This is a genomic window from Faecalimonas nexilis, assembly GCF_059731825.1.
This window is the reverse complement of record NZ_AP029189.1, coordinates 3,229,604-3,287,274: the sequence shown is the minus strand read 5'-3', so window position 1 is coordinate 3,287,274 and position 57,671 is coordinate 3,229,604. Positions and strand designations below refer to the sequence as shown.

General features: G+C 40.7%; 33 protein-coding genes and 1 other annotated feature (2 of these 34 running past the window's edge). Of the genes, 24 read left to right on the top strand and 9 right to left on the bottom strand.

The genetic code is table 11. From position 1 onward, the window contains the following. The 5 genes from AC6I5B_RS16230 to AC6I5B_RS16210 form a co-directional block, all read left to right on the top strand. Positions 1 to 75 carry the 3' end of a peptidylprolyl isomerase gene (locus AC6I5B_RS16230; RefSeq protein WP_004612847.1) on the top strand. Its footprint begins 663 nt before the window's first position, so the window shows 75 of its 738 coding nt (coding positions 664-738); its start codon lies beyond the left edge, outside the window; its stop codon occupies positions 73 to 75. Between the two features lie 123 nt (positions 76 to 198). Continuing rightward, positions 199 to 591, top strand: a complete 393-nt coding sequence (locus tag AC6I5B_RS16225; RefSeq protein ID WP_004612846.1) for a GntR family transcriptional regulator — start codon at positions 199 to 201, stop codon at positions 589 to 591. A 2-nt stretch (positions 592 to 593) separates the two neighbouring features. Then, positions 594 to 1,370 carry a hypothetical protein gene (locus AC6I5B_RS16220; RefSeq protein WP_022251038.1) on the top strand — a complete coding sequence of 259 codons (777 nt, stop codon included), beginning with the start codon at positions 594 to 596 and terminating at the stop codon, positions 1,368 to 1,370. A 34-nt stretch (positions 1,371 to 1,404) separates the two neighbouring features. Next, a complete protein-coding gene (locus AC6I5B_RS16215; protein WP_497773456.1) occupies positions 1,405 to 1,854 on the top strand; it encodes a hypothetical protein in 450 nt (149 codons plus the stop codon). Next, positions 1,829 to 2,209 carry a DUF3783 domain-containing protein gene (locus tag AC6I5B_RS16210; protein WP_022251036.1) on the top strand — a complete coding sequence of 127 codons (381 nt, stop codon included), beginning with the start codon at positions 1,829 to 1,831 and terminating at the stop codon, positions 2,207 to 2,209. The genes AC6I5B_RS16215 and AC6I5B_RS16210 overlap by 26 nt, the downstream gene beginning before the upstream one ends. 17 nt (positions 2,210 to 2,226) lie before the next feature. Here AC6I5B_RS16210 and AC6I5B_RS16205 read toward each other — a convergent pair whose 3' ends face one another. Then, on the bottom strand, positions 2,227 to 2,811 hold the full coding sequence (locus tag AC6I5B_RS16205; RefSeq protein ID WP_004612842.1) for a 50S ribosomal protein L25: 585 nt from the start codon (positions 2,809 to 2,811) through the stop codon (positions 2,227 to 2,229). 306 nt (positions 2,812 to 3,117) lie between these two features. Between AC6I5B_RS16205 and AC6I5B_RS16200 the strand changes: the two genes are divergently transcribed. From AC6I5B_RS16200 to AC6I5B_RS16125, 16 genes are all read left to right on the top strand, one after another. Continuing rightward, positions 3,118 to 9,045, top strand: a complete 5,928-nt coding sequence (locus AC6I5B_RS16200; protein ID WP_044987263.1) for a discoidin domain-containing protein — start codon at positions 3,118 to 3,120, stop codon at positions 9,043 to 9,045. Positions 9,046 to 9,318: 273 nt separating this feature from the next. Beyond that, positions 9,319 to 15,699, top strand: a complete 6,381-nt coding sequence (locus tag AC6I5B_RS16195) for a discoidin domain-containing protein (protein WP_497773455.1) — start codon at positions 9,319 to 9,321, stop codon at positions 15,697 to 15,699. A gap of 178 nt (positions 15,700 to 15,877) precedes the next feature. After that, positions 15,878 to 16,027 carry a 50S ribosomal protein L33 gene (gene rpmG, locus AC6I5B_RS16190; RefSeq protein ID WP_044987260.1) on the top strand — a complete coding sequence of 50 codons (150 nt, stop codon included), beginning with the start codon at positions 15,878 to 15,880 and terminating at the stop codon, positions 16,025 to 16,027. 23 nt (positions 16,028 to 16,050) lie between these two features. Then, positions 16,051 to 16,251 (top strand): preprotein translocase subunit SecE, encoded by a 201-nt coding sequence (gene secE, locus AC6I5B_RS16185; protein ID WP_004612835.1) that lies wholly within the window; start codon positions 16,051 to 16,053, stop codon positions 16,249 to 16,251. Positions 16,252 to 16,281: 30 nt separating this feature from the next. After that, positions 16,282 to 16,797, top strand: a complete 516-nt coding sequence (gene nusG / locus AC6I5B_RS16180) for a transcription termination/antitermination protein NusG (RefSeq protein ID WP_044987258.1) — start codon at positions 16,282 to 16,284, stop codon at positions 16,795 to 16,797. Between the two features lie 52 nt (positions 16,798 to 16,849). After that, positions 16,850 to 17,275 carry a 50S ribosomal protein L11 gene (rplK, locus tag AC6I5B_RS16175; protein WP_004612833.1) on the top strand — a complete coding sequence of 142 codons (426 nt, stop codon included), beginning with the start codon at positions 16,850 to 16,852 and terminating at the stop codon, positions 17,273 to 17,275. A 61-nt stretch (positions 17,276 to 17,336) separates the two neighbouring features. Then, entirely contained in the window at positions 17,337 to 18,029 is a 693-nt protein-coding gene (gene rplA / locus AC6I5B_RS16170; protein ID WP_004612832.1) for a 50S ribosomal protein L1, read from the top strand. 162 nt (positions 18,030 to 18,191) lie between these two features. Next, positions 18,192 to 18,331 (top strand) — a sequence feature (ribosomal protein L10 leader region). Positions 18,332 to 18,373: 42 nt separating this feature from the next. Then, positions 18,374 to 18,907 carry a 50S ribosomal protein L10 gene (rplJ, locus tag AC6I5B_RS16165; protein WP_004612830.1) on the top strand — a complete coding sequence of 178 codons (534 nt, stop codon included), beginning with the start codon at positions 18,374 to 18,376 and terminating at the stop codon, positions 18,905 to 18,907. Positions 18,908 to 18,993: 86 nt separating this feature from the next. Further along, the gene (rplL, locus tag AC6I5B_RS16160; RefSeq protein ID WP_022250263.1) at positions 18,994 to 19,371 is read left to right on the top strand and encodes a 50S ribosomal protein L7/L12; all 378 of its coding nucleotides are present in this window, start codon (positions 18,994 to 18,996) and stop codon (positions 19,369 to 19,371) included. A 260-nt stretch (positions 19,372 to 19,631) separates the two neighbouring features. Next, positions 19,632 to 25,415 (top strand): endo-alpha-N-acetylgalactosaminidase family protein, encoded by a 5,784-nt coding sequence (locus tag AC6I5B_RS16155; protein WP_071144523.1) that lies wholly within the window; start codon positions 19,632 to 19,634, stop codon positions 25,413 to 25,415. A 123-nt stretch (positions 25,416 to 25,538) separates the two neighbouring features. Further along, entirely contained in the window at positions 25,539 to 27,587 is a 2,049-nt protein-coding gene (locus tag AC6I5B_RS16150) for a DHH family phosphoesterase (protein WP_004612826.1), read from the top strand. 2 nt (positions 27,588 to 27,589) lie between these two features. After that, positions 27,590 to 28,036, top strand: coding sequence for a 50S ribosomal protein L9 (gene rplI, locus AC6I5B_RS16145; protein ID WP_004612825.1), 447 nt, complete (start codon positions 27,590 to 27,592; stop codon positions 28,034 to 28,036). A 10-nt stretch (positions 28,037 to 28,046) separates the two neighbouring features. After that, positions 28,047 to 29,387: a replicative DNA helicase gene (gene dnaB, locus AC6I5B_RS16140; RefSeq protein ID WP_004612824.1), complete on the top strand. Its 1,341-nt coding sequence runs from the start codon at positions 28,047 to 28,049 to the stop codon at positions 29,385 to 29,387. Positions 29,388 to 29,622: 235 nt separating this feature from the next. Next, a complete protein-coding gene (locus tag AC6I5B_RS16135; RefSeq protein WP_004612822.1) occupies positions 29,623 to 35,937 on the top strand; it encodes an endo-alpha-N-acetylgalactosaminidase family protein in 6,315 nt (2,104 codons plus the stop codon). A 194-nt stretch (positions 35,938 to 36,131) separates the two neighbouring features. Next, a complete protein-coding gene (locus AC6I5B_RS16130) occupies positions 36,132 to 40,781 on the top strand; it encodes a glycosyl hydrolase family 95 catalytic domain-containing protein (protein ID WP_004612821.1) in 4,650 nt (1,549 codons plus the stop codon). A 240-nt stretch (positions 40,782 to 41,021) separates the two neighbouring features. Continuing rightward, positions 41,022 to 45,191: a glycosyl hydrolase family 95 catalytic domain-containing protein gene (locus AC6I5B_RS16125; RefSeq protein WP_004612820.1), complete on the top strand. Its 4,170-nt coding sequence runs from the start codon at positions 41,022 to 41,024 to the stop codon at positions 45,189 to 45,191. Positions 45,192 to 45,228: 37 nt separating this feature from the next. Here the strand turns inward: AC6I5B_RS16125 and AC6I5B_RS16120 are convergent, their stop codons facing one another. Next, positions 45,229 to 45,816, bottom strand: coding sequence for a helix-turn-helix domain-containing protein (locus tag AC6I5B_RS16120; RefSeq protein ID WP_004612819.1), 588 nt, complete (start codon positions 45,814 to 45,816; stop codon positions 45,229 to 45,231). Between the two features lie 164 nt (positions 45,817 to 45,980). Here AC6I5B_RS16120 and AC6I5B_RS16115 point away from each other — a divergent pair, with 164 nt between their 5' ends. Further along, positions 45,981 to 46,688, top strand: a complete 708-nt coding sequence (locus AC6I5B_RS16115) for an Rpn family recombination-promoting nuclease/putative transposase (RefSeq protein ID WP_004612818.1) — start codon at positions 45,981 to 45,983, stop codon at positions 46,686 to 46,688. A 218-nt stretch (positions 46,689 to 46,906) separates the two neighbouring features. Here the strand turns inward: AC6I5B_RS16115 and fdxA are convergent, their stop codons facing one another. From fdxA to pflB, 4 genes are all read right to left on the bottom strand, one after another. After that, the gene (gene fdxA / locus AC6I5B_RS16110) at positions 46,907 to 47,077 is read right to left on the bottom strand and encodes a 4Fe-4S ferredoxin (protein WP_004612817.1); all 171 of its coding nucleotides are present in this window, start codon (positions 47,075 to 47,077) and stop codon (positions 46,907 to 46,909) included. A 94-nt stretch (positions 47,078 to 47,171) separates the two neighbouring features. Beyond that, complete coding sequence (gene pflA, locus AC6I5B_RS16105) at positions 47,172 to 47,924, bottom strand: pyruvate formate-lyase-activating protein (protein ID WP_004612816.1); 753 nt, start codon at positions 47,922 to 47,924, stop codon at positions 47,172 to 47,174. Positions 47,925 to 48,050: 126 nt separating this feature from the next. Continuing rightward, complete coding sequence (grcA3, locus tag AC6I5B_RS16100) at positions 48,051 to 48,371, bottom strand: autonomous glycyl radical cofactor GrcA3 (protein ID WP_227038936.1); 321 nt, start codon at positions 48,369 to 48,371, stop codon at positions 48,051 to 48,053. Further along, on the bottom strand, positions 48,314 to 50,425 hold the full coding sequence (gene pflB / locus AC6I5B_RS16095; protein ID WP_004612814.1) for a formate C-acetyltransferase: 2,112 nt from the start codon (positions 50,423 to 50,425) through the stop codon (positions 48,314 to 48,316). Before pflB ends, grcA3 begins: the two co-directional genes overlap by 58 nt. 261 nt (positions 50,426 to 50,686) lie before the next feature. Between pflB and AC6I5B_RS16090 the strand changes: the two genes are divergently transcribed. Then, positions 50,687 to 51,859, top strand: coding sequence for a substrate-binding domain-containing protein (locus AC6I5B_RS16090; RefSeq protein ID WP_004612813.1), 1,173 nt, complete (start codon positions 50,687 to 50,689; stop codon positions 51,857 to 51,859). On the opposite strand, the gene AC6I5B_RS16085 is transcribed toward AC6I5B_RS16090, so the two are convergent. From AC6I5B_RS16085 to AC6I5B_RS16075, 3 genes are read right to left on the bottom strand one after another with little or no spacing between them, the layout of a single operon-like run. Further along, positions 51,856 to 53,268, bottom strand: a complete 1,413-nt coding sequence (locus tag AC6I5B_RS16085) for a sensor histidine kinase (protein WP_004612812.1) — start codon at positions 53,266 to 53,268, stop codon at positions 51,856 to 51,858. The genes AC6I5B_RS16090 and AC6I5B_RS16085 overlap by 4 nt on opposite strands. A 1-nt stretch (position 53,269) precedes the next feature. Beyond that, on the bottom strand, positions 53,270 to 53,971 hold the full coding sequence (locus AC6I5B_RS16080) for a response regulator (protein ID WP_004612811.1): 702 nt from the start codon (positions 53,969 to 53,971) through the stop codon (positions 53,270 to 53,272). Between the two features lie 32 nt (positions 53,972 to 54,003). Further along, on the bottom strand, positions 54,004 to 56,379 hold the full coding sequence (locus tag AC6I5B_RS16075) for an endonuclease MutS2 (protein ID WP_004612810.1): 2,376 nt from the start codon (positions 56,377 to 56,379) through the stop codon (positions 54,004 to 54,006). A 97-nt stretch (positions 56,380 to 56,476) separates the two neighbouring features. Here AC6I5B_RS16075 and AC6I5B_RS16070 point away from each other — a divergent pair, with 97 nt between their 5' ends. Further along, positions 56,477 to 57,671, top strand: the 5' portion of a protein-coding gene (locus AC6I5B_RS16070; protein ID WP_044987253.1) for a S1C family serine protease. It continues 59 nt past the right edge of the window; 1,195 of the gene's 1,254 nt are visible here — the first part of the coding sequence; its start codon is at positions 56,477 to 56,479; its stop codon lies off the right edge, out of view.

Below are 57,671 nucleotides of genomic sequence, written 5' to 3'. Positions count from 1 at the left end.
ACTTTGCTTCAGCAGAAACAAAATGAGGCATATAATACAAAAGTAGAAGAGATGAAGAAAAAATATGTAAAATAGCAGATACTGCTGTTGAGGATTGGGATGTAGTAATTTTATATTTTATTACGTCCTAATTTATTGTAATTAAGCATTGCTTGTATTATAATAAATAATACTTAATTTGGGATAAGAGGTGATTATATGATTTTGTCATTGGATATGGGAAGCGAGGTTCCAATCTATGTGCAGCTGCGGAATCAGATTGTAACAGGGATTGGGAAGGGCGAACTGGCAGTAGGGGAGCGGCTTCCGACAGTCCGTCAGCTTGCACAGGATGCAGGAGTGAACGTGATGACAGTCAATAAGACTTATCAGTTGTTAAAGCTAGAAGGATTTATCGAAATTGACCGGAGAAAGGGTGCGATTGTTTGCCCGATAAGGGAGACTCAGGATTGTTTTCGGGAGAAATTGGAGTCTGAGTTAGAGCTACTTTCGGCAGAAGCAAGCATAAAAGGAATGAGTGAGGATGAGTTTCTAAAGGTTTGCATGAAAATGTTTCAGAGGATGCATCCGACGATGATGGAGGAGGTATGATTATGGAAGTGGCAATTCTCATGTTAGTTATTTTTCTGTTTACGGATATCATGGTTGTTGGAATCTGTATGCTTGCATACGCGGGAAAAGAAGAGTATAGTGGGGGAATGCTTTTTGGCGTGCACATTCCAAAAGAAAAAGTGGATGAGAAAACAGTGCGGGACATGGCAGAGACATATAAAAAGAAGTACAAAAAATTTCAGCGATGGAACATGATTCTAGGGATATTGGTGTGTGGGGTGACATTTGCTGGCATTGGGATTTTTATGATTGTCTGGACTGTTTGGCTCACGGAATATATTGTCGGTCTCTATTGGATTGTCTATGGGACACACCGAAGGATGTATAATCTGAAGGTGGAAAATGGATGGGTTATGGAATCGGCAAAACAGATTATTTATGTGGATACGGAAGTGTCTGCTCATGCGGACAAAATGCCACTGTCAAAAAAGTGGTATCTTGTACTTTTTTTCCTGACTTGTGCGGTTATGTTGTTTCCTGAGATGAAAGCATACCTGAGAGAGGAGAACATCGCCTATGTGTTGTTTGGGAGTGCACTTGGTGTGAATGTGTGTTTCTTTGGCTTGCACTGGTGGATTGCGTGCAGACCAAATGTTGTATACAGCAAAAAAAGTCAGGTGAACATGACTTTAAATCAGTTGATAAAACGGACTTGGACAATCTGCCTGCTTGTGTGCGCTGCGGTAAATACGTCAGCATGGTTGTATGTTTCTGTCTGTATGATGAAAAATCAATGGCTGGTACAGCAACCCGTATGACAAAAGGCTGTTTGTTCAAGACCGCATGTGTGGTATGAATTATTCGATGAACATGGCGAAGAACTCGGCGAAAATCTTCACAGCGGTAATTAGCACTGTACTCATAGGGTGTGTTATATGGGTTGTGGCTATTTTAGTAGAGTTTGCTACTACGGAGGTGACAGTCTGCATGGCAGGTGGTAAGATGGATATACGGGCAGCTTCCTATGACTGCCAGATTCAATCGGAGCAAATTCTTTCTGTGAAACTGCTTGATGAGATGCCGGAAGATAATTTTTACAGAAGCAATGGAGGAGATACAGAAAAATTTCTGATAGGGCATTTCAGAGGAAAAGAAACCGGAAAATGTATGATGTTTTTATATAAGGAAGAAACTCCGATTATAGAGATTCAATTAGAAGATATGATTGTATTTTTGAATAGTGAAAACAAAGAAGAGACAGAGGAGTGGTATGATTATGCGAGAGACAGTATTGTTGATTAATTTTCAAGATGAAAAGCAGCTGCGTGATTTGAAAATGATTTTATTTACGCTGAAAATTCGAATGAAGAAGGTAGAAAAGAAAGAGTATTTGCAGCAAATCGGTTTCCTTGCGGGAATGAAGAATATGGAAGCTGCGCCGGAGTGCTATGAGGGGGAAGAGTTAGAGAAAGAGATGATGGTATTCGCTGGAATATCGAATCAAAGGCTGGACCAGATTCTTTCTATGATGAGAAAAAATGGAGTGAAGCGAGTGGATTATAAGGCGATTCTGACAGAGACAAATAAAACGTGGACAGTTCCAAGGCTCTATGAAGAGATTTCAAAAGAGCATGCGCAGATGCACAGACAATCATAAGCAGTATAAAAGGCAGCCTATTCGGCTGCCTCTTCCGTCTCTGATGTGACATCTGTACTTACACGCGGTTCTGTCACAGTGACAACGGTGGAATCTAAATCTGTTATCAAATCTATATTTTCATCTTTGGCAATTACGAGGTCTTTTACTCGAATGGTATCTCCGATTTTTAAGTCTCCAACGTCAAGTTCGATTTTTTCAACTAAAGATGCAGGAAGAGCCTTGTAATTGATTTCATGCAGCATCTGCTGTGGGATTCCTGCGACAAGCTTACTCTCATTGAGAAGATGGATTTCAGCAGAAGAATGTACCTTTTCAGAGCTTACAAGTGCCTGAAAATCGATTTCTTCCACGAAACCTTTCAGTGGATTGTAATCTACTTCTTTAATGAGGGCGTCATAAGTTTTGCCTTCCAGTTGAAGCAGGACTCTTCCACCTTTCCCTTCGGATTTCAGGAGTCGTTCGACTTCGCTCTTTTCCATTTTCAAAGGAATGGATTTTTCCAATTCACGGCCGAAAATACATCCGGTCACAAATCCTTCTTTTCTAAGTGCTTTGGCTTTGAGTGACATGTTACGTGTTTCAGCTTTTAAAGTATTCATTTACCTTTTCCTCCAATTACTGAATCGTACTTAGCAAGCCTTCAACTTTGTAGTTCATATTGCAAAGAGGTTTTGTTAAGTGTATTTCCTTGTTACAGTTTCAGTATACACCTCTTGTCAAGAGGAAAAGAAAAAACATAGTGATAGTTGATGATAAAATTGCTGAAAGTATTTTGACATTTGGTTGAAAAATACGAAAAAATATTGTGCTAGAATTGACATGAGTAGTGGAAATAGACTATAATCATAAAATGTATCTATTCACATTAGTACATGTTATACCAAAATATGAAAAGGAGAAGTGTTATGAAGAAGAAACAGGTGCAAAGACTGGTTGCTTTTTCACTGGCAACAATGATGACATTGCAGGGATTGTCTGTAAATGCATCAGGGCAGGTTCAGGTTCGCACAGATTCGAACACACAGATGAGCTCGGATAAAGAAGTGGTGTATGTCAACACATACGACACATCAAAAAGAGTTCATGATTTTGATGCGAACTGGAAGTTTTATTTAGGAGATGCGGATGGAGCAGAAGCTGTTAATTTTGATGATTCTGCTTGGAGAACAGTATCAGTTCCTCATGACTACAGCATCGAGCAGGAGTATACACAGTCAGGAGAAGCAGAAAGCGGATATCTTCCGGGCGGTACAGGCTGGTATCGAAAGCATTTTACATTAACAGAGGATATGAAAGATAAGGAAATCCGACTTGACTTTGGCGGCGTTTATATGAATGCGACCGTATGGGTAAATGGAACTCAGTTAGGTACACATCCTTACGGATACACTCCATTTTCTTTTGATATCACAGACTATGTGAAAGCAGGAGAAGAGAATGTGATCACTGTGAAAGTGGATCATCAGACACCTTCAAGCCGTTGGTATTCGGGAAGTGGTATTTATCGCAGTGTGGATCTCACTGTGATGGATAAAGTTCATGTGGATTTGAACGGAACAAAGATTGCGACGCCGAATCTTGCAAAAGAAAAAGATGGCGATGTCAATATGGACATTGTGACAACGGTTGCAAATGAAGAAAAAGAGGCAAAAGAGATTACACTTGTTCACACTTTGCGTGAAAAAGGGAAAAAAGATGCAGTTGCGACAGTGACTACAGAGAGACAGTCTGTGGAAGCAGGAAAGACAGCTGACATTAAGGCGAATTTAAAAGTAAATCAGCCGAAATTATGGGGGCTTGGCGAAAAGAATGCACATCTCTATACAGTGACAACAGAAGTGAAAGTGAATGATAAAGTAGTTGACACTTATGACACAGATTACGGTTTCCGTTATACAGAACTTGATACGAAGACAGGATTTTCTCTCAATGGAGAAAAGGTAAAATTACAGGGTGTATGTATGCACCACGATCAGGGAGCGCTCGGTGCAGAAGCGCAGAAACGTGCAATTGAGCGTCAGGTAGAGATTCTGCAGGAGATGGGATGTAATTCTATCCGTGTGACACATAACCCAGCGGCAGAAGAGCTAATTGAAGTATGTAACGAAAAAGGTATCTTAGTTATTAATGAATTGTTTGATGGATGGCACAAGGCTAAGAATGGTAATGTGAATGATTATGCGAAGTGGTTTAATCAAACAATTGGAGATGAAAATAAAATCTTAGATGGCAAATCAGATATGACATGGGCTGAGTTTGATTTGAAATCGACATTAAATCAGGGGAAAAATGATCCGTCTATTATCATGTGGTCACTTGGTAATGAAATCAGCGAAGGTGCCAGCGAAGGTGGTTATTACGAGATTTCAAAGAATCTGATCAAATGGGCGCAAGAGATAGATACATCTAAACCATTGACAATCGGAAGCAACCGAGTGAAAGGCGCTATTGGGCAAGCAGATAATGAGCATATTAAGATTGCGAACGATTTGACAAAGATTGGCGGTATGTCAGGAACAAACTATTCTGGCGGATCAAATTATGATGCGCTACACAGTACATATCCGGAATGGTTCTTATATGGTTCTGAGACAGCATCTGCTGTAAATAGTCGTGGAGTATATACTACAAAAGCGAATGCAGCATTGGATCAGGATAAACAGCTTACCTCGTATGATAAATCAAAGGTAAATTGGGGAGCTTTGGCAAGTGAAGCTTGGTATGATGTAATCACAAGAGACTTTGTTGCCGGAGAGTATGTGTGGACTGGATTTGACTATATTGGAGAACCGACACCGGCAAATAAAATCAATGCAGGAGCTGCAACTTCATGGCCATCTCCGAAAAACTCTTATTTCGGAATCGTGGATACAGCAGGATTGCCAAAAGACAGCTATTACTTCTATCAAAGTCAGTGGAATGATGAAGTAAATACATTGCATGTTCTTCCGACTTGGAATGAAGACAGCCTTATGAAAGATGAAAATGGCAATGTTGAAGTTGTTGTCTATTCAGATGCGGCAAAAGTGAAGTTATTTTTGAATGATAAGGAAATTGCTGAGCAGACATTTGAAGAACATACAACAGGAGCGGGCTATAAGTATCAAACGGTCAAGGGTAAAACTGGACATGAAAGCATGTATATGACATTTAGTGTTCCATATGAGAAAGGAACATTAAAAGCAGTTGCCTACGATAAAGATGGAAATGAGATTAAAAATACACAGGGACGTTCTTCAGTGACGACAACTGATAAAGCGACTAAATTAGATGCAACAGTAGACCGCAACAGTATTAAGGCAGATGGAAAAGATCTTTCTTATATCACGGTGGATGTAACAGACGCAAATGGAAATATTGTACCAGATGCAGACAACAACGTGAGATTTACTGTGGAAGGCGCAGGTACTTTAGTTGGTGTGGACAACGGAAAACAGGCAGACCATCAGTCATATCAGGATGACAACCGTGATGCGTACAATGGTTCTCTTGTTGCAATCGTGCAATCAACAAAAGATGCAGGAAAGATTACGGTAAAAGCAGAAGCTGACGGATTGACGTTGGATACTGTTGAGATTACGACAACAGAGGTGGAAGACGGAACTGTAGATAAAACTCAGGTGGACAGCTTCTACATGTCAAAACACTATTATGTAAAAGCAGGCAGTAAAGTACAATTGCCGGAGACAATCAAAACTCGTTTTAAAGACGGAACAGAGAAAGACTTACCGGTAAAATGGGATGAAATTAAGGAGACAACAGGAAGCTTTGTTGTGAATGGTCTCGTAGATGGAAAATATAAAGTTTCTGTTACAGTAAATGTCATTGACCAATTAGGTGGTTTAATGAATTATTCTGCAACAACACCGAAGGGAACGGAACCGAATCTTCCGACAACACGACCTGCAATTGCACAGGATGGAACAGTCTTAAATGTATCATTCCCTGTAACTTGGGGAAAAGTAGACAAGACCAAATATGACGAGCCTGGAATTGTTACAGTTAATGGTACGTCGAATGTTTTGGGAACTGCAATGGAAGTTACAGCATCGATTCGTGTACAAGAAGAGACGTATGAGATTGTTGGGTCAGTAGATAATCCTTCTCAGCTGACACAGGATATTGAAAAAGATAAGCAGTCCGATACGCTGGATGCAGTTTGGGATGGAAAAACTGCAATTGCAGACAACACAAGCGGCGGACCAAATCCAACAGCGTGGAGTAATTATAAAAATTCTCAAGCCGGAGATAACACTGCGGAAATTACATTCCAATATGCTACACAACAAGTAATTGGAGAAGTGACAGTTCATTTCTTTAAAGACAGTGCATCTGCACGTTATCCAAAGGCAGGAACAACAAAGCTTTATGTGAAAGCAAATGACGGTGATGACTGGCAGGAAGTTGTAGCAGAAGAAACAATTGGAGAAGAGAATGGTCGTGTGAAAGCATATACATATAAGTTCAATCCGGTTGGAGCTACATTGTTCAAGGTTGCAGTTACAAACAGTGATGAGGTATTGACGACTGGTCACAAGCCATGTACCGGTATCACGGAGATTGAAATCAAAAAAGCAGTTGGTTCTTATAAGACAAACACAACAGCAAAACTTGCTTCTCTTGAAGTGAATGGAAAAGCATTGACAGCAGAAGAGCTTGCAGAAAATGCATATTACACATTAGACAAAACAGCTACCGTGACAGCAGCTGGAGCAGATAATGCGGCAGTAACGGTATTACCGGTACATAACAAACAGATTCGTATTTTGATAGAGTCTGAAGACCATAGAACAAAAAATACATTTGTTATCTATTTGGAGCAGGAGAAACCAATGTCTCCGGACGACGACAGCAAAGACTATCCGGTAGATAAGCTGACGGCGATTTCAGGAAGCCAATACTTACCGGGAACTACAAATGAGGGTCCAGATGATTTTGTATTAGACGGAAAAGCAAATACATACTGGCATACAAACTGGAGCACGACAGAAGGACAGGATATTAACAAGCGTTGGATTGGTGTAAGCTTAGATGAACCAACAGAAGTGAGTGCAATCCGTTATTTACCAAGAAATGGAAATAATGGACATGTTACAGAATACAAAGTACAGTACCGTGCGACAGATGACGGTAAATGGGAAGATTTGGCAAGCGGCACATGGGATAACCCAACAACTGGCTGGAAGTTAGTAACATTCCCAGCAGTAGAGGCAAAACAGGTTCGTTTGATTGGTGTTCATACAATTGCAGAAGCTGGACGAGATTTGCATATGACAACAGCGGAGTTCCGTGTTGTTTCTGAAAAAGAAGTGACACCTCCGGATCCGGAAGAGCCGGAAGTGAAACCGGGAGAAGACTATCCGGTAGGAATGATTACAGGAACAGCAGGAAGTACACAGCCTGGAAACGGTGTGGAAAAAGCATTTGACGGAAAAACAAATACATGGTGGCATTCATCATGGAACCCGGCGTCTACAGCAGACCAGTTGTGGTTCACAATGGAATTGAAAGAAGCAGCTACATTAGATCAGCTTCGTTATTACCCAAGATATGAGGGAACGAACTTAACACAGGGCGATCAAAATGGATTTATCAGCAAATACAAAGTGGAAGTCAGCATGGACAACGAAGAGTGGACAAAAGTTGCTGAAGGCAGCTGGGAGCCAAAAGATGGATGGCTGACAGCAGACTTTACAGAGCCAACAGAAGCAAAATATGTGCGTATCACAGGTGTTGAGACAATGTCTAACGGTGAAGTGAAGACGTCCGATATGGCAATTGCAGAGCTTCGTGTTCGTGTAGCAAAAGGTGAGGAGCCTGAAAAAGTAGATAAGACAGCTTTACAGGAAGCTATCGAAGCGGCAGGTGAAATGAAGGAAGCAGAGTTTACACCAAACAGCTGGAAAGCATTTAAAGAAGCATTGGACGCTGCAAAAGCAGTTGAAAAAGATGAAAAAGCGACACAGACAGATGTAAATGAAGCACTTGCAGCGTTAGAAGCAGCAAAGGGTGCGCTTGTGAAGAAAGCAGATAAGACAGAATTGAACAAAGCGATGGAAGCGGCTGGTAAATTAAATGAAGCTGATTACACTACAGGTTCATGGGAAGCATTTGAAAAAGCGTTGGAAGCTGCAGCAGCAGTTCAAAAAGATGAAAATGTATCACAGGCTTCTGTGAAAGCGGCAACAGATGGATTGAATGAAGCTATGGAAGCGCTTGTGAAGAAAGCAAATAAGACAGAGCTTGATAAAACGATTAAAGCGGCAGAAGCTTTGAATAAGGATGACTATACAGCAGACAGCTGGAAAGTATTTGCGCAGGAGTTGGCAGATGCTTACACTGTAAGCAGAAACGCAGATGCAACACAGGCAGAAGTAGATGAGGCATGTAAAGCGCTGAAAGCTGCTCGGGAAGCTTTGGTCGAAAAAGAAGAGCCGTCTGTTCCGGAAAATGTCGATAAAGCTGCAGCACAGAAATACTATGATGACTGTCTCGCGTATTATGAAAAAGACGATTACACAGCAGACAGCTGGAAGGTTTATGCTGAGGCTATGGATGACTTAAAAGCGGCGCTTGCTGATGAAGATATTTCAAAAGAAGATCTTCAGGCAGCAGTTGATGCGGTAGCTAAGGCGGTTGAAGGATTGGAAAAAGCTGGAACAGCAGCACCTGATCCAAAACCGGAAGAAAAACCAGGGCAAAAGCCACAGCAGAAACCTGCAAAAACAGGTGATAATATGTCGACAGGTGCAATTGTGGGGATTGTTGTCGTAGCAGTTCTTGCAATCGGAGTGATTGTTGGTGTGATTATTAGCAAAAAAAGAAAAAAATAAAACAATGGAACATTGATTTGAATGTTTGAAATTTGTGAAAAAGAGAGCGGTGGATACGTTAAGTATTTGCGGCTCTCTTTTTTATGTTTTGGTTGGTCGATATGTGATGGTTATAGTTTACTATAAAAAGAAGAGAGGGAACGGTTTGTTTGGTTAAAAGATACAAGAAAGCGGTTTTTGAAATTGACACTGACGGTTAAAAGGTACTATAATTAAAAAAGATATCAATTCGTATCTATATGTTATGCCGAAGGGCAGGAAAGGAAGAAGAAAATGAAGAAAAGGAAAATATCACGTATTGGAGCAGTTGCTATGGCGACAATGCTCACAGTTCAGGGTATGGGACTCCCTACTGCTGTATTTGCAGCGGACCAATCAGCTGTTATGCGTTCGGATTCGAACACACAGATGAGTTCTGAAAAAGAAACTGTTTATGTGAACCAGTATGGAAGCAAGACAGAACGTTCTCAGAATTTTGATGACAACTGGAGATTTTATTTTGGTGATGCATCAGGTGCGGAACAGCCGACGTTTGATGACTCACAGTGGAGACAATTGTCATTGCCTCACGATTACAGTATCGAGCAGGAATACACACAGTCAGGAGAAGCTGAGAGTGCTTATCTTTTAGGCGGAACAGGATGGTATCGCAAGAACTTTACGCTCGATAAAGCAATGGAAGGAAAAGAGGTAAGACTTGATTTTGATGGCGTTTATATGAATGCAACCGTTTATGTAAATGGTCATGAGGTAGGTACGCATCCATATGGATATACACCATTTTCGTTTGATATCACAGATTATGTGAAGGTTGGAGAGGTCAACACAATCGCAGTAAAAGTAGATCACAAGACACCATCCAGCCGTTGGTATTCAGGAAGTGGTATCTACAGAAGTGTATATTTGACAACAACAGATAAAGTACATGTGGATTTGAATGGAGTGAAGGTTGAGACTCCGGATTTAGCTAAAGGCAACCAAAATACAAATATTAAGACAACAGTTTTGAATGAGTCTGATGCAGAAAAGGCAGTTACAGTGACTCATACAATGTTTGAAAAAGGAAAAGATACAAAAGTAGGAGAGGTTACTACAGAAAGTAAGACAGTGGCAGCTGGGCAGAGCGTTGACGTGGAAGCTACAATGAACGTGAAAGACGCGAAAATGTGGAGCCCGGAAAGCCCGAATCTCTATACAGTCCGCACAGAAGTGAAGGTTGGAGAGGATGTAGTAGACACATATGAGACAGAATATGGATTTAGATATTTCTCATTTGATACAGAAAAAGGATTTTCATTAAACGGCAAAAATGTGAAACTGAAAGGTGTATGTATGCACCATGATCAGGGAGCATTAGGAGCTGAAGCGAACAGACGCGCTATTGAACGTCAGGTGGAAATTCTGAAGGAAATGGGATGTAACTCTATCCGTGTGACACACAACCCGGCAGCATCTGCGTTGATTGATGTCTGCAATGAAAAAGGAATGATTGTAATCGATGAGTTCTTTGACGGTTGGATGTTCCACAAAAATACAAACTCTAACGATTATGCAACTTGGTTTAATAAGACGATCGAAGAAGGAAATCAGATTCTCGGTGCAGAAGAAAATATGACATGGGCAGAGTTTGATTTGAAAGCAACTGTCGGAAGAGGACAGAACGACCCGGCTATCATTATGTGGTCTCTCGGAAATGAGATTCAGGAGGGAGCCGGTGGAAGCGGATATGATGAAAAAGCAGCAGAATTGATTCAATGGACAAAAGAAGTCGATGACACAAGAATTCTTACAATTGGAAGTAATGCTGTTAAAGGTGCAGTTGGGAATGCGAATAATGAGCATATTCAGATTGCCAACCAGTTGACAGAAGTAGGTGGAGCATCTGGAACAAACTATTCAAAAGGGGATAGTTACGATAGTTTGCATAGAACCTATCCAAAATGGAATTTATATGGTTCTGAGACTGCATCAGCAGTAAATAGCCGTGGCGTTTATACAACAAAACAAAGCAATAAGCTTGACTCAGAAAAACAATTGACTTCCTATGATAAGTCAGCGGTTGGTTGGGGAGCTGTTGCAAGTTCTGCGTGGTATGATGTTATCACAAGAGACTTTGTGGCAGGTGAGTATGTATGGACCGGATTTGACTATCTCGGAGAGCCAACGCCTGCGAATGGTACAGGACCTGGAGCAGCAACTTCTTGGCCGTCACCGAAAAACTCTTACTTCGGTATTGTGGATACGGCAGGACTTCCAAAAGACAGCTATTACTTCTATCAAAGCCAGTGGAACGAGGATGTGAACACATTACACGTCCTTCCAACTTGGAATGAAGACAGTTTGATGAAAGACAGCAGTGGAAAAGTGGAGGTTGTTGTATATTCTGATGCAGCGAAGGTAGAATTAAAATTAAATGACAAAGTAGTCGGTACACAGGAGTTTGAGAAGAAGACAACGGATGCAGGATATACATATCAGACTGTAAAAGGAAAGAGTGGACACACAAGTATGTATATGACATTCGATGTTCCGTATGAGGAGGGAACATTGGAAGCCGTTGCTTATAATGAAAAAGGCGAAGTGATTGAAAAGACAGAAGGTCGCTCTGTTGTAAAAACAACAGGAGAAGCTAAGAAATTAAAAGCGACAGCTGACAGAAAAGAAATCACAGCAGATGGAAAAGATCTTGTATATGTGACAGTAGATGTGACAGATAAAGACGGAAATATTGTTCCAAATGCAAAGAACAATGTGAAATTCGATGTCAAAGGCGGTACGCTGGTAGGTGTTGATAATGGTAAACAGGCAGACCACCAGTCATATCAGGATGACAATCGCAATGCATACAATGGTTCATTGGTTGCAATTGTTCAAGCAACTGACAAGGCAGGAGAAATCAGTGTGACTGCAAGTTCAAAAGATTTGGAATCTGCAACTGTGAAAGTGACAGCAAAAGCTTCTGAGGAAGCAGAAGAAACACATATTGAAAGCTTTGAGTATTCAAGAGTATTCTATGTGAAGACTGGAGAAAAACCGGTACTTCCGGCTAAAATCAAAGCAAATTACTCCGATGGAACATCAAAAGAGGTTGATGTGAAATGGGGAGAGATTACAGAAGATCAGACAAACAAAGCGGGAAGCTTTGTTGCAGGTGGAACTGCAGAGGGATGCAACGTCTCTGTCGTAGTCAATATGATTGATGAAGTGGCAGCGCTGTTAAACTATTCGACAACAACTTCTCAGAATACAAAACCAACGCTTCCAACTTCGAGACAGGCTGTTATGCCGGATGGAACAATTCTTTCCGCAGCATTCCCTGTGACATGGGAGACAAAAGATGCGTCTGCATATGCAAAACCGGGAGAGATTGTGACGGTAAACGGAACTGCAGATGTATTCGGAAGTAAATTAGATGTAACAGCAACTGTTCGTGTGGCAGAAGAGAAAATTGAGATTGGTGACAGCGTTTCCGGAGCAGCAAAATTGACACAGGATATTGCACAAGAAGATCAATCTGATACATTAGATGCAATCAAGAATGGAAGCACAACAATCGGTAATAACAGTGATGGTGGACCGAATGAAGACTGCTGGAGTAACTGGGCAAACAGTACTAAAAAAGGCGACAAAGATGCGGAAATCACATTTGAGTATGATACACAGCAGAGAATCGGTCAGATTGTAATCCACTTCTCAAGAGACAATGGAGCGATGCAGTTCCCGGCAGCCGGAACAACAGAGATCTATGTTTCAGAGACAGGAAAAGATGATTGGACTAAAGTAGAAGCGAAAGAGACAATTGGAACAGAAAACAATCGTGTGAAAGCATACACATATGAGATTGCACCTACGACAGCGACATTTGTGAAATTCAAGGTGGTAAGTCCTGCAGACAAACAGTGTGTTGGTATTACAGAGATTGAGTTGAAGAAAGCAGTCGGTACATTTACAACAAATACAACTGCAAAACTTGCAGAAGTAAAAATTGCCGGAAAGGCAATTCCGGAAGCAGCGCTTTCATTGAGCAGCTATTCTACACCGGAGACGGATGCAAGTAAAGTGGAAGCAAAAACAGCAGACAATGCAGCGTTGACTGTATTGCCGGTAAAAGACAACGTGATTCGCATGATTATGGAATCAGAGGATCACAATGTAAGAAATAGATTCGAAGTTAGACTTGACGAGGAAGAATCAATCCTTCCGGGAGATGACAGCCGTGATTATCCGATAGCGCAGATGTCAGTAACGGCTGCAAGTGAATTAAATCCGGCATCAGGAAATGAAGGTCCTGCAAAATTTGTATTAGATAATAATACGGCTACATATTGGCATACAAATTGGAATACAAATGAAGCGACAAATGTTGTAAAACGTGCGATTACATTAGAAATGCAACCAAAAGAGGGAGAAGATTATCCGACCTTAGATGGACTTCGCTACTTAAGAAGACAGGGTAACTCTAAGAATGGTGCAGTCACAGAGTACAAAGTAGAGTACAGTATGGATGGTTCTGCTTGGAAGACGGTTTCTACAGGTACATGGGATAAAGATAACGCAGATTGGCAGATTGCATTATTTGATGAACCGGTACAGGCAAAATATGTACGCTTGACAGGTGTTCATACATATGCAGACAGTGGAGTGGATGCTCATATGTCAGCAGCCGAACTTCGTGTCAGAACAGCAGACGTAGCAGTAGATCCGGAACCAGAACCGGGAGACACAGAGATTTATGATCCAGGCAAGACAACTGCAACGGCAGGAAGTGTACAGGCAAACTTTGGACCTGAAAAAGCATTGGATGATAACATGGGAACATGGTGGCATTCATCATGGAATCCGGTAGGTGGAACACTTGCAGAAAAAGATCGCTGGTTCCAGCTGGAATTAGATGAGCCACAGACAATAACAAAATTCATCTACACTCCGAAGAATGGAAATAGCACATCCGGTGGAGAAAAGAATGGAACAGTAACAAAATACCGTGTAGAGTGCAGTGATGACGGAGAAACATGGAAATCTGTTTCTGAAGGTGAATGGCCGGTAGAAGACGGAGCAAAAGAGGCAGTATTAAAAACTCCTACAACAACGAAATTTATCCGTTTAGTAGGTGTAGAAACATATGGCGTTGGAAATCAGATGAACAAATTTATGAGTGCAGCTGAAGTTCGAGTGGAAGTTCAGACGACTGAGACACCGGATCCGACACCGAAGGAATTCTCTGTAACATTTAATATTGACGGAACAACTCAGGTTGTAAAAGTAGAGGAAGGAAAAGCAATTGGCGATAAACTTCCGGCAGACCCAACAAAAGAAGGTTATACATTTACAGGATGGAACACAAAAGCAGATGGAACAGGTGATGCAGTGACAAAAGATACTGTAGTGAGTGAAGATATGACAGTATATGCAGTGTTCAAAGAAAATGCAGCACAGTTCACAGTTACATTCAATGTAGATGGAACAACACAAGAAGTTGTAGTGGAAGAGGGAAGTGCAATCGGCGATAAACTTCCGGCTAATCCGACAAAAGACGGATACACATTCGTAGGCTGGAATACAAAAGCAGACGGAACAGGCGAAGCAGTGACAAAAGACACAGTGGTAAATGCAGACATGACAGTATATGCGGTGTTTGAGAAAAATGAAGAGCCTGAAAAGGCAGATAAATCAAACTTGACTGCATTGATTGAATACGCAAACAGCCAAAAAGAACAAGAAGAATATCAGTGGGTTGTAGATGCTGTAAAAGAAGCATTTGAGAAAGCGCTCGCAGATGCTGAGGCAGTAAATGCAGATACAGCTGCCACACAGGAACAGGTAGATGCAGCTTACGAATTACTTCTTGGCAAAGTACATCTTCTTGGATTTATCGGAAATCCGACAGACCTTAAGGTAACATTGGATCTTGCGAAGAACACATCTACAGAAGGAAAAACAGAGGAATCTGTAGCAGTATTGAATACAGCGATTGCAAAAGCAGAAAAACTGCTTGCATCAGGAAATGTACTTCAGGAAGAATTGGACGCAATGGTTGCAGAACTGAAGGCGGCAATTGAAGGTTTGAAGGATGAAGTTGTAGTGGAAGTTGATAAAGCGAAGCTTCTCGAAATGATTAAAAAGGCAGAAGGCTATGACCTTACAAAGTATACACCTGTCACAGTAGAAGGATTGAAAGCAGCCCTCGCAGGAGCGAAGACAGTATATGACAATCCGAAAGCGACTCAGAAGGAAGTTGACAGTGCGTATACAAGCTTGCAGCAGGCAATCTTTGCTTTGAGACTGATTCCGAATAAGGATGCTTTGGAAGACTTGCTGAAAGAGACAGAAAAACTTGATTTCTCATTGTATACAGCAGAAAGTGCAGAGGCAGTGCAAAAAGCATACGACAAAGCATTGGCAGTATTTAACGATGAGAATGCAGATCAGGCGGCAGTAGATAAAGCGGCAAAAGATTTGAAGGTTGCAAAGGATAACCTGAAAGCGAAAGACGAGCCGGACAAAAAGCCTTCAGAGGATAAAAAATCAGATCAGAAGGCTGCAAAAACAGGAGATAACATGTCGACAGGTGCAGTTGTAGGAATCGTTGTTGTAGCAGTTCTTGCAATCGGTGCAATTGTTGGTGTGATTATCAGCAAAAAAAGAAAAAAATAAAAAATAAATCGGTATATTGAGAAAATCGATATGAAAAAATAAGACTTGACGCCCATTCGCTGGTATGGTAAACTGTACTAGCGAATGGAAGTAGGTCTTTTTTTTATGCCTAAAATTGGGCAGTCTCGCAAACTGCCATGTAACACGTAAAAGAAATAAATAAAGCGAGGTGGAAGTTGTGCGCACAAGAATCACATTGGAATGTACAGAATGTAAACAGCGTAACTACAATATGACAAAGGATAAGAAAACTCATCCGGAACGTATGGAAACAAAAAAATATTGTAAGTTCTGCAAATCACACACAATGCACAAAGAAACAAAATAGTTTGTGGAAAGGAAGTGAACGGAATGGCTGAAAAAAAAGAGAAAGCCAAAAAGACAAGCTGGTTCAAAGGTCTTAAAGCAGAATTTAAAAAGATCATTTGGCCGGATAAAAAAACACTTGCTAAGCAGACTGTGGCAGTTACGGCGTGCTCGATAGTATTAGGAGCAATTATTGCGGTTGTTGATGTCATTGTAAAATATGGTGTCGACTTCTTAGTGAAGTAATGGCTGCCAGCAATTATGAAAGGTGATTTTATGTCAGAAGCAAAATGGTATGTAGTTCATACTTATTCTGGGTATGAAAACAAAGTAAAAGCAAACATTGATAAGACAATTGAAAACAGACACCTTGAGGATCAGATCTTAGAAGTAAGAGTTCCTATGCTGGAAGTTGTTGAGATGAAAAACGGAACGCAGAAAGCAGCTCAGAAAAAAATGTTTCCTGGTTATGTTATGATTCATATGATTATGAATGATGACACATGGTATGTTGTAAGAAATACCAGAGGGGTAACAGGATTTGTAGGTCCGGGATCCAAACCGGTTCCGCTTACAGAGGCTGAGATCGACGCTCTTGGAATTATGGATGCAGACATTGTTGTAGACTTTGAAGTTGGTGAAGTTGTAAAAGTTACCAAAGGAGCATGGAAAGATACTATTGGAGTAATCCAGGAAGTGAATGCTCAAAAACAAAGTTTAGTAATCAATGTAGAATTGTTTGGTCGTGAAACGCCAGTAGAAATAAGTTTCGCAGAAGTGAAAAAAATGTAACAAATAAAAGTGGGAGGGAAATCCCCGCGAATACCACAAGGAGGTACACAAAATGGCAAAAAAAGTACAAGGTTATATTAAATTACAGATTCCAGCTGGAAAGGCAACTCCAGCACCACCGGTTGGTCCAGCTCTTGGTCAACATGGTGTAAACATTGTTGAATTTACAAAACAATTCAATGCTAAAACTGCAGATCAAGGTGATTTGATCATCCCTGTAGTTATCACAGTTTACAATGATAGAAGCTTCAGCTTCATCACAAAGACACCACCGGCAGCAGTTTTGATTAAAAAAGCATGTGGTTTAAAATCGGGTTCAGGAGTTCCGAACAAAACAAAAGTAGCTACAATCACAAAAGCTCAGTTACAGGAAATCGCTGAATTAAAAATGCCAGACTTAAATGCTGCAACAGTAGAAGCTGCTATGAGCATGATCGCAGGAACATGCAGAAGTATGGGTGTAACAGTAGAAGAGTAAAATTGTAAACATGTAACGTGGGAGGGGCTCTCCCGATATTACCACTAGGAGGTTATTGAATATGAAACGAGGAAAGAAATACGTAGAAGCTGCGAAATTGATCGAAAGAGGAAATCTTTACGACAAAGAAGAAGCAGTTGCATTAGTTAAAAAATCTGCAGTAGCGAAATTCGATGAGACAATTGAAGCTCACATCAGAACAGGTTGTGACGGACGTCATGCAGACCAGCAGATCCGTGGTGCTGTTGTATTGCCACACGGAACAGGTAAAAAAGTTCGTATCTTAGTATTTGCAAAAGATGCTAAAGCTGAAGAAGCAAAAGCAGCAGGAGCAGATTACGTAGGAGCAGAAGACTTAATTCCGAAGATTCAGAACGAAGGATGGTTTGAATTTGATGTTGTAGTTGCTACACCAGATATGATGGGTGTTGTTGGACGTCTTGGTCGTGTACTTGGACCAAAAGGTTTAATGCCAAACCCAAAAGCTGGTACAGTAACAATGGACGTTACAAAAGCTGTTAACGATATCAAAGCTGGTAAGATCGAATACAGATTAGACAAGACAAACATTATCCATGTGCCACTTGGAAAAGCTTCTTTCACAGAAGAACAATTAGCGGACAACTTCCAGACGCTTATTGATGCAATTATGAAAGCGAAACCAGCAGCTGTTAAAGGACAGTACTTAAAGAGCGTTACTTTAACATCTACAATGGGACCGGGTGTGAAAATTAACCCAGCTAAATTAGTATAATTGATATTCAAAAATATACAAAAAGAATTATTGCCTTACTAAATTTTAGTTTGGCAATAATTCTTTCTATTTTACAGCCGTTCGGTTGAATCAGAGGAAATCCCTCGAAATTACCATTGGAAAATTACAAAAATAGCTTGACATATAGAAAAAAATATGATAACTTATATTAGAAAACTGCCGAAGACAGTAGGTGCCGTAAGGCATAAGTAGTGAACGCCTACCGAGGAGATTTGAATTCGATGAATTATGTGAATTTACTGTCCTCTTGTCGTGTGGCGAGAGGATTTTTTATCTTTATTCGAACGGCGGTACACAATAATCTATAAGGAGGTGCACCATTCGTGGCAAAAGTTGAATTGAAACAACCAATCGTTGCAGCAATCGCTGAGGACGTAAAAGATGCAGCATCAGTTGTATTAGTTGATTATCGTGGATTAACTGTAGCTCAGGATACAGAATTACGTAAACAATTAAGAGAAGCAGGAATCATCTACAAAGTTTGCAAAAACACAATGATGAAAAGAGCGTTCGAAGGAACTGATTTTGCAGGATTGAACGAATACTTAGAAGGACCAAGTGCTATTGCTATTTCTAAAGATGACGCTACAGCACCAGCTAGAATTATTTGCAAATTTGCAAAAGGAGCTGAAAAATTAGAAGTAAAAGCAGGTGTGGTTGAAGGAACAGTATATGATGTTGCTGGAGTTCAGGAATTATCAAAAATCCCTTCAAGAGAAGAATTACTTTCCAAATTCCTTGGAAGCATTCAGTCACCTATTACAAACTTCGCTCGTGTTCTTAATCAAATCGCTGAAAAAGGTGGAGAGGCAGCAGAAGCTCCAGCTGAAGCAGCAGAAGAAGTAACAGCTGAGTAATTGTAAGACTCAGAGAGGATTCTAAAAGAATCATACAGGATACAGTCCTGAAAATCAAAGCATTTAAAACAATGGAGGTAAATAAAATGGCAAAATTAACAACAGCTGAAATGATCGAAGCGATCAAAGAATTATCAGTATTAGAATTAAATGAATTAGTAAAAGCATGTGAAGAAGAATTTGGTGTATCTGCAGCAGCAGGTGTTGTAGTTGCAGCAGCAGGTGGAGACGCAGCTGGAGCAGCTGAAGAAAAAGATGAATTCAACGTAGAATTAACATCTGCAGGAGCATCTAAAGTTAAAGTAATCAAAGTTGTTCGTGAAATCACAGGACTTGGATTAAAAGAAGCTAAAGAAGTTGTAGACGGAGCTCCTAAAGTAATCAAAGAAGGTGTTTCTAAAGCAGAAGCTGAAGAAATCAAAGCTAAATTAGAAGCAGAAGGTGCATCTGTAGAATTAAAATAATTCATAGAGAGCATTTAAAAGCCGAGAGAGTTATCTCTCGGCTTTTTTGCGATGAAAAGAATTGGATGTTATAAGCATAGAAAATAGGCAGGATGTGCATACGTGCATCCTGCCTATTTGCACAATATATACATTTTTTTGTACAAAAAACCGTAAATGCGAAAAGTGTATTGCCAAAAATTGGTGATTTGGTATAATCAAATATGAAATTCAATATAACTGGTTGTGAAAACGACCAATTGAAAGACAGGAGGTAAAACATGAAGAAGAAAATGGTCTTAAGACTATTGAGTCTGGCTATGGTTGCATCTATGACAGGTACAATGCTTCCGTCTAATCTTCAGCTTGTATCAGCAGAGGAATCTGTTGCTACAGAAGAAAAGACAGAAAAAGCAGAAGAGACAGCAGTACTGGAAGATGGAATCAATGATGCTTGGACTCTGGAAAACGAAGCTGGCGAAGACGCAGTATGTGCAGTAGAAAACGGATGGCTTAATTTAAAATCAGGAGCACAGAATGACAATACTCCTAACAGTGGAAAACAATTGATGGTTGTGAACCCAAACAAATTTGATTTTACAAAAGCGGGATATTTCTCATTCACAATGAAATCAAACAATGCAAATACAAGTCAGGATAATAGTGACAGATTTGGTGTATATCTTGGATATAATACTGCAAAGAACGGTATGTTTATCGGATATGATAACCAAGGATGGTTCTGGCAGAAATATAAAGATGGTAATGGAGCTTATTTTACAGGCGGAAGAACAGCTGCGCCAAAAGACAATGCGGAAGTGAATGTACGCATTGAGTGGACAGCAGATCAGAAGATGACATTGAAATTAAATGATCAGGCTGTATTTACAAATGAAGAGTTTGGTTCTATCAAAGATGTTCTTGGAACTCAGATTGCATTCAAGTGTACAAGCTGGTCAGGGCATGTGTCTGATGTCCTTATCAAAGACATTCACTACACAGGACAAAAAGAAGCAGCTACATATGCAGTAACAGGAACAGTAACTGACGCAGATAACAAAGTTTTGGAAGGTGCTACAGTCAAAGTTGGTGATAAAACAGCAACAACAGATAAGTCAGGTGCATATTCTTTGGAATTGGCAGCTGGAACATATGATATGACAGTTGCAAAAACAGGATATCAGACAGCAACAAAATCTGTGACAGTAGCAGATGAAGATTTGAAAGTTGAGACTGTAAAATTAGAAAAAGTTGCAGAAGTAGAGACAGAAGTACTTTCTACAGATTATATGGATGTTCATGTAGCAAAGAACTTCCCAAGCGTTGTGAGATACGAGATGAAAAAAGGTGATCTGAAAGGAAAGACATTCTATGGACAGACTTCAGAGATCAACACAATCCGTATCAACGGAACAGACATCAAACTTTCTAAAGATGATGTGAAAGCAACGTTTAAAGACAACAAAGCTACTTATGAGCTGACTGTAAAATCAGGTGATACAATTGATGCAGTTCTTACAGCAGAGTTAGTTGCAAAAGATGATACAGTTTCATTTGAGATTACAAAAGTAAAAAATAATTTGGATGAAACAAAAATAGTAGATAAAAGACATGTGTATGCAATACAGAGCATTGAGATCCCAAATCACAGCTTGATTTCTGTAAATAGCACACAGGAAAATGCAAACTTAAAAGGCGCATTAATGTCTTCTAATACAACAATCAGCGGTGATGAGTATCATGAGATTACAGCTAACACAGAACTTTCACAGGATTATATGTATGCATTTATCTCAAACAGCGAGATGAGCGCCGGATTATGGAGCAACTCTGAGAATGAAGGTTCTGCAAAAGCGGTTGGCGTATCTGGAGGAAGCCATAACACAAGAGTCATGGCAACTACAGAAGAAAAAGACGGTTATGTATCTTTGGGGCTTGGAAGTACAAAATGGTACTGGCACAGAGAAGAACAAGATTCGAAAGGAACATGGCATCTTGTAGATGAGACAGATACTCCACAGGCAAAAGTTACAATCGCCGGAAATGTGAACGGTGATGAAGAGATTGACTGGCAGGATGGTGCGGTAGCATTCCGTGACATTATGCACAATCCATATAAGAGTGAAGAAGTGCCGGAATTAGTTGCATATCGTATTGCAATGAACTTTGGTGGACAGGCCCAGAACCCATTCCTTACAACATTGGATAACGTAAAACGTGTGTCAATGCATACAGATGGACTTGGACAGTCCGTATTATTAAAAGGATATGGTAATGAAGGTCATGATTCAGGACATCCTGATTACGCAGACATCGGAGAGAGAATCGGTGGAGCAGAGGATATGAACACACTGATGACAAAAGGTGCTGAGTATGGAGCAAAATTTGGTATCCATGTCAATGCAGGTGAGATGTATCCAGAAGCAAAAGCATTTAGTGAAGACTTAGTAAGACGTGATGCAAACGGGAACCTTCGTTATGGATGGAACTGGATTGACCAAGGTATCGGAATCGACAGTGTATACGATCTTGGAATGGGACTTCGTGAAAAACGTTTTGATGAGTTAGAAGAAAAAGTCGGACAGAACTTAGACTTCGTATATGTAGATATTTGGGGAAATAAGACAGGTGGAAGCGATGACTCTTGGCAGACACGTAAGTTATCAAAAGAGATCAATGATAATGGATGGCGTATGGCTACAGAGTGGGGATCAGCGAATGAATATGATTCCACATTCCAGCACTGGGCAACAGACCTTACATATGGTGGATATAAATTAAAAGGTGAGAACAGCGAGGTAATGCGTTTCTTACGTAACCATCAGAAAGATTCATGGGTAGGTGATTATCCATCATACGGCGGAGCTGCAATGGCACCACTCCTTGGTGGATACAACATGAAAGACTTCGAAGGATGGCAAGGACGTAATGATTACGATGCTTACATCAAGAACCTTTATACACATGATCTGACAACAAAATTTATTCAGCACTATGAAATCACAGACTGGGAAGATTCTGAAAACTCATTTACCAAGAATGATCCGGATGGAAAAGCTTACACATGGACACCGGAGATGAAGATCACATTAAAAGATGGTGACGATACACTTGTTCTTGAAAGAGGATCTGACAATCCGGATGAAGCGGCATACCGTGACAGAACAATGACATTGAACGGTAAGGTAATCGCAACAGGTGCTGTTGCAAGAGGCGATAACGGAGAAGGCGGAACAGAAAAATATCTGCTTCCATGGATCTGGGATTCTGAGACTGGTGATGAAGTAGATGCAAAAGATGAAAAATTATATCACTGGAATACAAAAGGTGGATCAAGCGAATGGGAACTCCCAGACAGCTGGTCAGGTCTGAAGGATGTCAAAGTATACAAATTGACAGACCTTGGTAAGACGGATGAAAAGACTGTTAAAGTGGTAGATGGAAAAATTACTTTAGAGGCAGACGCTGAAACTCCATATGTAGTATGTAAAGGTGATGAAGCAAACCTTGAGATTACATGGAGTGAAGGAATGCACATCGTAGATGCAGGATTTAACAGTGGTAACTTTGATGCTTGGAAACAAGACGGAGAAGGAAAAGCTGAGATTGCAAAGAGTCAGTATAGCAACCCAATGATGAAATTATCCGGAAAAGTATCTATGACACAGGAACTGACAGACTTAGAGGCTGGAAAACAGTATGCAGTTTTAGTTGGTGTAGATAACAGAAGTGATGCAAAAGCATCTATGACTGTAAAAGCAGGCGATAAAGTATTGGCAACAAACTATACGACTCGCTCAATTGCAAAGAACTATGTAAAAGCATATACACACAGTAACTCTAGCGCAACAGTAGATGGAAGCAGTTACTTCCAGAACATGTATGTATTCTTTACAGCGCCAGAAAGCGGTAAAGTAACACTTACACTTTCAAAGGCAGCAGGTGAGGGAGATACATATTTCGATGATGTACGTATCGTTGAAAATGACTCTAAGAACATTACAACAAACGAAAAAGGTGAAGTTGTAAAATTCGAGCAGGATTTCGAAAAGAGCGTACAGGGACTTTATCCATTTGTAGTAGCTGGTATTGAAGGTGTTGAGGATAACAGAATTCACTTATCAGAATTACATGCTCCATATACACAGGCAGGCTGGGATGTGAAGAAGATGGATGATGTTTTGGACGGAAAATGGTCAGTGAAGATCAACGGATTGACACAGAGATCTACATTGGCATACCAGACGATTCCACAGAACTTCCGTTTTGAACCAGGTGTGACATACAAAGTAAGCTTTGATTATCAGGCAGGAACAGATGGAATCTATGCAGCAGCAGTGGGAATCGGTGAGTACAATGGTAATGTACAACTTGAAGAGCTTCCGATGGCAATGGGCAAAGATGCTGATGGTCACTATACTACTCAGATCACAGGTGACTCTACAGGACAGACATGGTTCGGTATCTATTCTACAGATAAAGCAGCAGATCTTCAGGGAACATCTGGATCAGCAGCAAACTTTGGTGGATACCAAGAGCTTGTTCTTGATAATCTTGTAATTGAAAGAGTAGATGAAGAAGTTACAGCAGATACGTTGAAGGCATTGATCGAAGACGCAAAAACAAAATATAGCGAAGACGATTATACAGCAGAAGTATGGAACAACTTCCAAAAAGAAATCGCAAAAGCACAGGTTGCTCTTGACAAAGATAACTCAACACAGGAAGATATCGAAAAAGCATACTATGCATTAAAAGGTGCGATGGTTACAATGGATAATTCCAAAGGTCTTGATGCAACAGATGACTCAAGAGATATCTCTACAGAGGGTATGACTGCGACTGCAGGAAGCCAGCAGGGAACAACAGGAAGCGAAGGACCAGCAAGTAATGTATTAGATGGAGATGCGAATACAATCTGGCATACACAGTATTCACCATCTGTAGATAGTTTTGATAAACAATGGATTGATATTGCAACTGCAGAACCGACAACAGTAGGTGGAGTGAGACTTCAGCAGAGATCTGGTAAAAACGGTGTGATTAAAGAAGCAGAAATCTGGGTTAAAACGACGGATGCGGATTATGTGAAAGTAGCAGATGCAAGTTTTGGAGGAAGCGGATGGCAGGTAGTTACATTTGAAAATATTGAGAATGTAACAAATGTTAAGATTGTGCCAAAAGCTACATTAGGAGATCAACCGAACAAGTTCTCAGCAGCAGCAGAAATTCGTCTGATGGGAGCAAAACAAGACGTTACAATCGAAGTTGACAAATCTGGATTACAGACAGCGATTGATGCAGCAAAAGCATTAAAGGCAGAAAATTATACAGCAGAGACATGGGAAGTATTAACTACAAAACTTGCGGCAGCAGAGAAAGTTTATGCTGATCCAGAAGCAACAGATTATGAAGTACTTCTTGCAATAGCGAACCTGACAGAGGCTATCGAGGGCTTAGAAGCAGTAGAGACACCAGAAGCAGGTGACAAAACAGAATTAAATAACTTGATCACACAGTACAGTGGATTAAATGAAAAAGATTACACAGCAGAAAGCTGGAAAGTATTTGCAAATGCATTAGAAAATGCAAAAGCAGTTTCAGCAAAAGAAAATGCAAGTCAGGCTGAGATTGATCAGGCAATTGCGGCATTAACGTCTGCACGTGCAGGTCTTGTGAAAGCAACAGATCAGACAACACAAGCGGATAAGTCTAAACTTCAGAAATTCTATGATGAATGTGTTGGATTCTACAAAGAAGCAAATCATTCAAAAGAAAACTGGAAAGCATATCAGGAGGCACTTGTTGCAGCGAAAGCAGTGTTAAATGATAAAGATGCAACTCAGGAGGAAGTAGACAATGCGTTGAGCAAATTAATCAGTATTACAGCTAAGATGAATGCTGAGTTAAAAGATGTGTCAAATGCACCGAAAAATCCAGTGACAGGTAAAGATAATGTCATTAAAACTGGCGACACAACATCTCCAATCGGATGGGGTGCGGCAGGAATGGCAGCGGTTCTTGCGGTAGTTGCAGCATTTTTGGCAAGAAGAAAAAAGCGCTAAAAATACAGTAAAATAGACTGTGACGGAGAAGGGGCACGTAAGTGCCTCTTCTTTTTTGCTTTCCATATAGGTCAATTAGTGGTATAATAGGATTTGAAACTTTAGGATTTTGAGGGCAAAGAGATGAAAAAAGACGTACATTTGAAAGGAATGCTGAGGCTGTATATGCAGTGGCCGGCAGTGATGTCAATTTTATTGATTGCAATGAACCTGTGGATATATTCTGTGGACAAACGTGCAGGGGTAATTATGAGTTTGTTTGTTGCGGTGTATATTGTAATAGTCGGGGTGTTATATTTCTATAATAAGTCGATTATTTTTTCAGATCTGGTTGATTTTGCGGCGCAATATGGATCGGTACAGAATGTATTGTTAAAGGAATTGCAGTTTCCGTATGCCATTCTTTTGGAAGATGGACAGATTATATGGAATAATACCTGTTTTTCAGAAGTGTTTGGGAGCGAAGCGAAGACGGGAACCTATCTTAGCAAATACATTCAGGAGCTGAATCGAAGCGTATTTCCAAAAGAGAAAGACAAGCCAATTGAAAAAGAAGTAAGCTATAATGGAAGAGATTACCGTGCGATTCTGTCTAAAGTACCTGTGCAAGATTTGCAGGAGGCAGAGAATATCTTACAGATGAGAAAAGGCAGAGAATATTTTGTGACAGTTACTTTGAGTGATGTTACAGAGATGAACGAGTATATTCGTGCAAATGAAGAGCAGAAGCTTGTTGCAGGGTTAATTTACATCGATAACTATGATGAAGTTATGGAAAGTGTTGAGGAAGTTCGACAGTCTCTTTTGGTTGCGTTGATTGACAGAAAGATCAATCAATATATGTCAGTCAATGACGGTATTGTGAAAAAGCTTGAAAAAGATAAATACTTTTTCGTGATCAAAAAGTCCTATTATAAAGAGATGGAGAAGAATAAGTTCGCGGTGCTTGATGAGGCGAAAAGTGTTAATATCGGGAATACAATGCCAGCCACACTGAGTATCGGTATAGGGATTGCAACAGATACATACGCGCAAAGTTATAACTATGCCCGTGTGGCGATTGACCTGGCACTTGCCCGCGGCGGAGATCAGGCGGTTGTGAAGAGCAACAGTGGAATTACTTATTTTGGTGGTAAGAGAGAACAGACATCGAAGAACACAAGGGTTAAAGCCAGAGTCAAGGCTGAGGCTCTTCGGGAGTTTATCACGGCGAAAGACCAGGTTATTGTCATGGGACATAAGATTGCAGATGTGGATTCATTTGGCGCGGCAGTTGGAATTTACCGTGCAGCGTTGACGATGGAAAAGAAGGCTTACATTGTGCTGAATGATATTACATCTTCCGTTCGTCCGCTGTATCAGTCGTTTTGTGAAAGTCCACTGTATCCGGACGATATGTTTATCAGATCGGAGGATGTGGATGAGATCATTAATGACAGTACGGTGGCGGTTGTTGTTGATACGAATAAGCCGGAGATGACGGAATGTCCGGATCTGCTTAAGATGACAAAGACAATCGTGGTGTTTGACCACCACAGGCAGAGCAGCAATATGATTGAGAACACGGTGCTTTCCTACATTGAACCTTATGCGTCATCTTCGTGTGAGATGGTATCAGAAGTATTGCAGTATATTACAGATGATGTGAGAATTACAAATGTGGAAGCAAACAGTATGTATGCCGGAATTGTGATCGACACGAACAATTTTATGAACCGTACAGGAGTGAGAACATTTGAGGCGGCCGCATTTTTGAGAAGATGCGGAGCGGATATTACCTATGTGCGGAAGATTTTCCGTGATAATATGGAATCTTACCGTGCAAAAGCGGAGATTGTAAGTAGTGCAGAGGTGTTCTGTGATGAGTATGCAATCGCAAGATATGAGAATGCGGAAATAGACAGTCCAACGATCATCGGTGCACAGGCGGCGAATGAACTTCTGAACATTGATGGAATTAAAGCGTCGTTTGTATTGACCAAGTATAACGGAAAAATCTATGTCAGTGCGCGTGCGATTGATGAAGTGAATGTTCAGATTATCATGGAACGTGTCGGCGGAGGCGGACATATGAATACTGCCGGAGCCCAATTCCAGCACACCAATATGGAAGAGGCAATTGAGACGTTGAAAGAGACGATCTATACAATGAAAGAAGAAGGAGATATTTAGTTATGAAAGTAATTTTGTTAGAAGATGTAAAAGCGCTTGGTAAAAAAGGACAGATTGTGAATGTGAATGACGGATATGCAAGGAATTTTATTTTACCTAAAAAATTGGGAGTGGAAGCAAACAACAAAAATCTGAATGATCTGAAACTGAAAAAGGCAAATGATGAAAAGATTGCACAGGAACAGCTGGAAGAAGCGCAGGAACTTGGAAAGAAGATTGAGGCAGGAAAAGTGGAGCTTGCAATTAAAGTAGGAGAAGGCGGAAGAACATTTGGCTCGGTGTCTACAAAAGAAATTGCAGCAGCTGTAAAAGAGCAGATGGGATATGATATTGATAAGAAAAAGATACAGTTAAAAGAAGCGATCAAGACGCTTGGAACACACAATGTACCTGTAAAACTTCACACGAAAGTAACAGCAGAATTAAAAGTGGTTGTGAAGGAAGCGTAGGAGGCAGACAATGGAAGAAGCACTCATAAAACGAGTTCTCCCACACAGCATTGAGGCGGAGCAGGCAGTTATCGGAGCTATGCTGATGGACAAAGAAGCAATCTTGACCTCGTCAGAGATTATCAGCGGTGAGGATTTCTATCAGTCAGCTTATGGAATTCTGTTTGAGACTATAGTGGAATTGTTCAATGAAGGAAAACCGGTTGATCTGATCACATTGCAGAATCGTCTGCGGGAAAAGGATGTCCCGGCAGAGGTCAGCAGTCTGGAATTTGCAAGGGATCTGTTAAGCGCGGTACAGACATCTGCGAATGTAAAATATTACGCAGAGATTGTATCAGAGAAAGCGATGCTGCGTCGACTGATTAAGTTAAATGAAGAGATTGCCAATATCTGTTATCTTGGAAAAGAGCCGTTGGAGGCGGTGCTTGAGACAACGGAAAAGAAAGTATTTGAACTTGTTCAGCGGAGAAATACCGGAGACTATGTGCCGATAAAAGATGTTGTGCTGAGCGCGCTGGAAAAGATTGAGAAGGCATCGAAAACGAATGGAAGTGTCACCGGAATCCCGACAGGTTTTTTGGATCTGGATTATAAGATGTCAGGACTTCAGCCTTCTGATTTGATTCTTGTGGCGGCGAGACCGTCCATGGGAAAGACGGCGTTTGTGTTGAATATTGCGCAGAATGTGGCGTTTAAAGAAAATAAAACAACTGCTATTTTTAGTTTGGAGATGTCAAAAGAGCAGTTGGTAAACCGTCTGTTTTCTTTGGAGTCGCAGGTAGATTCTCAGTCGCTTCGTACAGGTAATTTGAAGGATTCGGATTGGGAAAAGCTGATTGAAAGTGCGGGAATTATCGGGAAGTCCAATCTGATCATCGATGATACACCGGGTATTTCGATTTCGGAACTGCGTTCAAAATGTAGAAAGTACAAGCTGGAACATAATTTGGAATTGATTATTATCGACTATTTGCAGTTGATGACAGGGCGTGTCGGAGGAAGAAGTGAGTCCAGACAGCAGGAAATTTCGGATATTTCGAGATCGTTAAAAGGTCTGGCGAGAGAGCTGAATGTGCCGGTGATCGCATTGTCGCAGTTGAGCCGTGCGGTAGAACAAAGACCGGAGCACAGACCGATGCTTTCGGATTTACGTGAATCAGGGGCAATCGAGCAGGATGCCGATGTGGTAATGTTTATTTACCGTGATGACTATTACAATAAAGATACAGAATTGAAAAATGTAGCAGAGATTATTATTGCAAAACAGAGAAATGGTTCGATTGGAACAGTCAATTTGACATGGCTGCCGAACTATACAAAGTTTGCAAATTATCTGAAACAGGATTGATGAATCTGGAATGTGGTATAAGCAGATACTGCATTCTGGATTTTTTATTGCATAAAAATTATGACCTATGCAGTAAGAAGTGCGCTGCAAGGATCGAACTGCTGCGAATAGTTATTTTTGAGAAAAAAGCAAAAAAAATAGTGTTTCTTTTGGAAAAATATGCTAATATAAAAAACGGGAGAAAGGTACAAAACAAAAAATAATATGCGTTTGTACGGAAAAAGAAAGGAGAAATATGAAAAAGTTTATGAAAAAACTTTCGGCAATTATGTTAGTTGCTGCCATGGTGTGTACGACATTTTTGAGTTATATGCCATCGTTAGATGTATTGGCAGCTCCGAAGATGATGGCACATCTGAAAGCCGGAAGTGGGAATGCAAACGAGCACTTTGGCGGTGCAAAGCCGGAGGCATTTGTCTTATCCAGCCAAAAGTTTACGGGAGAGGATTTAAGTGCTACGGTTCAGCTTGTAAGTGAGAGTAAAGACACGAGGTTTCGTTTTGTAACGAAATATGTGGATGATACTCATTGGAGTTATATCGCTTACGATACAGGAAAATGGCTTTATGAATTTAAAAATGGAGATGGGTCTTATGCAGCGTTATCAGGATTGCCAGAAGTCAACAAAGATGATGAGATTACGATTTCAACATCTTATAAGGACAATGGCTTGAATGTGACAGTTGAAAATAAGACAATAAACAAAAGTGGTTCAGCAGTTGTAGCTAATGAAAAATTTAATGAGCTGAAAACAGAATCAGGAGAGATTGGATTTGGTGCAGGTACTTTTGGAGAAGCTTACACAGAAATTTATTTCTCAGATGTAAAAGCTGGTGAGACAGCTTATAGCGACTACAGTGGCTGGCATGTATACAAGACTCTTTCAGGACAGGTTTGGGAACCATCTGTGGAAGTACCGGATGGAGGAGACACAGATCCGGAAAATCCTTCTGAAAACGGAAGAGCTTGGATTGAGTTAAAGGGTGGAAGCAACAATGGTGGTGGACACTCCTATGGCAATGCAAATGCAAAAGCGCCAGTACTGCTTCTTGATGATGACAAGAAGATGGAAGAGTCAGGAGAACTTTCTCTTGCTGTGAAGCCAAGCAATAACTGGGGTGTATTTTATACTTATGTGAATGACAATAACTGGTTATATGTAGGTCATGATACGAGCAGTGGCTGGTACTATCAGTATAACTTGAATGGAAGTGGATCTTATCCGAAAATCTCAGGACTTCCGGATCCGGTTGAAGGGGAAGAACTTCAGATGTCTATCTCATTGAACAGAGAGACATTGTCTGTGACAGTAAACGGAGTAACTTCGCGTGTGACAAATCAGGCATTGATCGATTTCAGTGAGGAGAATGCAGGTAAAGGCCGTTTCGGTGTGAAAACAAACAGTGCAACAACGATTTCTTTTGCGGATGTGATGTACGGAAAAGATAACTGTATGGAAGATGACTGGGTATTTTGTGCAGACCGTGACGGACAGTCGTTTAAAAAGACATATTCAAAACTTGTGCCGCTTACAGGTACAGTTACGGAAAAAGGAGAAGGCGGATTGGCAGATGCGACAGTTCGCGTTGGAAACAAGTCTGCAAAAACAGATGGAAATGGTAAATATCAGTTTGATGCGTTGGAACTTGGGACCTATACTATGGCTGTTTCCAAACCGGGATATCAGGCATTCTCAGGTGAAGTGACAATTGAAGATAAAAAAGATAATGTCAAAGATATAACACTGGAATTAAAAGCTCCATTGGATTTGTCAAAATACGATTCTATTTCATCTGATGAAATGAAAGTATATATCGGAAAAGAATTTCCGGTTGTGGCAAGATACCAGATGCTTGCGAATGGACAGGAGATTACAGATACATATTTCCGCGGAAATGAAACAGAACTTGATGAAGTTGCAATCAATGGTGTCGCTATAAAACCGGAAGTGGAAGTGACAGAGACAAAAGCAGACTCAAGAACATATGCAATGCATGTGGAGAAAGATGACATCAATCTGGATATGGATGTCAAAGTCAGTGTAAAAGAAAATGAACTGACATGGGAAGTAACAAAATTAGAAAAAGCAGAAGGTTGTGCAGATATTGCAACAATCGATGTTCCTGGATTGAACCTTCTGACTGTGGATGCAGTGGAGACAGGAGCCAATTTCGCAGGAGCAAAGGCTTCGACAACAACAACATCTTCCGGAGATGTATTTATTGATTTTGAAGATGGATTTGTACCATCTGAGACAGACGGATACCTGTATGGATTCCTGACAAATGGGAAATTAAGCGCAGGTCTTTACAGCAATTCCGAGGTGGAAGGAGACAAACGTGTCATTCGCAATAATGGGGCGGATACAATGAGTCTCACAAGTGCTGCATGGTACTACGAGTTGGGAGATGCAAACGGACAGAAGAATGCTTCAAAGTATGATGATTATCCGGTGAGTGAACTTCCATGTACAAAAGTGGCAATCGCAGCAGATGCAAATGGCGATGAGACAATCGACTGGAATGACGGTGCGCTTGCATTCCGTGATATTATGAACATTCCATACGGTTCTGAAAATATCAAAGATTTAGTAAACTATCGTATTGTTATGAACTTTGCAAGTATGGCATCAAATCCATACCATACAACAGCAGACAACATTAAAAAAGTGTATCTTGCAACAGATGGTCTTCCACAGGCGGTTATGCTCAAAGGATACGGTAACGAAGGACATGACTCTGCAAACTCTGAGTATGCTGATATTGCAGAAAGAGAAGGAGGAGTAGAAGATTTCCAGGAATTGATTAAGATTGCACATGACTATAACACAGAGATTGGTATTCACGTCAATGCACAGGAAGCTTATCCGGAAGCGGCATCTTTCAATGAAGAGATGCTTCAGAAACCATTTTCAAACGGATGGGGATGGCTTGACCAGTCACAGGTTATCGACAAACTTTGGGATTTGTCAAGTCAGGCAAGATGGAAACGTTTTGTACAGCTGTATGACAGAATCAACGGAACGGATTTCTATAGCAGAAAATGGCCGGATGCAGTTGAAAATTCTTTGGGTGAAGTAAACGCTACAAAAGAAGAAATCAAAAAAGATGCAGAATCCCGTGAAGACAATATGGATTTCATTTATCTTGACGTATGGTATCAGGATGCATGGGAGACAAGACAGATTGCGGATGAGATCAATTCTTTGGGATGGAGATTCTCTACAGAGTTCAGTGCGGAGGGTGAATATGACTCTACATGGCAGCACTGGTCTACAGATGCCGCATATGGCGGGGCAACATCAAAAGGATATAACAGTGATATTATCCGTTTCATCAGAAATGACCAGAGAGATTCTCAGGTATTGAACTATCCACAGTTCGGTGGAACAGCAGACAATCCGTTACTTGGAGGATACCGTCTGTACGGATTTGAAGGATGGGGTGGAGACAAAGATTATGACAACTACATTCTTCAGACATTCAATCAGAACTTACCTACAAAATTCTTACAGCACTACTATGTGACAGATTGGGAGAATTATGAAGAGGGAGAGTCTCCGGTTGGAAACCATGAAAAACAAATCACATTGAGAAATGACAGCGGTGATGAAGTTGTTGTCACAAGAAACGAAGAACAGCGCAGCGATGATAACATTGAGCGTACAATTACATTAAATGGAAAGAAAGTATTAGATGATGTCACATATCTGCTTCCATGGACAGATAATCAGGATGGCAGTGAAAAACTGTATTACTGGAATTTGGACGGTGGACAGACAACATGGGAACTTCCAGATGGATGGGAAGGTCTTGCGAATGTTGTGATGTATGAACTTTCTGATCAGGGTCGTATCAACGAGACAAGTGTTGCTGTGTCTGGAAATTCAGTGACATTAGATGCAAAAGCTGCTACAGCCTATGTGTTGGTAAAAGGTGATGCGGCAGGCGTAAAAGAACTTGCAAATGACTTTGGTGAGTATGACTATGTGACAGATCCGGGATTCAACGGATATGCCGCAGGGGAAAAACTATCTGCAGATGAATGGTCTGGCGATATCAACGATGATGCAGTTGTAGTAGAAAAAGCAGATACAGGAGATCAAAGACTTGCATTCAACAGTCCTCTTGACGGTGTGTCAGTGACAACTACAATCAAAGGTTTGACAAAAGGAACAGACTACGTAGCAGAAGTTTATGTGGAAAACAATAGTGATGCAAAAGCTTCTATTGAAGTGAATGCAGGAGAAAAGAAAGTTTCTAATTATACAGAGCGTTCGATTCTCAATAACTACGTAAAGAGTGACCAGAAAAACGGAAGCAAGATGCAGCGTATGCAGGTTTCATTTACAGCAGAGAGTGAGACTGCACAGCTAACACTTTCAAGAGGCTACGGCGATGGTTCTACTTATATGGACGATATCCGTATCGTTGAGAAATCTTTGAATAACTTCCAGGAAGATGGTGTGTTCAAACAAGATTTCGAGACAGTAGTACAGGGCTTGTATCCATTTGTGTTAAGCTCTGCACAGGGTATTTCTGACCCGGCTACACATTTATCGCAGCTGAACGCACCATATACACAGGCTGGATGGAATGGAAGAGTCATCGATGATGTTATCGATGGAAACTGGTCATTAAAGCATCACGATGGAAATACAGGAATTATTTATCAGACAATTCCTCAAAACTTCCGTTTTGAACCTGGTAAAGTGTATACAGTAGAGTTTGACTACCAGTCAGGACCGGATAAAGCGTATGCGATGGTAGTTGGTGATGGAACAACTTACACCACTCCTTCAGATGATGAGTATCTGGCTCAGGCACGTGGTGAAGATGAGACAAAACATGTAAAAATGCAGGTAGTTGGTTCGGGAAGCGGACAGACATGGATTGGTCTGTACGAAAACGGAAGCAAAGCCGGAACAGGAAGCATGGGACAAAGAGACTTCGTTCTCGACAATCTTGTGATCACAGAGGAGAAAGATGCAACATCTGTGACATTGGAATCTACAGAGCTTTACAAAGGTGAAACTGCAAAAATTTATGGAAATAATCTAGATCAGATTACATGGGAAACAAGCAATGATAAAGTTGCAGTAGTGGACAAAGAAGCAGGAGTTGTAAAAGCACTTGCAGCAGGAACAGCAACTTTGACAGCGACGCTTTCAAAAGATGAGAAGATTACATTTGAGATCACGGTTACAGACGGTGTAGCGACAGAGATTCCAAGAGAGGAATTTGATGGAATCACATCTTCTGCAAACACAGAACAATCCTCCGGAGAACCGGCAGGAAGCGGTGTTGCATCAGCAGCAACAGACGGTGACTCTTCCACATACTGGCATTCACAGTGGAGTGGATTTACTGTGAGCAAAGAAAATCCTGCAATTCTCACAGTCGATCTTGGAAAAGAAATGTCAATTGGAGGATTCAAATTCCAGCAGAGACCGGGAACGAATAATGGTATTGTTTACAAATATCACTATGAAGCCTTTGATGCAGCAGGAGAGAAAGTTGCTTCCAGCGATACAATTTCTGTTGATAATGCGCAGAGAGCAGGCGGACAGTGGATTACATCTCTGTTTGAAAGTGTAGCGAATGTAAAAACAATTAAGATTTATGTAGAAGAAGGAAAAGGAAACTTTGCGGCAATCGCAGAAGTAGTTCCGCTTCGCATACAGAAGGTTGCAGATTCGGCGACATTAGATGATGTTACAATAAAAGTCGGTGAAAAAGTCAGATTGGAAGCTAAACACAATGAGGACACCATTTTGACAGGAATCGTATGGAGTTCTTCTGATAAAGAAGTTGTAAAGGTAAATCAGAATGGAGTCGTAACAGGTTTGAAAGCCGGAACAGCGACTATCACGATTAAAAATGCGATCGGGAAACTGGCGTCATGTACAGTGACAGTAACAAAAGACGAAGTGATACTGGATAAAGAGGATCTGCAAAAGGCGATTGACAAAGCAGAAGCATTAGACTTGGATAAGTACAAAGACGGTGTGGAAAAAGATGCATTTAAGGCAGCTTTAAGTAAAGCGAAAGACGTTTTGGCGAATGCTAAGACACAAGATGAGATTGACGAAGCGACAAGCGAATTAAATGCAGCGATAAATGCATTAAAAGAGGTGGAAAAACCAGTAGAGCCATCTGCAGATAAATCAAAATTAGAGAAATTCTACAAAGACTGTCTTGCTTACTACAAAGAGACAAATCATTCAAAAGAAAACTGGCAGAAATATCAGACAGTACTTGCTGATGTGAAAGCAGTACTTGAGAATGAAAATGCAACACAGGACGAAGTTGACAATGCATTGAAAGTATTAGTTGAGATTACAGGTATTCTGAACAAAGAGCTGGAAGATGCAGGCAAAGAGCCGACAACACCGCCAACACCAACAACGCCTAACGGAGAAGGAAATAATGGTGGAAATGGCAATGTGACAACTGGAGATATGACAACATGGGGAATGACAGCAGTTGTAATGTTATTGGCAGTCGGCGCGGTAGTAGTTGTAATAAGAAGAAAAAGAGAAACAAGATAAGAGATAAGCTTACTAAAAAGGCACAAATCCATTTAGGTTTGTGCCTTTTTGCAAGTTTACATATAAAAAATGGGAAAATATATGCAAAAAGAATGAGGAATATGGTATAGTAAGAATGTATATGTGCGAAATGTTTAAAAGAAAAGGAGGATAGAAAGAAATATTAGTAAAAATATAAAAAGGAAAGGGAAATTATGAAAAGAAAACATTTAAAACGTGTAGTGGCAGGTGCGTTTGCAGCAGTGATGGCAACATCTGGAATATCATTTCCACAGGCAAATGTGCATGCAGAAGAAAAAGGGAATGAATTAAGGCTTTGGTACGATGAGCCAACATCACAAGGCACGAATATTCTTGGTGCCGGTTCTGGGTATGATACAGACGAAAAAAACAGATGGCAGCAACATACATTGCCGATTGGTAATGGTGATATGGGAGCGAATGTCTACGGAGAAATTGCAAGTGAACATTTGACATTCAATGAGAAGACACTTTGGACAGGCGGTCCGAGTGAAAGCCGAAAAGACTATATGGGTGGAAACTCAACAGAAAAAGGGCAGGACGGAGCGTCACTGAAAAATATCCAGAAATTATTTGCGGAAGGAAAAACTTCTGAAGCGACTGCGGCATGTAATAATCTGCTGGTTGGAATAAGTAACGGATACGGCGCTTATCAGCCGTGGGGCGATATTTATTTTGATTACAAAGATATCACAGAGAAAAATGCGACAGAATATCAGAGAGATCTGGATCTTAAGACAGCAATCTCGACTGTTTCGTTCAAAGAAGACGGTACACAGTACACAAGAGAATTTTTTATGAGCCATGACGATGATGTCTTAGTTGCACGTTTGGAAGCAAAAGGCTCAGAAAAATTGAATTTGGATGTACGTTTTCCTTCAAAGCAAGGCGGAAAGACCGTGGCGGAAGGAAATGATACATTAAAATTATGCGGAGCACTGACAGACAATCAGATGAAATATGCATCTTATCTGACGGTGAAAGCGGATAATGGTTCTGTGACAGGTTCAGGGGACAAATTGACGGTAAAAGATGCAAGTGCAGTTACTGTGTATTTGTCAGCAGCTACGGATTACAAGAATGCATTTTATAATGAAGACAAGACAGAAGATTACTATTACCGCACAGGTGAGACGGATGAAGCGTTAGCAAAACGTGTAAAAGAAACTGTGGATAAAGCAGTAGAAAAGGGATACAAAGAAGTAAAAGCAACACATTTAGAAGATTATCAGGAACTGTTCAACCGCGTATCTTTAAATATTGGACAGACAGTGTCTGAAAAGACAACAGATGACTTATTGAAGACATACAAGGACGGAAGTGCCAGCGAGTCGGAAAAACGCCAGTTGGAGAATATGTTATTCCAGTACGGCAGATATTTGACAATTGCCTCTTCAAGAGAAGATTCACAGCTTCCATCCAATCTACAGGGAGTATGGAATAGTCTGACAAATCCACCATGGAGCTCAGACTATCATATGAATGTAAACCTTCAGATGAACTACTGGCCTACATATTCTACAAATCTTTCAGAATGTGCATTGCCATTGATTGACTATGTGGATTCTTTAAGAGAGCCTGGACGTGTGACTGCGAAAGTCTATGCCGGTGTAGAGAGCAAAGACGGCGAGGCAAATGGTTTCATGGCTCATACACAGAATACACCATTTGGATGGACTTGTCCGGGATGGGCATTTAGCTGGGGATGGTCTCCGGCGGCAGTGCCATGGATTCTTCAAAACTGTTGGGAATACTATGAGTTCACAGGCGATACTGAATTTATGGAAGAAAATATTTACCCAATGCTAAAAGAAGAAGCTACATTCTATAATCAGATTTTGACAGAAGATAAAGATGGCAAATTAGTATCTTCTCCATCTTACTCACCGGAACACGGACCATATACTGCAGGTAATACATATGAGCATACATTGATTTGGCAGTTGTATGAAGATGCTGCAAAAGCGGCTGAGGTACTTGGACAAGATACAGAGCTTGCAGCAAAATGGAAAGAGAATCAGTCAAAATTAAAAGGACCAATTGAAATCGGTGACGACGGACAGATTAAAGAATGGTATGAAGAGACAACGTTGGATAGTATGAAGCCACAAGGAGCTGATCCGGCAGGACACAGACATTTATCACATATGTTAGGACTCTTCCCGGGAGATTTGATTGCACAGAAAGAAGAATGGCTGCAGGCAGCAAAAGTTTCGATGGACTATCGTACAGACAACAGTACAGGCTGGGGGATGGGACAGCGCATCAATACATGGGCAAGACTTGGAGAAGGCAATAAAGCACATGAATTGATCCAGAACCTGTTCAAAGGTGGAATTTATCCAAACCTTTGGGATACACATGCACCATTCCAGATTGATGGTAACTTCGGATACACATCAGGTGTGTCTGAGATGCTGCTGCAGAGCAATATGGGATATCTCAATCTTCTTCCGGCAATTCCGGATGTATGGGCAGATGGAAGTGTAGATGGACTGATTGCACGTGGCAATTTTGAAGTGGATATGGATTGGGCAAAGACAAGCCTGACAAAAGCTGAAATTCTTTCTAAAAATGGTGGAGAATGTGAGATTGGATATCCTGGCATCGCGAAGGCGAAAATTGTAGACAGTAAAGGTGCAGAAGTAACAGTTGAAAAAGTAAGTGAAGACCGTATTAAATTCAATACGACAAAGGGCGAGACTTACACAATGACTGAGATTCCGGAAAGACCGGTAAAAGCTCCGGCAAATGCATCTGCGATTTATAAAGATAACACAGCAATCGTGACATTTGATGCAGTGGCAAACGCAGAAAAATATGTTGTATATGCATCAACAGACGGAACAACATACAATAAGGTCGGCGAAGTGGAAGGGACAGAATACAAAGCAGAAGATTTCGCAGAAGGAACAACTTATAAAGTAGCAGCAGTGGTAGAAGGAAAAGAAGGAGAGAAGACTTCGAAAATCACACCAGAGCAGTTGGCTGTAACCAATAAGATTGATGATCGTGACAGCAGAATCGAGTATTCTTCCGGCTGGGGCAACTGGGGACCACAGGAAGGTCAGTATGAAAAAACAGAGAAATACTCTAATACAGTAGGCGATACAGCAGAACTTTATTTCTATGGAACAGGAGTTCGTGTGATCGGTATGAAAAATACAGACTGCCGGACATTTGATTTATATGTAGATGGAGAGTTGAAGAAAAAGGATGTGAGCACAACCTCTAGTACATGCCAGAGACAGCAAGTACTTACTGAAGTAACTGGTTTGGACAAAGGGATTCACAAAGTAAAATTAGTTGTAAAACAGGGTAAGATTTCTCTGGATGCATTTGAATTTGATGCGGCGGTGGAAGCAACAGGATTACAAATTACAGGTGCTGACTCTTTGAATATGAATGCATCGAAGACATTACAGCTGGAAGCAGTGTATACACCAGAAGGTGCAGCAGGTGCAGGAGTGGACTGGTCTGTAGATAAAGAAGAGGTTGCAACAATCGATGCAAATGGTCTTCTGACAGCAGTGAAGGCAGGAACAGTCGTTGTGACAGCAACAGACAAAGAAAATGAAAAATTGACGGCGACAAAGACAATCACAATCACAAAAGAAGCGACAACTGTAAAATATGATGACCGTGATAAGAGCATTACATATGATTCTCACTGGAGTCCATGGGATGACGGAAAACATTACAATGGCACAGAGACTGAGACTACAACAGATGGTGCAAGATTCTCATTTGAATTTAACGGAACAGGCATTGGCTTGTATGTGATGAAATTAGAAAAATCCGGAAATACAGGAGGAGCGCAGCTTAAGATTGAAATTGACGGTCAGGAAGCTGGAAAAGTATCTACTTTCACGACAGTAGCAGGAAGTGAGCCACAACAGAAGGTATTTGAAAAATTAGATTTGACAGATGGAAAACATACTGTCAAAGTGACCGTAGATGGTCTGGCACAGGATGCAAAAGACGCCGGTGTTACAAGTCCGAAAGTATGCTTTGACTACTACGAAGTGACTGTAGGCGGAGAAGAAAAACCAGATTGTGAGCATAAGAACACAGAGGTTCGGAATCAAACAGATGCCACATGTACAGAGGCTGGTTACACAGGTGATACAGTATGTAAAGACTGTGAAGTGATTGTGAAGGCAGGAACAGTTATAGAAGCAAAAGGTCATGATGCAGAAACACGCAATGCCAAAGAAGCTACATGTACAAAAGATGGTTATACTGGTGATGAGGTATGTAAAGTTTGTGATACCGTAGTGGAAAAAGGAACTGAAGTGAAAGCTTTAGGACACGATTTCACAGAGTGGACAGTAGAAAAAGAGCCAACTGAAACTGAGGAAGGCTTGGAAGTCCGGACATGTGAACGTGAGGGCTGTGAAGTGAGAGAAGAACGAGCAATTCCGAAACTTCCAGTTACACCTGACAAAGTAGATAAATCCGCATTGGAAAAATACTATAACGAATGTCTGGAATACTACAAAGGGGCAAACTATACAGCTGACAGTTGGAAGGTATATCAAGCAGCTATGGATCAGGCAAAAGCAGTACTTGACAATGAAAAAGCAACTGAGAAGGATGTAAAAGATGCTGTCCTGGCAATCAAAGATGCAACGGAACAGTTGAAAAAAGTTAGCAATAGTACACAGCCAGAAAATCCGGACAAAGATAATACGGATAATAAAGGTGATAACAAGAAACCGGTAACTGGCGATAACGTGAATGCGGCTGTTTGGTCAATTGTAGGAATTACTGCAATTTTTGCAGTGGCAGTTGCTGTGTTGAGAAAGAGACGCAGAGCATAAAGGCTGAATAAAACAAGAGCAAAAAAAAGAGATGGAATCTGAATAAAAAAACAGATTTCCACTCTCTTTTTTTGTGCAGAACAATGTTTGGTTGTGAGAGAAAAATGTCAAAATATAACAATAAAGCATATTTTTGGGAAGAAAATTGTTGTATTTGACATATGAAGTGGCTATAATAGAAAGGAAAAAGAAAATTATATAAAAAGCATTATTTTTAGGAATGCGGAAAGTGAGAAAAGCATGATGAAATGGAAAAAACATGGGAAGACATGTGTCAAAAAAGTGCTTGGTGGGACGATGGCAGCAATGCTTGCAGTTTCCGGAGTAAATTTTCCTGATGCGACTGTTGCACAGGCGGCATCCACAAAGCCTGATCAGGATCCAATGAAGATTCGTTTTGACGAGCCATTGTCAAAAGGAAAATTGACAGGATCTTCAGGTAATTTTACAAAACCAGGAAGTGATACAGACTGGTGGCAGCAGTTATCTCTTCCAATCGGAAACTCTTATATGGGAGCGAACATATATGGTGAAGTAGAAAAAGAGCACCTGACATTCAATCAGAAGACATTGTGGAATGGCGGACCTTCTGAGACACAACCTTATACAGGCGGAAATATCAGCACAGTGAATGGGCAGTCAATGTCTGATTATGTGAAATCCGTGCAGAATGCATTTTTGACTGGGGACAGTAATGCATCCAGCATGTGCGAAAAGTTAGTTGGTACAAGTTCAAGAGAATATGGCGCTTATCAGGGATGGGGCGATATTTATCTGGATTTTGACAGAGAAGAACCTCAGGAAGAAGAAAAGATCATCAGTGATACAAGCGATGAGATCAAATATGAATCTATGTGGCATTCATATCCACAGCCTGATTGGGAAGGCGGTTCAGAACATTATACAAACGACCCGGGAAAATTCACTGTATCGTTTGAGGGAACCGGAATTCAGATGATCGGTGTAAAATACAATGAGATGGGGAATTTCAAAGCGACGGTAGATGGCAAAGAGGTTACCGGAAGTATGTATTCCGCTACGAAACAGACAGGAGTTGTTTTGTTTGAAATTTCAGGTTTGGAGCAGGGAACACATACACTAACATTTGAATCAATAAGAGATGATGCAGGCAGAGCGAAAACATCTTTTGATTATTTGAAAGTATTAGAAGGGGAGACAATTGACTGGAACCCGACAGTAGAAAGCGAAAAAGTAAAATTTGAAGGAAGCTGGGCGCGCTGGGATCGTGCGGCAAATAACGAAAATGATGCAGATTCCTGGTTTGGAAAAGACGAAGTATATGTAGATGCTGCCAATGCAGAAGGAGCAACTCTTACATGTAAGTTTACAGGAACAGGATTTGAACTCTTTGGAGCAAAGAGCAGCGGATTGGGCAAGTTCCAATACAAAGTAGACGATGCGAAGGAGTGGACAGAGGTAAACACACACGCATCTGCTTTTTCAAGAGCAAGTCTTGTGAATGTGGCAGGGCTGACAAAAGGTGAGCACACACTTACTATTAAGGGTGTAAAAGGCAATAAAGTCTCTTTTGACGGTATTGTAACTACAATGAAGGAAGAGGATCCTGATAAAGAGGAACATACAGAGACAACAAACTACGAGAGAGCATTGGACATCGATACAGCGCTTGCGACAGTGTCTTATGACAGAGATAATACACATTACTATCGTGAGTATTTTGCAAGTTATCCGGACAATGTGATTGCGATGAAACTGACAGCGGAGGAAATCAAAGGCTCTGAAGGCGAGATGCGTCCATTGGAATTTGAGGTAAGTTTCCCTGTAGATCAGCCGGGCGACAAATCTCTTGGAAAAGAAGTTACATATACAACAGAGGACGATTCGATTATTGTTGCAGGTAAGATGAAAGACAATGATTTGAAATTAAATGGGCGGTTGAAAGTTGTAACAAAAGACGGTGAGGTCACTCCGGTAGAAGGAAAAGAAGGAACACTTCTTGTCAGTGATGCGACAGAAGTATATATCTATGTCACAGCGGACACAGATTATGAGATGGTACATCCGGAATACCGTACTGGCCAGACAGATCAGCAACTTGCAGATGAAGTTAAAAAAGTGATGGATGATGCAACAAAACAAGGGTATGATCAAGTAAAAGAAAATGCTCAGGCTGATTATAAAAACATCTATGACAGAGTAAAAATTGATTTTGGTCAGGAGGCGTCAGATAAGACAATTGATGAATTGATCAAAGCATATAAAGATGGAAATGCAAGTACAGAAGAAAAAGCTTATTTGGAGACAATGATTTTCCAGTATGGACGTTATCTGCAGATTTCTTCTTCAAGAGAAGGGGATAAACTGCCGGCAAACTTGCAGGGAGTATGGCTGGATTGTACAGGTGCAGCGAATAGTCCGGTCGCATGGGGAAGTGACTATCATATGAATGTAAATCTTCAGATGAACTATTGGCCGACTTATGTGACAAATATGGCAGAGTGTGCAGAACCGTTGATTGACTACGTGGAAGGATTGCGTGAACCAGGACGTATCACTGCATCTACATATTTCGGAATTGATAATTCAGATGGTAAACAGAATGGCTTCATGGCAAATACACAGAACACACCATTTGGATGGACTTGTCCGGGATGGGCGTTTAGCTGGGGATGGTCTCCGGCAGCAGTTCCGTGGATTTTGCAGAATGTATATGAAGCGTATGAGTATTCAGGCGATGTGGAAAAATTAGAGTCTGAGATTTTCCCAATGATGGAAGAAGAAGCAAAATTCTACATGTCTATCTTAAAAGAAGTAACAGATGCAGATGGAACAAAACGTTATGTAACAGTTCCGGCATATTCACCGGAACATGGTCCATATACAGCAGGAAACGTATATGAAAACGTGCTTGTATGGCAGCTGTTTAACGATTGTATTGAGGCAGCAGAAGCTTTGAATGCAAATGAGGCAGGAACAGTTTCAAAAGAACAGATTGATGAATGGACAAAATACCGTGATGGATTAAAACCAATCGAAATCGGTGACAGCGGGCAGATTAAAGAGTGGTATGATGAGACCGAATTTGGTCAGACAGCAAACGGTGCAATTCCGTCATTTGACGCGAAACATCGTCATATGTCACATTTGCTTGGCGTATATCCAGGAGATTTAGTAACTGTAGATAATAAACAGTATATGGATGCGGCAAAAGTTTCTCTGACAGCGCGTGGAGATAATGCGACAGGATGGGGAATCGCACAAAGATTAAACACATGGGCAAGAACAGGTGATGGAAATCATTCTTATCAGATTATCAATCAGTTTATTAAAACGGGTATTTATTCAAACCTTTGGGATTCTCATGCACCATACCAGATTGACGGAAACTTTGGATTCACAAGTGGTGTGGCTGAGATGCTTTTACAGTCAAATGCAGGATATATCAATCTGCTTCCAGCTATGCCGGATGAACAATGGACAACAGGATCTGTAAGCGGGCTTGTTGCAAGAGGCAATTTTGAAGTGAGCGAGAGCTGGAAAGATGGAGCGCTGACAGAGGCTAAGATTGTTTCAAACAATGGCGGAACATGTACAGTACAGGCTGGAGATTGGGAATATGTCGATGTAAGAGACAGCAAAGGAAACAAAGTAGCTGTATCAGGTGTTGAAGGGAAAGACGGCCGCGTGACATTTGAGACGACAGAAGGTGAAAGCTATGTGCTTACAGAAACAGACAAACCATCCATTGTTGTAGATAAGACAGCATTGAAAGACAAGTTAGACGAAGTAAATGCTTTTACAGATGCTTTGACAGACACAGAGTATACAAAAGAGTCAATCGAAGCATACAAGGCAGCTTTGAACGATACACTTGAAGATGCAAAAGAAGTCTATGGAAATGAGAAAGCGACACAGGATGAAGTTGATAATGCTGTGAAGGCATTGAACAGTAAGTTTAAAGATGCGCAGAAACTTTTGGAGAAAGTAGCAGTAGACCCGGATCCAGAGGAAGTAGATAAGACAGCATTGAAAGACAAGCTGGCTGAGGTAGACAAGTTTACAGAAAGTCTGAAAGATACTGTTTATACAGAGAAGTCAATCGAGGCATATAAGGAAACATTAAAATCTATTCTGGAAGACGCACGGAGCGTATACAATGATGATAAGGCGACACAGGACGATGTAGATGGAGTTCTTTCTAATCTCACAAGTAAGTTCGAGGAAGCGAAAAAACTTTTGAAGAAAGTAGATACTCCGACACCAGGAAAACCGGAAACGGGAAAACCAGAAGCGGAAAAACCGGATAAAAATCAACCGGATAAAGAGACACCAGTAACAGGAGACAGCAGTACAGTTGTCTGGATGATGTTAGCTATGGTTGTAGCGGGATTTGGAATTGTAATAGTCAGAAGAAAAAGAAGATATTAAAATGAAGTGAGGCGGTTCAAGGATGAACCGCCTTTATTCACATTTCAAACAGTTTTCTTAATTTCCTGATAGGAGCGGAACGTGCAGATTCTTTGCGATAAGTCTGCTGTTGACGGATTAGATGATCAAGTTTTTTATAACGGTCCTCTTCCTGCCGGTCCTGAGCTTGAAACAGGTAATTCATTTCTTTGATAATTGCTTGAGAAATGGACTGGCTTACAGATTCTTCCAGAATCTTATTGTTTTCAAGCATCGCATGTTGAAAGATTTCTTCTATTTGCAGTTGAATCTTTTCTAATGATGCATTAGAAGCCATGTCCAGTTGCTCCTCGGAAACCGAATTTGAAACGGTTGGATCTTCTTTAGGTTCTTTTTGAAGTTTAAGTTTGTCTCTCGTTCGCAGCATATCAGGGATGAGTCCCTTTAACTCCTTTAACTGTATCCCTTGTTCTTTTAGTTCTTTGATACAGCAAAAAAGCTGTATGTCATCTTCTGTATAGTATCGATGTCCCATTTCTGTGCGCCCTATAGATAGTGAAAGTTCTTCTTCCCAATATCTTAAAACATGGGTTTCAACATTTACACGTTTGGCAGCTTCTGAAATCATATAATGAACTTCGCCCATACAATATTAACCCCCTATTAAATTAGAATGAATATGTAACATATATATCATACCATAAGATTGTCCATAAGCTGTAAAAAAACGCTCATCAAATTTCGACAGAACTTTTCATTGTATTTAAAGTATCGGTGTGCTATGATGTCAATAAGAATTCCTCTGTAGAAATGGAGGGAAATCTGGAGATGGTTTTAGGATTTCCGATTGCCCGCGTTGAAATTAGCAAGGAGAAGAGTGTTGTCTATCATCCGGAGTATAAAGGGGTGCGTCTTGACATTTATGCCCAGGATGAAGAACAGACATGCTATAATGTTGAGATGCAGGCGGCAAGCACACCGCATTTAGGAAAGCGAAGCAGATATTATCACGGTCAGATGGATATGGATTTGTTGCTTTCCGGAAGAGACTATGAGGATCTTCCGCCGGCGTATGTCATTTTTATCTGTGACTTTGATCCGTTTGGAGATAAAAAATATAAATATACGTTCTGCAATATCTGCGAGGAGGAGAGCGCGGTCGATCTTGGAGATGAGAGGTATACCATTTTCCTGAGTACACGTGGGGAGAATCCTCAGGAAGTATCTGAAAGTCTGGTCAACTTTTTGAAGTTCGTAAAAGCAGACTTGAAGGAGAGCAAAGAAGAGTCGGAAGATCCATTTGTAAGACAACTTCAAAAAACGATTGAAAAGATTAAAGTCAACCGGGAAATGGGGGAAAGATTTATGGTTTTTCAAGAGATGCTGAGCGAAGAAAGAGTTGTTGGAAGAAATGAAGGAAAGCAAGAAATGCAGAAAGAAACCATTGTGAGATTGTTGGGCAAACTCGGAAGTTTATCAGATTCTCTGCGGAAGCAGCTCGTGTTTTTGCCACAGTGAAACAATCATAGAACAGGTCTTTTATGGCAGATAATTTTTATCTGCCAGTCTGTTACAAATCTAAATCAAGTCAAATATTCGAGGCTAAAAATCATATAGTATTTTATATACAGAGGAATTCTTAAAAAACTTATTCAGGCATGAGTGTAATATAAAAAGTGCCACAGACTAAAAATCTGCGACACTTTTAAACTTTGTGATCACTTTTCGATTATTTATTATTCAGCAGAGATTGCTCCTGTTGGGCATTGTGCTGCACAAGCGCCACAGTCAACACATGCATCTTTATCGATTTCGTAGTGGTCAGCACCCTGAGAAATAGCTCCTACAGGACATTCAGCTTCGCAAGCTCCACAGCTTACGCATTCATCACTAATTACGTGTGCCATAGTATGTATCCTCCTTTTTGTACATTTGATAGATATGAAATATATCTACCCTTTCATTTATTTTAATACAAACAGACCAAATATACAAGCAATTTTATGCTTTCAATTTAGTACATTTATAGGCGGACAAAATGATATTTTTTGCCGCTGCTGCCTCTTCCTTAGTTGCTTCCGGTGTATCTTTTAAAGGATAATCCATATTAAGATTTTCATATTTTACTTTTCCCATGGAATGATACGGAAGCACGTCCAGTGCATGGACATTGTTCAGTGTGCCAAGAAAATGTCCTAATTCTTCTAAATATTCTTTGTATAAAGTAATCCCTGGAACTACAACATGACGAATCCAGACTGGAATATGCTTTTCATCAAGATATTTTGCAAATGCAAGAATACGCTCATTCGAATGAGCGGTAAGCTCTTTATGTTTTTGAGGGTTAATGTGTTTGATGTCAAGCATGATTAAATCTGTCACTTCAAGAAGAGTATCCAGTTTATTCATAAATGTCTCATTATCTGGTTGAAACATAATGCCGGAAGAATCAATACAAGTGTGAATTCCATCTTTGTGAAGTTTGGTAAATAGTTCAATGAGAAAATCCATCTGCATCATAGGCTCTCCGCCGGTCACAGTAACACCACCGTTGTGATAGAATGGCATATTACTGTAGAAACCTTCTAACACTTCATCTACGGTCATCTGAGTGCCTTTGTTTGGTTCCCAAGTGTCTGGATTATGACAATAGAGACATCTCATAGGACAACCTTGGAAAAAGATTACATAACGGATTCCGGGACCATCTACTGTACCACAGCTCTCGATAGAATGAATATAACCTTTGGTCATAAAAAAGTCTCCTTTTGCAACTATGTTTGCTCATATACGTTCGTCCATCTCATTAGTAGAAAACCGGCCAGGTTTCCATGCGAGCATGACCCTGTCCGGCTTTTACTAATGTGTGAACTTTATCGCTTACATACCTTCGTGGAATGTACGTGAGATAACGTCGTCTTGCTGTTCTTTTGTCAATTTGATAAAGTTTACAGCGTATCCTGAAACACGAACAGTTAATTGTGGGTAGTTTTCAGGATGTTTTTGAGCGTCTAATAAAGTTTCTCTTGTAAATACGTTAACGTTTAAGTGGTGTCCACCTTGTTCTACGTATCCATCTAACATGTTTACTAAGTTATCTACTTGTTGTTGATTTACTGCCATCTTAAATTCCTCCTTCGATCTTATTCGTTGTCGATGCTTTCCGTGATGTTTGGAATATTGCAAGCCTGGTTTCCGCATTCTTCGATTCTGTCAAGATCTAAGTCTCCAGCGAATACCTGGTCTTCTTTTCCAAGAGCACCCGGAATGATTGAGAATGTATTTGAAATACCGTCTTGTGCGTGTCTGAATGGAATCTTAGCAACAGAAGCAAGTGATGCTAAAGCACCGTGAGTATCACGTCCGTGCATTGGGTTAGCACCTGGAGCTAAAGGCTCTCCCATTTTTCTACCATCTGGTGTATTACCAGTTTTCTTACCATATACTACGTTAGAAGTAATTGTTAAGATAGAAGTTGTTGGCACACCTTGGCGGTATGTATGGTGTTTTCTTACTTTGTCCATGAATGAACGAACGATTTCAACTGCGATTTCGTCAACACGATCGTCGTTGTTACCGTATTTAGGGAATTCACCTTCTACTTTGTAGTCTACAACTAGTCCGTCTTCATCTCTTATTGGTGTTACTTTTGCGTATTTGATAGCGCTTAATGAGTCAGCTACAACAGAAAGTCCTGCAATACCTGTTGCGAAGTAACGTTTTACTTCTCTGTCATGAAGAGCCATCTGAAGTTTTTCGTAGCTGTATTTGTCATGCATGTAGTGGATGATGTTCAATGTATTTACATAAAGTCCTGCTAACCATTCCATCATGTCATCGAATTTTTCCATTACATCATCGTAATTAAGCACATCGCCTTCAACCGGACGGTATTTTGGTCCAACTTGAACTTTCAGTTTCTCGTCAACACCACCGTTGATTGCGTATAATAAACATTTTGCAAGGTTTGCACGAGCTCCGAAGAACTGCATCTCTTTACCAACTTTCATAGAAGATACACAGCAAGCAATTGCGTAGTCATCTCCGTGAGTCTGACGCATTAAATCATCATTTTCATATTGGATAGAAGATGATTTAATTGACATCTTAGCACAGTATTCTTTGAATGCTTTTGGTAAACGTGTTGACCAAAGTACTGTTAAGTTTGGTTCTGGAGCTGTACCTAAGTTATCTAATGTGTGAAGGTAACGGAAAGATGTCTTTGTAACAAGCGGACGTCCGTCAACACCAACACCACCGATAGACTCTGTTACCCATGTTGGGTCACCTGAGAATAATGCATTGTACTCTGGTGTACGAGCAAATTTAACAAGACGTAACTTCATGATGAAGTGGTCAATGTATTCCTGAGCCTGTTCTTCTGTGATCAATCCTCTGTCTAAGTCACGCTGGATATAGATATCAAGGAATGTAGAAGTACGTCCAAGACTCATTGCAGCACCGTTTTGCTCTTTAACAGCTGCAAGGTATCCAAAGTATAACCACTGGATAGCTTCTTTTGCGTTAGCAGCTGGTTTAGAAATGTCATATCCGTAGATCTGACCTAATTTTGCTAAATCTCCAAGTGCACGGATCTGTTCTGATAATTCTTCACGAAGACGGATATTTTCACCAGTCATTCTTACTAAAGAAGTAGCAAGCTGTTGTTTTTTGTCTTCGATCAACCAGTCTGTTCCGTATAATGCAACACGACGGTAGTCACCGATAATACGTCCACGTCCGTAAGCATCCGGAAGACCTGTGATGATAGCTGATTTTCTGGCTAATCTCATCTCTGGTGTGTAAGCATCAAAAACCCCCTGATTATGTGTCTTTCTATATTCAGTAAAGATTTTTACAACTTCAGGATCTACTTCGTATCCATTTTCATGGCATGCATTCTGAGCCATACGGATACCACCAAATGGCTGAAGAGAACGTTTGAAAGGTTTATCTGTCTGGAAACCAACGATCTGCTCTAAGTCTTTGTCTAAGTATCCCGGTCCGTGAGAAGTAATAGTAGATACGATCTTTGTATCCATATCTAATACTCCGCCAGCTTCACGCTCTTGTTTAGAAAGGTCCATAACCTGAGCCCAAAGTTTTGTAGTAGCTTCTGTAGGTCCTGCTAAGAAAGAGTCATCTCCTTCATATGGAGTGTAGTTCTCCTGAATAAAGTTGCGGACATTTACAGATGTACGGTTCCAACGTCCTGGTTTGAACCCGTCCCAATTAGAATTCCAATTTTTCTCCATTGGTAAAATCCTCCTGTTAGATATAATTTATTAAATAAAAAATGAATAGTATTTCAATCGAGCTTATTATAACATTAGATAATAATTTAACGCAAGGCATATATTGTACAAAAACGGATACAGTATACAATTTTTGATAAAAATTTATCAAAATATTGGGTTATGCAGAAAAATTTAAGAAATAATTTATCCTATTTTTGAAGATTTTGGTGTATAGTGATAAAGGATAAAATTAAGAATTGACTTAGGAGAACTATAAATATGAAGAAAAGATGGAAAATAATCGCAGGGATTCTTTGTATTACTTTAATGGGAACTGCGTGCTCAAAAAAAACAATAAACGACGGGGAAGAGCAGCAGACAACAGTGGATAAGACCGGGAAGGAAGAGAATGAGAATCAGAGTAAACTTGATGTGCTCCGCCCAATTGCATATTCCAATGTTGAGAATCTGAATTTAGAACCGGGATCATATATTTCTATTATAGGAAGAAACAGCAATGACAGTTATTGGAATGAAGTGAAAGAGGGAGCGGAAAGAGCAGTTGCGGACATCAATTCTATGCTTGGGTATAAAGGGGATGACAAAGTACGTCTGAATTACAGTGGACCAAGCGAGAGCGACGATGTGGATGAACAGGTTAATATTTTGGATGAAGAGCTTGCCAGATACCCGGTTGCGGTTGGAATTTCAGTAGTAGATGCGACAGCATGCGAGGTACAATTTGATCTTGCGGCAGAAAATGATATTCCGATTGTTGCATTTGATTCGGGAAGTGAGTATCAGGGAGTGGTAGCGACATGTTCTACGAACAACCAAGAGGCTGCAAAGACGGCAGCGTCAAAACTTGCTTCTATTATGGATGAAAATGGGGAAGTGGCATTGATCATGCCGGATTCTCAGGCTATGAATACACAGGAAAGAGAAAAAGGGTTCCAGGATGAGATTGCAGCATCGTATCCGAATGTGCAGATCGTAGATGTGTATTACATGGATCAGTTAGAGGAGAAGGCAAAGGCAATTGCAGAAGAAAAGAATGCAGCTAAAGCAGAAGGAGAAGAAGAGATTCAGGCGGAATCACTGACACAGGAAGATGTTATAAAATATATTTTAGAGCAGCATCCGAATTTGAAAGGGATTTGTGCGATGAATCTGAGCGCGACAAAACTGGTGACAGATGTGTTGACTGAGGTGGATCGGGATGATCTGAGTGTGGTTGGATTTGATGGTGGAAACGATCAGATGAAGCTGTTAAAAGAAGGAAAGGTGAATGGGCTGATTGTACAGAATCCGTATGGAATGGGATATGCGACTGTTGTTGCAGCGGTAAGAGATGTGTTGGGGCTTGGCAATGAAGCGGTGATCGACAGTGGATATACATGGGTGACAAAAGATAATATGGATAAGAACGCAATAAAAAGGATGCTTTATTAAGGCATCCTTTTTTGTAATGAAAACGTAAATTCTGTCCCGACACCTTCCGTGCTCACAACGTTGATATTTTGTTTGTGAGCCTGAATGATTTCTTTTACAATGGAAAGCCCAAGTCCAGTTCCTTTTTTATCTTTTCCGCGGGATAAGTCTGTCTTGTAGAAACGTTCCCAAATTTTATTGAGACTTTTTTTCGGGATTCCAATTCCGTGATCCTTGACTGAAACAAATACTTTTTCATTGTGTTCGGTTGTCTCTATTATGATTTCAGAATCATTTGGACTGAATTTGATAGCGTTATCCAAAAGGTTGTATAAAACCTGTTGGATTTTTCGTTTGTCAGCTGAGACATTAAGTACTTTGGTGGCAAAGAGTAATTTGATAGAGATTCTCTTGCCAGTGCAGGTTCCTTCAAAAGTTGCAGCTGTATTTTTGATGACTTCATGGATGTCAAATGATGTTTTGTCCAAAAGCATATTCTTTGTATCAAATTGATTGAGTGTCAGAAGATCCTGAGTCAGATCGGTCAGACGCTCGGTTTCAAATAAAATAATCTTAAAATATTTGTCCTGCATTTCTACAGGAATGGTTCCATCTGCCATCGCTTCCAAGTACCCTTTGATAGAGGTGAGCGGAGAACGAAAGTCATGGGATACGTTTGCAATAAATTTTTTCTGATAGTCGTCCATATCTTTCAATTGTGTGGACATATAATTTAACGAAGCGGACAAATATCCAATCTCATCCTGTGTAGTGACTGGTATCTCATACTCCAGATTGCCGGAGGCATATTGCTTCGCCGCCTCTGTGATTTGCCGAAGAGGGCGATAGACGAAGAATTGAAATGCCGCCAAAATGGAAAATGACAGAAGATAGATGACAAAAGCAGTAATATACACCGGTAATAAAAGTGTCTTACATTCTTCATCCAAGTGGGAAACAGGCTTATGGATGAGTAAGTATCCCTTCACAAAATAGCTGTTTGTCACTGGTGTGATGATTGTGATCATATCTTCGTCAAAATAACCGTGATAATCACTGATCTGATAGGTACTGCTTCCGTTTTCCGCCGGATTAAACTCTTTGATCTTCTCAGGAGCAGAAGGTTGTCCGGATAAAATAGAAGACGTGATCAGTGTTCCGTCGGATTCCACGAACCACAAGTTTGCAGAAGTGTACTCCTGCATTCCATTCAGCTGCGCATGGATATCCGAAAGAGAGATGTCCTCCGAAAAATATCTTGGCAGATATTCGGAAGAGATCATAGTAGCATCTGTGTAAAGCTTTTTGGCGGTTGTGTTTTCCAAACGATACGAAAGCATCTGAGGTGCAATCGCAGATACGGAAAATAAAACCAAAAATCCAAAGGCAATGTAGACAATAAAGAATTTTAAATGCAATGTGCTTCGCATATTATTTTACCTCAAATTTATAACCGATTCCCCAGACGGTGGCAAGCCCCCAGGTGTCATGGTTCTTGATTTTTTCACGAATTCGCTTAATATGGACATCAACAGTACGGGTATCTCCGATGTATTCATATCCCCAGATCTGATCTAAAAGCTGTTCTCTTGTAAACACCTGATTTGGAGAAGATGCCAGAAAATATAATAGTTCCAATTCCTTTGGAGGCATCTCCACCTGTATATTGTCAACTACGACAGAGTAATTTGTCAGATTGATTGTAATTCCAGGATATGAGACACATTTTCCTTTATCATCTGAAGCAGAATCAGATTTTCCAGGCTGATATCTTCGAAGAACTGCTTTTACCCGTGCAATCAGTTCTTTTGCGTCAAACGGTTTGATGATATAATCATCTGCTCCCAGTTCTAATCCAAGTACCTTGTCAAATACTTCTCCTTTTGCAGAGAGCATGATAATCGGAGTGTTGGATCTGGAGCGAATATCCCGACAGACCTGATAGCCGTCAATTCCCGGAAGCATTAAATCTAATAGAATCAGATTCGGAGCATAGGTATCGAATGCAGACAGTGCATCTTCGCCATCATGTACCATCATTGTATCAAAGCATTCTTTTGTAAGATACAGTGAAATCAACTCTGCAATATTTTCATCATCATCAACGATCAATATTTTTTGTTTTGTTACCATTGGCTTTCTCCTTTAAATTTGTGAGTGAACATCTACTTGAATTCTACGATTGTAACACCGGCATCTCCTTCACCAAAAGCGCCGAGACGGTAGGATTTCACATGTTTTTGGCGTTTCAGGTAGCTGTGGATTCCGTTGCGAAGCGCTCCGGTTCCCTTTCCATGGACGATACGAACAGGACTCACATGTGCAATGTATGCATCATCCAGATATTTATCCAGTTCGGCGATAGCCTCATCCACAGTCTTTCCAAGGAGATTGATCTCCGGGCTTACTGCAAGCGATTTGCTCATCTTCATCTTGCCGGTGGAGGTACGTCGCATCTGTTTGGCTGTGATGGTCATCGGTTCCTCGATGATCTCTAAATCCGAAATGTTCACTTGCGAACGAAGGATTCCCATCTGTACAAAAAGATTTCCTTTGGCGTCTGGGAGGGAGCTTACCGTTCCGGTCAGATTCATGCTGAGAACTTTCACGGACTCCCCTAATCTGAAATCGCTTGGTTTGTGCTGTTTCTTTGGTTTTTTCTTTTCCAATGTCATGCCGGATTGTGTCTTTGCCATTTTTTTTCGTAAACGTTCCCGTTCTCGTTCCATATCGGCTGCAGAGATATTTTCTTTTCCGAATTTTCGGAACTGCTTCATCGTCTCATCGGCAACTTCTTTTGCTTCACGCAGGATGGCATTGGCTTTTTCGTTTGCTTCTTTTATAATACGTTCTTTTTGTTCGGTTAATTTCTCCTGTTTGGCATCAAGACTATGTTTTAGCTTTTCAATCTCGCGTTTATAAGAGGCAATCTCAGCCTGCTCCTTTTCGATTGTGCGCCGGCTTGTCTCTAAATCGGCAAGTAAGTCTTCAAAAGATTCGTCTTGTTCAGACAGATGACTTTTCGCACTTTCAATAATGTAATCTGGAAGTCCAAGCTTGCTGGAAATGGCAAACGCATTACTTTTTCCCGGAATACCAATCAATAAATGGTAAGTCGGACGCAGCGTCTCTACATCAAATTCACAGCAGGCATTTTCGACACCTTTAGTGGAAAGTGCAAATACTTTTAACTCACTGTAGTGCGTTGTTGCCATTGTTCGGATTCCTCTTTCATGCAAATAAGAAAGGATTGCAATTGCAAGTGCGGCTCCTTCTGTTGGATCGGTTCCTGCACCGAGTTCATCAAAAAGTACAAGAGAACGGTCGTCCACATCCTGCAGGAAAGATACGATATTCGTCATGTGTGAAGAGAATGTACTGAGACTCTGCTCAATACTCTGCTCATCCCCGATATCGGCGTATACATTTTCGAATACAGAAAGCTTGGAGCGGTCAAGTGCAGGAATATGCAAACCTGCCTGCCCCATCAATGTGAATAATCCGACTGTTTTTAAGGAAACAGTCTTACCGCCCGTGTTCGGCCCGGTTACGATGAGGAGGTCAAATTCCTTGCCGAGCATAATCGTAATCGGTACGACTTTTTTCTTGTCCAAGAGTGGATGGCGCCCTTCGCGGATATGAATATATCCGTCTGTGTTAAAAATTGGACGGCTTGCATTCATCGAAAGTGCCAGAGCACCTTTTGCAAAAATAAAATCCAGTTCTCCGAGAATTGTGTAATTGCTTCGAAGTTCTTCGATGTATTCTGCAGCATCCACACTGAGTCTTGCCAGAATAATCTGAATTTCCTCCTGTTCCTTTCCGTAAAGTTCTTTTAAGTCATTGTTAAGTTTTACGACAGCCATCGGTTCAATAAAAAGTGTGGAACCGGTAGAAGACTGATCGTGAATCATTCCGCTTACCTGACTGCGGTATTCCGCTTTCACCGGCAGGCAGTAACGGTCGCCCCGCATTGTGATAATTGGATCTTGTAAATAGGAACGAAGAGAACCATTGACAAGGGAGGTCAACGTGGAATGTACCTTATCGTTGATCATTCCGATACTTCTGCGGATATGTTTTAAATTGCTGCTTGCATCATCACTGATCTCATCTTCTTCGATAATGCATCTTCGTATCTCGGTTGTAAGTGGAGTAAGCGGAGCTAACTGTTCGAAATAGCTGTCGAGGCAGTCGGCAAGTTCGTCCACGGTATCATGACGTCCGTAAGATTTGGCACGCCCCGCAGTCTCTGCTAATTTGCAGATGCGAAGAAGTTCTGCGCTGCTAAGAGCCGCACCGATCTCAAGGCGTTTCATAGAGTCTTCCACGGAGTAACATCCACTAAAAGAAGGCCGTCCTTTTTTCACGATTCGTGTAAATGCGGCGGCAGTCTGTTCTTCTGCTGTATTGATTTCTTCTAAGTCAGTCATAGGCAACAAAGTCTTGCAGCGTCTTTTTCCGCTGTCTGAAGATGCCTGATCTGCCAAAAGATTGATTATTTTGTCATATTCTAATTTTAATAATGTTTTTTGATTCATTTTTCTCACCCTGAGTATATTTTAACCTATTTGAGTTGCAAAGGAAAGAAGAAATATTGTATACTATAAAAAGGATTAGAAATAAGGAGAAATGAGTATGTCTATGGAAACGGATCACGGACCAGATCAGGAGCCGGAGAAATATTCTTTTTTACAAGAAAAAATCAAGGATGAAGCATTTAGCAGGAAAAAGGTGTTATATAAGATATCTTGGTTGGTTGGAAAAGGACTTCTCTTTGGAGTTGCTGCCAGCATTGGTTTTTTTGCGTTAAAACCATGGGCAGAATCAACATTTCAAAAGAATCCAGATAAGATAGAAATTCCGAAAGATGAAGATACCCAGAATACGCCATCAGAAGATATCCAGACAACGCAGGAAGAATTTACGATTGAAAAGTACAAAGAATTGAATTCACTTCTTACGCAGACTGCTCTGGAAGCGAAAAAGAGCGTTGTGGAAGTGAGTGCGGTTCATGAAAATGGAAATTTACTTGAGGAAGATAGGGGCGCTGATCATAAAGTATCGGGAGTGATTGTTGCAGATAACGGACAGGAGCTCCTCATATTGACAGAGATGGATGCGCTGTCAGATGTATCAGAATTGCAAGTGAAATTTGTAGATAATACAACGTGTACGGCGACAGTGAAAAAGAAGGATGCAAATATTGGCATGGCGATTGTCGGAGTGGACAGGAGTCTGATAAAAGATACAACATGGGACAGAATCAAGGTCGCCGAACTTGGAAATTCCAATGTGCTGAGTCAGGGGAAAACGGTAATCGCACTTGGCAATCCGTTTGGATATAGTGATGGAATGGGAATTGGAATCGCAAGTTCCGTTCAGGAAAGCGTTATGCTTGCGGACGGAGAATACAAAGTGATTGTGACAGATATGCCCAAATCAGCAGAAAGCAGCGGAATATTGTTTAATATTGATGGCGCCGTTGTCGGAATTATTGCACCAGATTTGGGGGCAGACACAGGTGTGCTGTCTGCGTATGGAATTTCGTCGATCAAGAGCGAGATTGAACTGATGTCGAATGCGAAAGAAGTTCCGTATATCGGAATAGTTGGCACGATGATTACAGAGGATATTGCGACAGCTCAGAGTATTCCGGAAGGATTTTGCGTGACAGAGGTGGAGGCGGACTCACCGGCAATGAAAGCGGGAATCCAGAATGGAGATATTATCACTCATATAGATAAAAAGAAAATAGAGTCTGTCATTGGGTATCACAGTACCATGATCACACAGGATGTGGGCACGGAAGTTACGCTGACAGGGCAGCGCC

Bases quoted from the DNA above. Each gene is read 5' to 3' on its own strand.
- rplK (WP_004612833.1), top strand. From the start codon at position 16,850: ATGGCAAAAAAAGTACAAGGTTATATTAAATTACAGATTCCAGCTGGA.
- AC6I5B_RS16125 (WP_004612820.1), top strand. From the start codon at position 41,022: ATGATGAAATGGAAAAAACATGGGAAGACATGTGTCAAAAAAGTGCTT.
- AC6I5B_RS16075 (WP_004612810.1), bottom strand. From the start codon at position 56,379: ATGAATCAAAAAACATTATTAAAATTAGAATATGACAAAATAATCAAT.
- fdxA (WP_004612817.1), bottom strand. From the start codon at position 47,077: ATGGCACACGTAATTAGTGATGAATGCGTAAGCTGTGGAGCTTGCGAA.
- AC6I5B_RS16135 (WP_004612822.1), top strand. From the start codon at position 29,623: ATGAAAAAGTTTATGAAAAAACTTTCGGCAATTATGTTAGTTGCTGCC.
- AC6I5B_RS16080 (WP_004612811.1), bottom strand. From the start codon at position 53,971: ATGGTAACAAAACAAAAAATATTGATCGTTGATGATGATGAAAATATT.
- AC6I5B_RS16115 (WP_004612818.1), top strand. From the start codon at position 45,981: ATGGAGGGAAATCTGGAGATGGTTTTAGGATTTCCGATTGCCCGCGTT.
- rplI (WP_004612825.1), top strand. From the start codon at position 27,590: ATGAAAGTAATTTTGTTAGAAGATGTAAAAGCGCTTGGTAAAAAAGGA.
- AC6I5B_RS16205 (WP_004612842.1), bottom strand. From the start codon at position 2,811: ATGAATACTTTAAAAGCTGAAACACGTAACATGTCACTCAAAGCCAAA.
- AC6I5B_RS16130 (WP_004612821.1), top strand. From the start codon at position 36,132: ATGAAAAGAAAACATTTAAAACGTGTAGTGGCAGGTGCGTTTGCAGCA.
- AC6I5B_RS16155 (WP_071144523.1), top strand. From the start codon at position 19,632: ATGAAGAAGAAAATGGTCTTAAGACTATTGAGTCTGGCTATGGTTGCA.
- AC6I5B_RS16195 (WP_497773455.1), top strand. From the start codon at position 9,319: ATGAAGAAAAGGAAAATATCACGTATTGGAGCAGTTGCTATGGCGACA.
- secE (WP_004612835.1), top strand. From the start codon at position 16,051: ATGGCTGAAAAAAAAGAGAAAGCCAAAAAGACAAGCTGGTTCAAAGGT.
- rplA (WP_004612832.1), top strand. From the start codon at position 17,337: ATGAAACGAGGAAAGAAATACGTAGAAGCTGCGAAATTGATCGAAAGA.
- pflA (WP_004612816.1), bottom strand. From the start codon at position 47,924: ATGACCAAAGGTTATATTCATTCTATCGAGAGCTGTGGTACAGTAGAT.
- rplL (WP_022250263.1), top strand. From the start codon at position 18,994: ATGGCAAAATTAACAACAGCTGAAATGATCGAAGCGATCAAAGAATTA.
- AC6I5B_RS16120 (WP_004612819.1), bottom strand. From the start codon at position 45,816: ATGGGCGAAGTTCATTATATGATTTCAGAAGCTGCCAAACGTGTAAAT.
- AC6I5B_RS16210 (WP_022251036.1), top strand. From the start codon at position 1,829: ATGCGAGAGACAGTATTGTTGATTAATTTTCAAGATGAAAAGCAGCTG.
- AC6I5B_RS16225 (WP_004612846.1), top strand. From the start codon at position 199: ATGATTTTGTCATTGGATATGGGAAGCGAGGTTCCAATCTATGTGCAG.
- grcA3 (WP_227038936.1), bottom strand. From the start codon at position 48,371: ATGCGGAAACCAGGCTTGCAATATTCCAAACATCACGGAAAGCATCGA.
- nusG (WP_044987258.1), top strand. From the start codon at position 16,282: ATGTCAGAAGCAAAATGGTATGTAGTTCATACTTATTCTGGGTATGAA.
- AC6I5B_RS16220 (WP_022251038.1), top strand. From the start codon at position 594: ATGGAAGTGGCAATTCTCATGTTAGTTATTTTTCTGTTTACGGATATC.
- AC6I5B_RS16150 (WP_004612826.1), top strand. From the start codon at position 25,539: ATGAAAAAAGACGTACATTTGAAAGGAATGCTGAGGCTGTATATGCAG.
- AC6I5B_RS16085 (WP_004612812.1), bottom strand. From the start codon at position 53,268: ATGCGAAGCACATTGCATTTAAAATTCTTTATTGTCTACATTGCCTTT.
- AC6I5B_RS16090 (WP_004612813.1), top strand. From the start codon at position 50,687: ATGAAGAAAAGATGGAAAATAATCGCAGGGATTCTTTGTATTACTTTA.
- pflB (WP_004612814.1), bottom strand. From the start codon at position 50,425: ATGGAGAAAAATTGGAATTCTAATTGGGACGGGTTCAAACCAGGACGT.
- AC6I5B_RS16215 (WP_497773456.1), top strand. From the start codon at position 1,405: ATGAATTATTCGATGAACATGGCGAAGAACTCGGCGAAAATCTTCACA.
- dnaB (WP_004612824.1), top strand. From the start codon at position 28,047: ATGGAAGAAGCACTCATAAAACGAGTTCTCCCACACAGCATTGAGGCG.
- AC6I5B_RS16200 (WP_044987263.1), top strand. From the start codon at position 3,118: ATGAAGAAGAAACAGGTGCAAAGACTGGTTGCTTTTTCACTGGCAACA.